This window comes from Kiloniella sp. (assembly GCF_965205715.1).
Classification (GTDB): domain Bacteria; phylum Pseudomonadota; class Alphaproteobacteria; order Kiloniellales; family Kiloniellaceae; genus Kiloniella.
Genome location: NZ_CBDBHW010000014.1, coordinates 1 through 57,671, shown reverse-complemented (window position 1 = coordinate 57,671; position 57,671 = coordinate 1). Strand labels below are relative to the sequence as shown.

General features: G+C 44.5%; 55 protein-coding genes (1 of these 55 running past the window's edge). 23 read left to right on the top strand and 32 right to left on the bottom strand.

All coding sequences use genetic code 11. The features are described 5' to 3' along the window. Window positions 1-641: the 3' end of a lytic transglycosylase domain-containing protein gene (locus tag ACOGW3_RS17090; protein WP_419904117.1), read on the top strand. Its footprint begins 1,597 nt before the window's first position; 641 of the gene's 2,238 nt are visible here — the last part of the coding sequence; the start codon falls outside the window, past its left edge; the stop codon is at window positions 639-641. 181 nt (window positions 642-822) lie between these two features. Further along, window positions 823-1,254 (top strand): HAD-IA family hydrolase, encoded by a 432-nt coding sequence (locus ACOGW3_RS17085; protein ID WP_419904116.1) that lies wholly within the window; start codon window positions 823-825, stop codon window positions 1,252-1,254. Window positions 1,255-1,261: 7 nt separating this feature from the next. Here ACOGW3_RS17085 and istB (ACOGW3_RS17080) read toward each other — a convergent pair whose 3' ends face one another. Both istB (ACOGW3_RS17080) and istA (ACOGW3_RS17075) read right to left on the bottom strand, forming a co-directional pair. Then, window positions 1,262-2,074, bottom strand: coding sequence for an IS21-like element helper ATPase IstB (istB, locus tag ACOGW3_RS17080; protein ID WP_419901088.1), 813 nt, complete (start codon window positions 2,072-2,074; stop codon window positions 1,262-1,264). Further along, the gene (gene istA, locus ACOGW3_RS17075; RefSeq protein ID WP_419901087.1) at window positions 2,071-3,579 is read right to left on the bottom strand and encodes an IS21 family transposase; all 1,509 of its coding nucleotides are present in this window, start codon (window positions 3,577-3,579) and stop codon (window positions 2,071-2,073) included. Before istA (ACOGW3_RS17075) ends, istB (ACOGW3_RS17080) begins: the two co-directional genes overlap by 4 nt. Window positions 3,580-3,724: 145 nt before the next feature. Between istA (ACOGW3_RS17075) and ACOGW3_RS17070 the strand changes: the two genes are divergently transcribed. Beyond that, window positions 3,725-4,081 carry an HAD-IA family hydrolase gene (locus ACOGW3_RS17070; RefSeq protein ID WP_419904115.1) on the top strand — a complete coding sequence of 119 codons (357 nt, stop codon included), beginning with the start codon at window positions 3,725-3,727 and terminating at the stop codon, window positions 4,079-4,081. 37 nt (window positions 4,082-4,118) lie between these two features. After that, a complete protein-coding gene (locus tag ACOGW3_RS17065) occupies window positions 4,119-5,105 on the top strand; it encodes a threonine ammonia-lyase (RefSeq protein WP_419904114.1) in 987 nt (328 codons plus the stop codon). Here the strand turns inward: ACOGW3_RS17065 and ACOGW3_RS17060 are convergent. From ACOGW3_RS17060 to ACOGW3_RS17050, 3 genes are all read right to left on the bottom strand, one after another. After that, on the bottom strand, window positions 5,098-5,691 hold the full coding sequence (locus ACOGW3_RS17060; RefSeq protein WP_419904113.1) for a bactofilin family protein: 594 nt from the start codon (window positions 5,689-5,691) through the stop codon (window positions 5,098-5,100). The genes ACOGW3_RS17065 and ACOGW3_RS17060 overlap by 8 nt on opposite strands. After that, window positions 5,672-7,261: a peptidoglycan DD-metalloendopeptidase family protein gene (locus ACOGW3_RS17055; protein ID WP_419904112.1), complete on the bottom strand. Its 1,590-nt coding sequence runs from the start codon at window positions 7,259-7,261 to the stop codon at window positions 5,672-5,674. The genes ACOGW3_RS17060 and ACOGW3_RS17055 overlap by 20 nt, the downstream gene beginning before the upstream one ends. Before the next feature lie 784 nt (window positions 7,262-8,045). Beyond that, window positions 8,046-9,278 (bottom strand): ISL3 family transposase, encoded by a 1,233-nt coding sequence (locus ACOGW3_RS17050; RefSeq protein ID WP_419901797.1) that lies wholly within the window; start codon window positions 9,276-9,278, stop codon window positions 8,046-8,048. On the opposite strand from ACOGW3_RS17050, the gene ACOGW3_RS17045 reads away from it, so the two are divergent. Further along, window positions 9,265-9,399, top strand: a complete 135-nt coding sequence (locus ACOGW3_RS17045; protein ID WP_419904111.1) for a hypothetical protein — start codon at window positions 9,265-9,267, stop codon at window positions 9,397-9,399. The genes ACOGW3_RS17050 and ACOGW3_RS17045 overlap by 14 nt on opposite strands. Window positions 9,400-9,405: 6 nt before the next feature. On the opposite strand, the gene ACOGW3_RS17040 is transcribed toward ACOGW3_RS17045, so the two are convergent. Beyond that, window positions 9,406-10,638: an ISL3 family transposase gene (locus ACOGW3_RS17040; RefSeq protein WP_419901077.1), complete on the bottom strand. Its 1,233-nt coding sequence runs from the start codon at window positions 10,636-10,638 to the stop codon at window positions 9,406-9,408. Between ACOGW3_RS17040 and ACOGW3_RS17035 the strand changes: the two genes are divergently transcribed. From ACOGW3_RS17035 to ACOGW3_RS17025, 3 genes are all read left to right on the top strand, one after another. After that, window positions 10,625-10,792 carry a hypothetical protein gene (locus tag ACOGW3_RS17035; RefSeq protein ID WP_419904110.1) on the top strand — a complete coding sequence of 56 codons (168 nt, stop codon included), beginning with the start codon at window positions 10,625-10,627 and terminating at the stop codon, window positions 10,790-10,792. The two genes, ACOGW3_RS17040 and ACOGW3_RS17035, sit on opposite strands and share 14 nt — an antisense overlap. Window positions 10,793-11,226: 434 nt before the next feature. Next, a complete protein-coding gene (locus tag ACOGW3_RS17030) occupies window positions 11,227-12,180 on the top strand; it encodes a HAMP domain-containing protein (RefSeq protein WP_419904109.1) in 954 nt (317 codons plus the stop codon). Window positions 12,181-12,347: 167 nt separating this feature from the next. Next, complete coding sequence (locus ACOGW3_RS17025) at window positions 12,348-13,220, top strand: methyl-accepting chemotaxis protein (RefSeq protein ID WP_419904108.1); 873 nt, start codon at window positions 12,348-12,350, stop codon at window positions 13,218-13,220. A gap of 87 nt (window positions 13,221-13,307) precedes the next feature. Here the strand turns inward: ACOGW3_RS17025 and ACOGW3_RS17020 are convergent, their stop codons facing one another. From ACOGW3_RS17020 to ACOGW3_RS17010, 3 genes are all read right to left on the bottom strand, one after another. Further along, on the bottom strand, window positions 13,308-14,870 hold the full coding sequence (locus ACOGW3_RS17020; protein WP_419904107.1) for an alkaline phosphatase family protein: 1,563 nt from the start codon (window positions 14,868-14,870) through the stop codon (window positions 13,308-13,310). Window positions 14,871-15,070: 200 nt separating this feature from the next. Beyond that, window positions 15,071-16,024, bottom strand: a complete 954-nt coding sequence (locus ACOGW3_RS17015; RefSeq protein ID WP_419904106.1) for a nucleoside hydrolase — start codon at window positions 16,022-16,024, stop codon at window positions 15,071-15,073. 1 nt (window position 16,025) lies between these two features. Beyond that, the gene (locus ACOGW3_RS17010) at window positions 16,026-16,940 is read right to left on the bottom strand and encodes a ribokinase (RefSeq protein WP_419904105.1); all 915 of its coding nucleotides are present in this window, start codon (window positions 16,938-16,940) and stop codon (window positions 16,026-16,028) included. Window positions 16,941-17,344: 404 nt separating this feature from the next. On the opposite strand from ACOGW3_RS17010, the gene hppD reads away from it, so the two are divergent. Together hppD and ACOGW3_RS17000 are read left to right on the top strand one after the other, a co-directional pair. Continuing rightward, window positions 17,345-18,451 (top strand): 4-hydroxyphenylpyruvate dioxygenase, encoded by a 1,107-nt coding sequence (gene hppD, locus ACOGW3_RS17005; RefSeq protein ID WP_419904104.1) that lies wholly within the window; start codon window positions 17,345-17,347, stop codon window positions 18,449-18,451. A gap of 228 nt (window positions 18,452-18,679) precedes the next feature. Next, window positions 18,680-19,279 carry a 2-hydroxychromene-2-carboxylate isomerase gene (locus ACOGW3_RS17000; protein WP_419904103.1) on the top strand — a complete coding sequence of 200 codons (600 nt, stop codon included), beginning with the start codon at window positions 18,680-18,682 and terminating at the stop codon, window positions 19,277-19,279. Window positions 19,280-19,352: 73 nt separating this feature from the next. Here ACOGW3_RS17000 and tnpA (ACOGW3_RS16995) read toward each other — a convergent pair whose 3' ends face one another. From tnpA (ACOGW3_RS16995) to ACOGW3_RS16965, 7 genes are all read right to left on the bottom strand, one after another. After that, window positions 19,353-19,787 (bottom strand): IS200/IS605 family transposase, encoded by a 435-nt coding sequence (gene tnpA, locus ACOGW3_RS16995; RefSeq protein WP_419901154.1) that lies wholly within the window; start codon window positions 19,785-19,787, stop codon window positions 19,353-19,355. A gap of 218 nt (window positions 19,788-20,005) precedes the next feature. Then, a complete protein-coding gene (maiA, locus tag ACOGW3_RS16990) occupies window positions 20,006-20,656 on the bottom strand; it encodes a maleylacetoacetate isomerase (protein ID WP_419904102.1) in 651 nt (216 codons plus the stop codon). A gap of 5 nt (window positions 20,657-20,661) precedes the next feature. After that, window positions 20,662-21,150: a MarR family winged helix-turn-helix transcriptional regulator gene (locus tag ACOGW3_RS16985; protein ID WP_419904101.1), complete on the bottom strand. Its 489-nt coding sequence runs from the start codon at window positions 21,148-21,150 to the stop codon at window positions 20,662-20,664. A 68-nt stretch (window positions 21,151-21,218) separates the two neighbouring features. Next, window positions 21,219-22,523 carry a TRAP transporter large permease gene (locus tag ACOGW3_RS16980; RefSeq protein WP_419904100.1) on the bottom strand — a complete coding sequence of 435 codons (1,305 nt, stop codon included), beginning with the start codon at window positions 22,521-22,523 and terminating at the stop codon, window positions 21,219-21,221. 12 nt (window positions 22,524-22,535) lie between these two features. Further along, window positions 22,536-23,054 (bottom strand): TRAP transporter small permease, encoded by a 519-nt coding sequence (locus ACOGW3_RS16975; protein WP_419904099.1) that lies wholly within the window; start codon window positions 23,052-23,054, stop codon window positions 22,536-22,538. A gap of 81 nt (window positions 23,055-23,135) precedes the next feature. After that, entirely contained in the window at window positions 23,136-23,570 is a 435-nt protein-coding gene (gene tnpA, locus ACOGW3_RS16970; protein WP_419901154.1) for an IS200/IS605 family transposase, read from the bottom strand. 180 nt (window positions 23,571-23,750) lie between these two features. Continuing rightward, complete coding sequence (locus ACOGW3_RS16965; RefSeq protein ID WP_419904098.1) at window positions 23,751-24,767, bottom strand: TRAP transporter substrate-binding protein; 1,017 nt, start codon at window positions 24,765-24,767, stop codon at window positions 23,751-23,753. A gap of 387 nt (window positions 24,768-25,154) precedes the next feature. On the opposite strand from ACOGW3_RS16965, the gene ACOGW3_RS16960 reads away from it, so the two are divergent. The 4 genes from ACOGW3_RS16960 to ACOGW3_RS16945 are packed head-to-tail and all read left to right on the top strand — an operon-like array spanning window position 25,155 to window position 28,582. Beyond that, window positions 25,155-25,691, top strand: a complete 537-nt coding sequence (locus ACOGW3_RS16960) for a VOC family protein (protein WP_419904097.1) — start codon at window positions 25,155-25,157, stop codon at window positions 25,689-25,691. A 15-nt stretch (window positions 25,692-25,706) separates the two neighbouring features. Then, window positions 25,707-26,726 (top strand): fumarylacetoacetate hydrolase family protein, encoded by a 1,020-nt coding sequence (locus ACOGW3_RS16955; RefSeq protein WP_419904096.1) that lies wholly within the window; start codon window positions 25,707-25,709, stop codon window positions 26,724-26,726. Window positions 26,727-26,754: 28 nt separating this feature from the next. Next, window positions 26,755-28,371: an FAD-dependent oxidoreductase gene (locus ACOGW3_RS16950; RefSeq protein WP_419904095.1), complete on the top strand. Its 1,617-nt coding sequence runs from the start codon at window positions 26,755-26,757 to the stop codon at window positions 28,369-28,371. Between the two features lie 13 nt (window positions 28,372-28,384). Then, window positions 28,385-28,582, top strand: a complete 198-nt coding sequence (locus ACOGW3_RS16945; RefSeq protein WP_419904094.1) for a DUF2783 domain-containing protein — start codon at window positions 28,385-28,387, stop codon at window positions 28,580-28,582. A gap of 55 nt (window positions 28,583-28,637) precedes the next feature. Here ACOGW3_RS16945 and ACOGW3_RS16940 read toward each other — a convergent pair whose 3' ends face one another. Continuing rightward, on the bottom strand, window positions 28,638-29,591 hold the full coding sequence (locus ACOGW3_RS16940; protein WP_419904093.1) for an MBL fold metallo-hydrolase: 954 nt from the start codon (window positions 29,589-29,591) through the stop codon (window positions 28,638-28,640). Window positions 29,592-29,844: 253 nt separating this feature from the next. On the opposite strand from ACOGW3_RS16940, the gene ACOGW3_RS16935 reads away from it, so the two are divergent. Beyond that, the gene (locus ACOGW3_RS16935) at window positions 29,845-30,672 is read left to right on the top strand and encodes a class I SAM-dependent methyltransferase (protein WP_419904092.1); all 828 of its coding nucleotides are present in this window, start codon (window positions 29,845-29,847) and stop codon (window positions 30,670-30,672) included. Window positions 30,673-30,707: 35 nt separating this feature from the next. Here the strand turns inward: ACOGW3_RS16935 and ACOGW3_RS16930 are convergent, their stop codons facing one another. Next, the gene (locus ACOGW3_RS16930; protein ID WP_419901077.1) at window positions 30,708-31,940 is read right to left on the bottom strand and encodes an ISL3 family transposase; all 1,233 of its coding nucleotides are present in this window, start codon (window positions 31,938-31,940) and stop codon (window positions 30,708-30,710) included. Between ACOGW3_RS16930 and ACOGW3_RS16925 the strand changes: the two genes are divergently transcribed. The 4 genes from ACOGW3_RS16925 to ACOGW3_RS16910 all read left to right on the top strand — a co-directional run bounded on the left by ACOGW3_RS16925 (window position 31,927) and on the right by ACOGW3_RS16910 (window position 37,010). Then, window positions 31,927-32,061 (top strand): hypothetical protein, encoded by a 135-nt coding sequence (locus tag ACOGW3_RS16925; protein ID WP_419904091.1) that lies wholly within the window; start codon window positions 31,927-31,929, stop codon window positions 32,059-32,061. The two genes, ACOGW3_RS16930 and ACOGW3_RS16925, sit on opposite strands and share 14 nt — an antisense overlap. A gap of 306 nt (window positions 32,062-32,367) precedes the next feature. Beyond that, window positions 32,368-35,346 (top strand): NAD(P)-dependent oxidoreductase, encoded by a 2,979-nt coding sequence (locus tag ACOGW3_RS16920; RefSeq protein WP_419904090.1) that lies wholly within the window; start codon window positions 32,368-32,370, stop codon window positions 35,344-35,346. A 108-nt stretch (window positions 35,347-35,454) separates the two neighbouring features. Then, window positions 35,455-35,889: an IS200/IS605 family transposase gene (gene tnpA, locus ACOGW3_RS16915; protein ID WP_419901154.1), complete on the top strand. Its 435-nt coding sequence runs from the start codon at window positions 35,455-35,457 to the stop codon at window positions 35,887-35,889. 665 nt (window positions 35,890-36,554) lie between these two features. Beyond that, complete coding sequence (locus ACOGW3_RS16910; protein WP_419904089.1) at window positions 36,555-37,010, top strand: DUF411 domain-containing protein; 456 nt, start codon at window positions 36,555-36,557, stop codon at window positions 37,008-37,010. Between the two features lie 58 nt (window positions 37,011-37,068). On the opposite strand, the gene ACOGW3_RS16905 is transcribed toward ACOGW3_RS16910, so the two are convergent. The 11 genes from ACOGW3_RS16905 to ACOGW3_RS16855 all read right to left on the bottom strand — a co-directional run bounded on the left by ACOGW3_RS16905 (window position 37,069) and on the right by ACOGW3_RS16855 (window position 49,543). Next, the gene (locus tag ACOGW3_RS16905; protein WP_419904088.1) at window positions 37,069-37,896 is read right to left on the bottom strand and encodes a substrate-binding domain-containing protein; all 828 of its coding nucleotides are present in this window, start codon (window positions 37,894-37,896) and stop codon (window positions 37,069-37,071) included. A 23-nt stretch (window positions 37,897-37,919) separates the two neighbouring features. After that, complete coding sequence (locus tag ACOGW3_RS16900) at window positions 37,920-38,690, bottom strand: ATP-binding cassette domain-containing protein (RefSeq protein WP_419904087.1); 771 nt, start codon at window positions 38,688-38,690, stop codon at window positions 37,920-37,922. Further along, window positions 38,687-39,394 carry an ABC transporter permease gene (locus tag ACOGW3_RS16895; protein WP_419904086.1) on the bottom strand — a complete coding sequence of 236 codons (708 nt, stop codon included), beginning with the start codon at window positions 39,392-39,394 and terminating at the stop codon, window positions 38,687-38,689. The genes ACOGW3_RS16900 and ACOGW3_RS16895 overlap by 4 nt, the downstream gene beginning before the upstream one ends. Before the next feature lie 327 nt (window positions 39,395-39,721). Further along, window positions 39,722-41,788: a CocE/NonD family hydrolase gene (locus ACOGW3_RS16890; protein WP_419904085.1), complete on the bottom strand. Its 2,067-nt coding sequence runs from the start codon at window positions 41,786-41,788 to the stop codon at window positions 39,722-39,724. Between the two features lie 130 nt (window positions 41,789-41,918). Further along, window positions 41,919-42,353 carry an IS200/IS605 family transposase gene (gene tnpA / locus ACOGW3_RS16885; RefSeq protein WP_419901154.1) on the bottom strand — a complete coding sequence of 145 codons (435 nt, stop codon included), beginning with the start codon at window positions 42,351-42,353 and terminating at the stop codon, window positions 41,919-41,921. 194 nt (window positions 42,354-42,547) lie between these two features. Next, window positions 42,548-43,387: an alkaline phosphatase family protein gene (locus ACOGW3_RS16880; protein WP_419904084.1), complete on the bottom strand. Its 840-nt coding sequence runs from the start codon at window positions 43,385-43,387 to the stop codon at window positions 42,548-42,550. Between the two features lie 34 nt (window positions 43,388-43,421). Next, window positions 43,422-45,056, bottom strand: coding sequence for an ABC transporter ATP-binding protein (locus ACOGW3_RS16875; protein WP_419904083.1), 1,635 nt, complete (start codon window positions 45,054-45,056; stop codon window positions 43,422-43,424). Beyond that, window positions 45,056-45,877 (bottom strand): ABC transporter permease, encoded by an 822-nt coding sequence (locus ACOGW3_RS16870; RefSeq protein WP_419904082.1) that lies wholly within the window; start codon window positions 45,875-45,877, stop codon window positions 45,056-45,058. The genes ACOGW3_RS16875 and ACOGW3_RS16870 overlap by 1 nt, the downstream gene beginning before the upstream one ends. A 12-nt stretch (window positions 45,878-45,889) precedes the next feature. Next, window positions 45,890-46,825 carry an ABC transporter permease gene (locus tag ACOGW3_RS16865; RefSeq protein WP_419905944.1) on the bottom strand — a complete coding sequence of 312 codons (936 nt, stop codon included), beginning with the start codon at window positions 46,823-46,825 and terminating at the stop codon, window positions 45,890-45,892. Between the two features lie 34 nt (window positions 46,826-46,859). After that, window positions 46,860-48,230, bottom strand: coding sequence for an ABC transporter substrate-binding protein (locus ACOGW3_RS16860; protein WP_419904081.1), 1,371 nt, complete (start codon window positions 48,228-48,230; stop codon window positions 46,860-46,862). Window positions 48,231-48,310: 80 nt separating this feature from the next. After that, complete coding sequence (locus ACOGW3_RS16855; protein WP_419904080.1) at window positions 48,311-49,543, bottom strand: ISL3 family transposase; 1,233 nt, start codon at window positions 49,541-49,543, stop codon at window positions 48,311-48,313. Between ACOGW3_RS16855 and ACOGW3_RS16850 the strand changes: the two genes are divergently transcribed. Continuing rightward, window positions 49,530-49,670, top strand: coding sequence for a hypothetical protein (locus ACOGW3_RS16850; RefSeq protein ID WP_419904079.1), 141 nt, complete (start codon window positions 49,530-49,532; stop codon window positions 49,668-49,670). The two genes, ACOGW3_RS16855 and ACOGW3_RS16850, sit on opposite strands and share 14 nt — an antisense overlap. On the opposite strand, the gene ACOGW3_RS16845 is transcribed toward ACOGW3_RS16850, so the two are convergent. After that, window positions 49,618-53,229: a hypothetical protein gene (locus tag ACOGW3_RS16845; RefSeq protein WP_419904078.1), complete on the bottom strand. Its 3,612-nt coding sequence runs from the start codon at window positions 53,227-53,229 to the stop codon at window positions 49,618-49,620. The two genes, ACOGW3_RS16850 and ACOGW3_RS16845, sit on opposite strands and share 53 nt — an antisense overlap. 398 nt (window positions 53,230-53,627) lie before the next feature. Between ACOGW3_RS16845 and ACOGW3_RS16840 the strand changes: the two genes are divergently transcribed. Further along, window positions 53,628-54,530, top strand: coding sequence for an aminotransferase class V-fold PLP-dependent enzyme (locus tag ACOGW3_RS16840; RefSeq protein WP_419904077.1), 903 nt, complete (start codon window positions 53,628-53,630; stop codon window positions 54,528-54,530). 7 nt (window positions 54,531-54,537) lie between these two features. Here the strand turns inward: ACOGW3_RS16840 and istB (ACOGW3_RS16835) are convergent, their stop codons facing one another. Next, window positions 54,538-55,350 (bottom strand): IS21-like element helper ATPase IstB, encoded by an 813-nt coding sequence (istB, locus tag ACOGW3_RS16835; protein ID WP_419901088.1) that lies wholly within the window; start codon window positions 55,348-55,350, stop codon window positions 54,538-54,540. Continuing rightward, window positions 55,347-56,855 carry an IS21 family transposase gene (gene istA, locus ACOGW3_RS16830; RefSeq protein ID WP_419901087.1) on the bottom strand — a complete coding sequence of 503 codons (1,509 nt, stop codon included), beginning with the start codon at window positions 56,853-56,855 and terminating at the stop codon, window positions 55,347-55,349. Before istA (ACOGW3_RS16830) ends, istB (ACOGW3_RS16835) begins: the two co-directional genes overlap by 4 nt. Before the next feature lie 145 nt (window positions 56,856-57,000). On the opposite strand from istA (ACOGW3_RS16830), the gene ACOGW3_RS16825 reads away from it, so the two are divergent. Both ACOGW3_RS16825 and ACOGW3_RS16820 read left to right on the top strand, forming a co-directional pair. After that, window positions 57,001-57,399 (top strand): aminotransferase class V-fold PLP-dependent enzyme, encoded by a 399-nt coding sequence (locus ACOGW3_RS16825; protein WP_419904076.1) that lies wholly within the window; start codon window positions 57,001-57,003, stop codon window positions 57,397-57,399. Window positions 57,400-57,402: 3 nt separating this feature from the next. Further along, a complete protein-coding gene (locus ACOGW3_RS16820; protein ID WP_419901453.1) occupies window positions 57,403-57,648 on the top strand; it encodes a hypothetical protein in 246 nt (81 codons plus the stop codon). The last annotated feature ends 23 nt before the right edge of the window (window positions 57,649-57,671 follow it).

The window sequence follows — 57,671 nt, the reverse complement described above, 5'->3', positions numbered from 1 at the left end:
ATATACTTGCGGCTAATTTAGCCCTGGAAATCGGTCAGCCTAACATTGCACTGAGAACGGCTAAATCCGCACGCCAAAAGGGAATACTTCTCCCTGATTTACTTTACCCAGACCTCTCATTTTCTCCTCCAAATGGGGCGAATACAGAGCCGGCACTCATCTTGGCATTAATTCGCCAAGAAAGTGAATTTAACCACAAGGCCATAAGCCACGCCGGTGCTCGTGGACTTATGCAGTTAATGCCCGCAACAGCCAAATCGGTCGCAAAAAAAGAAAAGGTTAAATATAAAAAACAAAATCTGACCAATGATCCTTCATATAATGTTCGACTGGGTACAGCTTATCTTTCAGAATTAATCAGGTCTTTCAAGGGATCCTATGTCATGGCCTTGGCTGGGTATAATGCTGGCCCTCACAGGGTAAAAAAATGGATTAAAGACTATGGTGATCCAAGAGATCCTAGCGTGGATGTTATTGATTGGATAGAGCAAATCCCCTTCAATGAAACGCGTAACTATGTACAGAGGATACTGGAAAGCCACCTTATATATAGGGATAAGCTAAAACAGTCGACACCGACCACAACTATTGTCGGCCAGCTCCCCTACTCATTATGGGGACATCCGAATTCGGGTAGCTAAGATCATGTATATCGTTCGACCCTGGTTAGGTCGTTGGCACTGATGAATAACATTAGATTTTACGAAAATTTATCCTGAAGAGAATAAGTATTGTTACTTTTTAAGACTAATTTTTCGCTCTGTTCAATGGTAAAATATTTGTATTCTCGCCCATATAATTAATTCTACCTAAGGTCATAAAATGCAGGAACAACCTATAAAAGCCTTTGTGTTCGATGCTTATGGGACACTACTTGATGTTCATTCTGCGGTTGGAAAATCACGAAATGATCTCGGTGATAAAGCTGATGATATCTCAAATATATGGCGAACTAAACAGCTAGAATATACCTGGTTACGCAGTCTTATGGGCAAACATTGCGATTTTTGGCAGGTAACTTCTGATGCTTTGACATATGCTTTGCGCTGTCATGATATGGAAAATAATCAACGACATGACAGGTTAATGGCCCATTATTTAGAGCTCACAGCCTATCAGGATGCGCTGGATACAGTGAAATATCTAAGGTCTCTGGGGTATCCGACTCTCATTTTGAGTAATGGTGTAGAGCGTCAACCACTTTGTCCGGTTGCGTCAACCACCTTGGCCGCTTTTGATGCGGCTGTGATCTGACGTTTATTTACGATGCTTCAGGCATATTTTTCACCTTTTTGTTTGTGGTTTTCCGCAACATTTTTTTGAGATTTTGGGCGGCTTCCCATTGTCTGTAGCTGTCGATATTCATCTCAAGAATGGTTGAGTGGTGAACAAGACGATCGATTGCTGCAACGGTCATGGCCTTATCTTGAAAAATATTGTCCCATCCGCTAAAAGGTTGATTGGCAGCAATTGCAATACTTCGGTACTCATATCGTCTGGCGATCAATTCAAAGAGCACGGATGTTTCAGATATATCCCTTTGTGCATAGGTAATATCATCGAGAATGATGAGATCAAATTTATCGAGTTTTGCGAGGGCGTTTTCGAGCATAAGTTCACGTCTGGCAGCCTGGAGTTTTTGCACCAGATCACTGGTTTGCGTATAGAGCACACGGTATCCAGCCTCTATAAGAGCATAACCTACGGCGCATAGGAGATGAGTTTTTCCTCCCCCTGAATTTCCAATGGCAATCAGATTTGCTCTTGCGTCAATCCAGTCACCGGCAGACAAGGCTTCGACCTGCGCCTTTTTCACGTTAGGCAGCCGCTTGAAGTTAAAAGTGGCCAGAGTTTTTCCGCCCAGCAGGTTTGATGCGTTGAGATGGCGTTGAATGCGTCGCGTGTCCCTTTCGGCCAATTCATATTCGGCCAAAACGGCAAGGAACCTGGCTGCTGACCAGCCCTCCTTGTCGGATTGGATTGCGATATCTTGCCAGTGTTTGTGAAAGCTGGGTAATCGTAAGTCAGTTAGCATAAGAGGCAGCTTGTGCTGATCCACTTCAATGTTTGTCATGCCCGATCCTCCAACAGAGTATCAAAGACTGATAATGAAGGTTGAACCACGGGAATATCAGGAGGTAAATCCGTGTTCTTTTTTGTGATATTCAGCTTAAGTTTTTTTGCGCAAGGTAGCCTTCCTGCATTGATTTCTCTCGAAATCAGGTGCGCGACTTCGGCCTCACAAGCCTCTTCGTGCGCAAGGAAAAGTATCCCAACCATCTGACGACACGCATCTCTGCGGGACAACTTTTTCTGAAACAATGTCCAGGCCAGGGAGTACTCGGTTCTTGGAAAAATACTGTCACGATAAATAGAATTGGCGAGTGCCTGAGGTTTACGTTTGAGAGCATGAATGACGTGATGATAATTGATAACATGAATGCGGGGGCCTTTGCCGTGCCCCCGCTCACGAGAATGGCTGACGACATGAGTGCTGCCTAGATAGGCTTCTATCCGGTTATCGTAAATATGGACACGCAAGCGTTGACCAATTAGGCGAGAAGGGGCGCTATAAAAAACCTGCTTAACTAAAAAACCACTTGTTTTGGTAACTCTCGACACGACTTCAGTGTAATCTGTTGTTCGCCGAGGAGGTAACGCCTTGAGAGATTTCAACTCTGTTTGGATATCTTGGTCACGATGTTTGTTCCGTCTAGCAATCAGCTCGTCCAAAAATCGCCGATACTCATCCAAAGTGTCAAAGTCATTACTGCCACGCAAAATCAGGGCCTGCTTTATCGCAGTCTTAAGGTGACCGTGGTGAGATTCAATGGCACCGTTCTCGTGTGATTCCCCTCTGTTATTTCGACTGGCCTCCATACCGTAGTGCTCAACAAAAGCAGAATAACGTTTGGTAATGTCCTCCTTTTCCTCAACGCTCAAATTCCGAAAGGCCGCAGACAGGCTGTCGGTCCGGTGGTTTTCAGGAGCGCCCCCCAAGGACCAAAGCGCATTTTGTAAGTTCTCCGCAAGGGCTGTAAAACTCTCACCGCCAAGTACGACCCCAACATGTTCCCATCGGCTATATACCAGAACAAAATGATAGAGCCGATGCACCAAAGGATCTCCTGCAATGGTAATACTTAAGTCGGCTGCATCCGTGAAATCTGATTGGCCCATGTAACCCGGCTCAGGTGTTTGCCTGAAAATGATATCCTTTTCAGGGCCATTCAGAGCCCGCCATCCCCGAACTCGGCGCTCTAACGTGCGCTTGACACGGTCATCGGGAAAACGGAGCGGATAGAGGCTCTGTATGTGGCGCAACAAAGTAATGGGTTTGACCGAGTTGTCTTTATCCAAAATGGGAAGGATGTCCTTATCCCAGATATCTTCAAGCGGATCAGAAACTGTTCGCCCTCGCTTTATATTGCGTTGTGACGGTAAAGTCGCATCAACGTCAAATCGGCGGGCCGTGCGTTCGCTAAACCCTGCGCGGGCAGCGGCGGTTCGTTGACCATGAGTTTTTCTATCTGTCATGTAAAGTCTCAGTTGTTCATCTGTGATAAATTTATACGGCAAACAGGTTCCTCCAATTACATCTAGAGGTTCCTAATTTATCAACTCACAGCAGCTTGTAACTAACACCAAATTAAGCCTTGGCCGGTGGATCTGATTATCAAACGGGCACGCCCTTTTTAATGATCAGATCCACCGGCCAAGGTGGTTGTCGCAACCGGCCAAGGTTATTGTCGCTGAACATAATGGTTCGCAAATCATGCTGGATAAAGCTGTGGAAAATTCTGGTTTGAAGGGACTGATTGATAAGGCAATTTCAATTGATGAAATCGGGGTCTATAAACCTTGTCCTTCTGTATACAGATTGGCCACCGATTATCTGGATTGCTCTGCGTCTGAAATCTTTTTTGTTTCAGCGAATGCATGGGACGTGGCAGGGGCAAATAGTTTTGGTTTTCGAGTGGCTTGGATTAATCGTTTCGGGCGGCCCCCAGAAATCCTACCCGGTGGTCCAGAAATCATAATTGACAGGCTGTCAGAACTAAATCAGCTTACAGATCTGTAATTCAATAAATTCCTTACCCAGAATAAGCGATCCGAATATGAACACTGAGTCTGCTCCAGATTTTTCCGATATTCTTGATGCACGAGATAATTTATTGGGAAAGGCGATCAGGACGCCACTTCTCGAAAATGCGGATTTAAACCGCATCGCCGGGGGAAGAGTATTTATCAAACCCGAAGTGTTGCAACATACGGGGTCTTTTAAATTCCGGGGTGCTTATAACTTTATTTGTCGGTTAAATGATGAGCAAAAACAGAGAGGGTTAGTTTCCTATTCGTCTGGAAATCATGCTCAGGGGGTTGCCTACGCAGCAAAGCTTCTTGGGGCAAAGGCAACTATTATTATGCCCAGTGATGCGCCTGAAATTAAAATCAATAATACGCGGGGGTTTGGGGCTGAGGTCATTTTATATAACAGGTTTGAAGATGACAGAGAAGCTATTGGTAACCGAATTATGCATGAGAGTGGCGCATTATTAATTCCGCCTTATGATCACCCTTTCATCATCGCCGGCCAGGGAACCTGCGGACTTGAAATAGCAGAACAGGCAAAAGAGATCGGGGTTGTTTTAGATGGAGTGGTAATCTGTTGTGGCGGTGGAGGTCTAACTTCTGGTGCCGCTCTTGCAATTAAAGAGCTTTCCCCAACAACTCAAATTTACAGTGCCGAACCCAAAGGTTTTGATGATACCGCGAAATCACTTTTAAAGGGCCATCGCGTGAGTGTTTCTCCAACGGCCAGATCCATATGTGATGCCGTCTTAACGCCGACACCCGGAGAAATGACCTTCTCCCTCAACAGCCAACTTGTAAGCAAAGGTTTAGTTGTGTCTGATGAGGAAGTCCGAAAAGCTGTCAAATTTGCCTTTAACACTTTAAAGCTAGTCGTTGAACCAGGCGGAGCCGTGGCTCTTGCATCTGTATTACAGCAAAGAATAGAGACAAAAGAAAAGGCCATCGCTCTTACCCTTTCAGGTGGAAACGTTGACCCTTCTAGATTTTTAGAGTGTTTGGAAGTTAATTAGAATTACTATTCCACGAAGAGGATCCTAAGCTACTCGGCTTATTTTCCGCTACTTTATCATCTTGCTTTATATTTGATTGAACCGGACTTTCTGAAGTCGATGAATTCAAATTTGAAAAACCATTATCTGTAGCTGAAGAGTTTATAGCGGGAGTTTCTTTCAGAGGTAAAGTCTCTAAAACTTGGGATTTATAGTCAGCTTGGTCTGAAATGCGTTTGAATTGCCCTTCAACCTGAGCGCCAGCTTCAATCGCAATGGATTTATGTAAGATATCACCAATAACTTTGGCTGTACTTGCCAGGGTTAGTGTGTTGGCATTCAATTGCCCGCTAACCATTCCGCAAACTCTTATTTCTTCAGCATTAACAGAGCCTGTTACAACAGCCTTCTCGCCAATAGTGACGCTGCGACAAGTGATATCGCCCTGGACAGTACCGTCGATTTGAAGATCGCCTGTAGACGTTAAATCCCCCGTCAAGCTTAAGTCAGGACTCAAGATTGAAGGAATACCAGATGGCTCGATTTTTTTAGAAGGAGAAGCCGTTGTCGCGACTTTCGTATTGGGTTTATTGGACTTTGAAAACATTTCTACCTGCCAAAATAAATTTTCGAGGATCTACGGGTTTACCATTGTATAAAACTTCATAGTGAACGTGTGGTCCTGTACTACGTCCAGAATTTCCAAGTAATGCAATTTTTTCTCGGTGAGAGACTTCCTGGCCTTGTTTAACCAGTAGTTTTCGTAGGTGTCCATATCGGGTTCTGATGCCATTGCCATGATCGATTTCGACCAGGCGGCCGTAACGGCCTCTCCAGCCTGAATAGACCACCTTACCAGGTGCTGGGGCATACACCGACGATTTCATTGGTGCAGCCATATCAAGACCACTATGCACCGAAGTTTTCCCGGTAACAGGATCTCTGCGTTTACCAAAAGAGCTGGAAATTCGATACTGATCAATTGGCGTTGTTAAGGGCAATTTTGAGACAACCTCTTGAAGGGACTCCCACCGACTTAACTGCATATCCAGCAAATTAACTGATTGCTCGAAGTCTGCGCTTTCCTGAACTTCATCTATTGGTATGTAGGGTCCGCCCTGCCCAGTTTGAAGATCTTCAGAACCCAACAACTTATCCAAATTAAGGCCTGTCATTTGAACTGTTTTTTCTATGACATCCAAACTGTATTTCGAACGCTCCGTTAATCGTTCGATGAGCTCTCTTTGAATATTTGATACTTCAATCAGAGAATTTTTAAGCTGGCTTACTTCACCTTCTAGCCCCTGATTACCTCTTCTGAACATATCAAGTATAGTAGCTTGTTCGACAAGTTGGATATTACTTTGTTCAATATCTTGGTCAGCAATACGTTTGGCTTCCTCTAAAGAGGCCATTTCAAGCTGCTGCTCATCAATCTGCTGATCTCTTTCAGACAAGCGCTCTTTAAGAACAATAATTTCGTCGTTGAGATTACTTACTTCGGTGAGTATTTGCTCACGATTTTTCTCTAAATCGACTTTTGCCTTCGTAACTTCTTTTAACTGATCTTGTACCTGTATCAGTTTGCCACCAAGCATTTTTCCTGCTTGTGCGGATTTGTTTCGTTCTTCTTCGGATATTGCGAGAACTTCGCGTAATTGAATAGCTTGGCTTTCAAGTGCAGCACTTTGTCCCGCAATCGTTTGTAAATCGCCTTCAAACTGTTCCAGTTTGTCTTCCAAAGCTTGCCGGGCAAGAGCGACACGGGCTCTCTCATTTTCTGAGTTTTTCAGCTTAACCGTCTTGTTCTCAGACGCTTTACTTATTTCTTCACCATCTAGTAGGCCAAGTAACTGGTCTTGATTTTCTTGAAGATCATTTGTGATTTTTGAAAATTGAGTATGGTATTCGCCAACCTGCTTTAGCAGGTTAAAGTAATCCAATTTCTGTTCTTCAATTATTTGGTTTTTGCCCGCGATGCGTTGCTCAGTAACAAGCATAGTGCCAGAAGTGAATGCCATCCAACCAGCTAAAGCCAAGACGCTTGTGGCAATTCCCTTTTGAATTGTAGGGGTTAGCCTGATGAAACGAATTTGATCGTGAGAACGGATATGGATTTCACGTGGTGCGAATATCTGATCTATTTTAAACTTCGCTCTGTGCATAAATTCTTGCACACCCATCCCCCTGATTAATGTTCTCGAAAATGCACTAGTGGAATTACCATTTTGCTATGCACTTTGGAACAAAAAATTAACATATATATAACTTGGGACAAATTTATACTCGATGCTGTACCACCTTTCAAAGAGAAAGCGGAAAAGAATACACATAATCATATTTATTTTGGTATTCTCTAACTATATCCCTTTGTTAGAAGATAAGCTGGAAAACATTAAGATATTTATAAGTTAAATCAATGGTATATAAATGTTAATTGTAATGGTTGGGTCTAATCATTTGGTGAGAGGATAACTCGTCTAAACGAAATCCGGTATGGAGGTTTTTGTAATCAAAAGGATGGTATCCTTCATTGGATTCGAAAACATGAGGTTATTTTTCACTATTCTTTTCATACCAAACTTTTCAATATTTGTTTGAGGAGTAGTGCTCCTTTCATAAGTTTTGTCCTTCTAAAGACGTATTGAAATACAAGAACATAGCTTAATTGCAGCCAATTAATAATTAATCTCACCTAACCTTATTCAAATTCCTTTCCGAGTTATTACAAAGAAATTATTGATTCTAGAACGTGTAAGCGTTGCACTGGAGTGACGTTGCACTGAAGTGATAAGAGATGAAGAAATACGACAAATTTGATTTTGAAATTTCAGATTGCCCCTTAGATGATGAATACAATGAGGCGAAATTTGTCCTTGGTATTATATTAATTATAGAGAATCGATAACAGTCTCTCTCTGTTAATAATTAATTGGCACTTCTCCGCTTTGTTGAGTAGATTTAGGATTTCAAATAGAGCATAGATTGATTATCTGGAATGGATGATTGTCTAATTTTGAGTTTGAAGTATTCGGTATCCTTGATGCCTCTGGCTCGCTTACGGATCATTCCTATACTGACATTACCAGCCTCTATCCTGGCGCTTGTGAGCTTGTGTTTGGCGTAGTTGCAGATGCCCACACAATGTTTCCGTAGGGATTTCGCGAACTTTTTTAGATAGAGCATCTGTGACTGATCTGCTATCAGGCACCAACGTTCCAGTTGCTCCGCCATCGCCTCAAATGAAGCGGCACTCCACAGCAGCTGAAGCTGTTCTTTCAAGACGTAAAGTGCATTCAGGTTGCTATTGCTCTCCAGCAACCTTTGCAGCTTGTCACTTTGTTTTTCACTCAACTTATCCGCATTTTTGAGCAACAGATAATGCGTCCCTTTCATCAACTCTTTACCACTTGGATCGGCCTTTCTGAACTCAAGTCGACGCTGATTATGGATAGCTTTGCTGTAGTTTTTCATGACGTGGAAACGGTCAAATACTATGTCGGCCAACGGCAAGGACTCTCTGACAGCCTTTTGGTAGGCAGGCCCCATATCCATCGCTACGGCCTTTATTTTGCAGGCTGTATCTGGTTGCAGTTGTTTCAAAAACCTTGAAAAAACCTCGGCAGTTCGGCCTGCTTCAACCCAGATCAGATGACCGCCAACCATATCGTAGACCACCGTCATGTAGTCATGACCTTTCGCCCGGGCAACTTCATCTACACCAATATATTCCAAGCCAGTTAGATCTGCAGGATCAAGCGTAGGGAGAGTTTCAATAAGGTATGCCCTGTCGATATTCTTGACCGTTTCCCATCGTATATCCAAATGTCTGGAAACCGCTTGAATAGACATATGCCGACATAATCCACTGATCAGTCGGCAAAATCGGTGAGTGAAACGGCACCCTTTATCAACAAAATCACACCCCTCAATGCGGCGTTCGCCCTTGTTAATATAAACCTGCGCCAGCTCAATCTCGACCACACAAGGATACCCAAAAAGGGGGATGTCGTTTACTTGTCGGCGGACATGCTGGTTGATGCTTCCCTTCTGGCCTGTAGCAGGGTCTATAGCCCTCCTACGCGCGTCTCGGCTGCAGTGAATGACAATCTTAACACCGCCGTCATCCAGTTTAATTTCATTTACACGTTGCCCTTTGAGGCCTAAAATATGCTGCGAGATGTTGATTGTCATATACCTGCTCTATGTAAAGTTATCAGAAACCATACATATCAACAGGTTACTTGGCGGTCGGCATCTTTTTCTACTCAACAAAGCGGAGAAGAGCCAAAAAGGCACTTCTCCGCTTTGTTGAGTAGATTTAGGATTTCAAATAGAGCATAGATTGATTATCTGGAATGGATGATTGTCTAATTTTGAGTTTGAAGTATTCGGTATCCTTGATGCCTCTGGCTCGCTTACGGATCATTCCTATACTGACATTACCAGCCTCTATCCTGGCGCTTGTGAGCTTGTGTTTGGCGTAGTTGCAGATGCCCACACAATGTTTCCGTAGGGATTTCGCGAACTTTTTTAGATAGAGCATCTGTGACTGATCTGCTATCAGGCACCAACGTTCCAGTTGCTCCGCCATCGCCTCAAATGAAGCGGCACTCCACAGCAGCTGAAGCTGTTCTTTCAAGACGTAAAGTGCATTCAGGTTGCTATTGCTCTCCAGCAACCTTTGCAGCTTGTCACTTTGTTTTTCACTCAACTTATCCGCATTTTTGAGCAACAGATAATGTGTCCCTTTCATCAACTCTTTACCACTTGGATCGGCCTTTCTGAACTCAAGTCGACGCTGATTATGGATAGCTTTGCTGTAGTTTTTCATGACGTGGAAACGGTCAAATACTATGTCGGCCAACGGCAAGGACTCTCTGACAGCCTTTTGGTAGGCAGGCCCCATATCCATCGCTACGGCCTTTATTTTGCAGGCTGTATCTGGTTGCAGTTGTTTCAAAAACCTTGAAAAAACCTCGGCAGTTCGGCCTGCTTCAACCCAGATCAGATGACCGCCAACCATATCGTAGACCACCGTCATGTAGTCATGACCTTTCGCCCGGGCAACTTCATCTACACCAATATATTCCAAGCCAGTTAGCTCTGCAGGATCAAGCGTAGGGAGAGTTTCAATAAGGTATGCCCTGTCGATATTCTTGACCGTTTCCCATCGTATATCCAAATGTCTGGAAACCGCTTGAATAGACATATGCCGACATAATCCACTGATCAGTCGGCAAAATCGGTGAGTGAAACGGCACCCTTTATCAACAAAATCACACCCCTCAATGCGGCGTTCGCCCTTGTTAATATAAACCTGCGCCAGCTCAATCTCGACCACACAAGGATACCCAAAAAGGGGGATGTCGTTTACTTGTCGGCGGACATGCTGGTTGATGCTTCCCTTCTGGCCTGTAGCAGGGTCTATAGCCCTCCTACGCGCGTCTCGGCTGCAGTGAATGACAATCTTAACACCGCCGTCATCCAGTTTAATTTCATTTACACGTTGCCCTTTGAGGCCTAAAATATGCTGCGAGATGTTGATTGTCATATACCTGCTCTATGTAAAGTTATCAGAAACCATACATATCAACAGGTTACTTGGCGGTCGGCATCTTTTTCTACTCAACAAAGCGGAGAAGAGCCAATTAATTTTACTAATTTTCATTTTCAAAGAGCTCTTTAGGGAAATTATTAGGGCTTAAACGACCTTAAAATAGAAATGAACTTAAGAAATCATGCCTCAAGGTTGCGTTTGAGTAATAAACCCGTCTTATAACGACATTTATTTACTTTATAGCAACACTTGTATGAACAAATTTGCATGTGAAGAAAATAATTTCGGTACGTTAACAAATTTAGGAATATCGCCATGCTTGGGTCGGGGGACCACCAAAAGACAACTATCTGGACTTTGCGAAAGATTCTACTCTTAATTGGGTTGTTAGCATCAGTTGCAATTGTCGCCGCCCAGTTCTGGTCTTTTGAAAAGTACAAAAACTTTTCCTTAGACACACTTAACAAGGAAAGTACCAACCAATTTCAGTTGATGGTACTGGAGCGCCTTCGTCAAAAATATGAACCCAAATTGCTTACCTTGGGGTCTGACTGGGCTCGATATAAATTCCTAGTTTCAGCTATGAAGGCTAAAAAGCCTGATGAAATTGCAACGTTTGATAAATGGTATCGGGACAACAAAGAAGTTCAAACCGGGGAAATTGTTCTTATTTCGACGCATTTTTATACCCCCGATATGGACCTTATAACTTCTTCACAAAAAGGAAGTATCACTGATAACGCAACAATACTTGAAGAACTAAAGGTCAGGGATAAAAAAGCAAAAAGAAAACCAATTAGTTATATCTGGGCTGATCAAAATGGTCGACCGGTTCATTCTACGATTTTTCCCATTGGTGGTTTTAAAGTTGCGGGATTTGTTGAACTGGTTACAAACCCTATGCACTATTTAGAGGGTATCAGCGAAACTCTCGGTGCTGATATTACAATTTATGACCCTTCTAATAGTGAAACAGGTTTTGCTTTTTCGGAAAAAAGGCCTGAGATCGTTTCTGAGCAAACAACAGCCAGTGAAGAAGTCGCTACAGACACCAATTCTGAATCAGCACCCGAAGCTAATGAACCAGCACAGACACAAATACCGACGGTAGAGCAAAACGATGGCCTTAGACTTGAGGGATCTACCGCATATATTACAGCAAGCCTTATCGGTAGTCAGGATATGTTGTGGGCCCGGGCGACCCTGGTGCGGGATGTTAGTGACTTCGCAGATGGTTCTGAACAGCTCACCCAAGATGCCATCAAGGTACTTGCGGGGGTTTTTCTAACAACCTGGCTCCTCGCATTTTTAATGTTAAGGTTTGCTGTTTTTGGAAAACTTAAAGCCTTTGCAAAAGCGATGACGTCAATCAGTGAAGGCGAAGTAGATATTGCCCCTCCTGTTGTCGGTCCCGATGAATTCAGAACAATGGCAGCTGCTCTTGATCAACTGAGTAATAGTGTGGCACGGGTTTTTCAACTCCAAAACATGGTTGAAACCAGCCCTGTATCAACAGTGATGAAAATGCCGAATTAGATATTACTGGGGGAAATGGTAACTTTTTCGAACTCGAACAAGATGATTTTATCTCCCTTACTTCCCCTGAAAACCTGCCGAGCACACGGTTGGTAACATTTCATGATAAAATGCTGGAAGTATCTGCTTCAGCTGTTGTTGGAAACTCCGGTGAATTTACTGCCTGTATGTTGACGTGGCAAAATGTAACCGACCGGGAAAACAACAGAGAAGCTGCGGGTGAACTAATTAACAACGTGCGTCGGGTTGCTGACAGGGTTAGTGAATTATCCCAAAATGTTGAAGAGACCTCAACATCGCTTAACAGCCAATCTCAAACTGTTACCGAGCAAGCTCAAAATACACAAGAGCTTGCCCAAGGTGGATATGATTCTGCGCAGGGTGTCACTCAAACAACCGAAACGATGTCAACGGATATCAGAACAATTAATACTGAATCTGATCACGCCAGAACGACCTCTAACGAGGCATTAAACCAACTGGCTAAAGCATCAGAAACGGTACATCAATTACGTAATTCGAGTGATAGCATTAGTAAAATCAATGAGATGATTACCACAATTACCAACCAGAACAAAATTTTGGCTATGAATGCCACGATTGAGGCTGCACGCGCAGGAGAAGCTGGTCGAGGTTTTGGTGTTGTGGCGTCAGAGGTTAAAGCCCTGGCTGAACAAACAGCCTCTGCAACGGATCAAGTCGCTGCTATGATCAAAGAATTACAAATCCATGCCCAGGCGACAACCGATACGATGGAATCTATTGATGTCGTCATGCAGCAAGTTGGCAACACCCAGAATAAAATATCAGATTCTATTAACGAACAGGACCGTGCTGCTGGAGCCATCGCTCAAAACATTGAAAGTATGGCCCAAGGATCTCGTCAAATCGTTGATCTGGTTAACGATGTACACAGGCAATCGATTGATACTGGAAGCTCAGCGCAAAGCCTTTTAGGTACTTCCAAGGAATTGGCTGAAGAAGCTACCAAACTCAATGAGCGCTTAACCGAGTATCAAATGCATCTCGATCAAACATGATTACACTCCAATAGTTATCTGGTTGTGGTTTGCTCATTTAAAAGGCCCTGTCCTCTTCATAGAAGGCAGGGCCTTTTCTCTTTGGGACTATATACGAAGATAATCTCTCTCTATTAGTCCCGCAGGCGTTATCTTCATGTGGCTCATTCGCCTTGAAGCATAGTTTTGGCGCCAACTCAGCATCTTTTGTGTGTAAGCTAAAACGGTCGCTTGGTAAGCAATATCGGCGGCAAGGTTTGTGTTTTCTTCCGGGTCTGCTTTTAAATCAAACAGCAATGGAGGTAGGGTTGTAAAGTGTACATACTTGAAATCATCATCTCGAATAATCGTCATGACGCATTGATCACTGGTGAGATCAAATTTCTCTTCTGCTGAAAAATTCTCTAAATCTCTAAAATCGAATTCCCAGTGTACTTCGTTGCGCCATCTTTCTGGTATTTTCCCTTCCAGAAATGGACGAAGAGAATGCCCATCACACTGCATAGGGACTTGCTGATCCATGAGATCTAAAATGGTCGGCATAATATCGATAGCTTCACTGAAGTGTGTATCGACTGTTTGGCCCCGAGAAGTATCGGCCTCGTTTCTTGGATCCCGGATAATAAGGGGGATATGACTGCTTTCATCAAAATATCCCAGCTTACCCCACAACCAGTGGTCCCCTAATTGTTCTGCATGGTCAGAGGTAAAGATAATAAGCGTTTTATCGTATTGTTCTGTATCTTTGAGTGTCTGAATAACCCTACCAAGTTGATCATCCACCTCTGAGATCAGTCCATAGTAGGCAGCCCGCATTTGCTTGATTTCATGGTCGGGTAAGTCCCTGACATTGTTGTCATGCCCCATGTAGGCCCCATTATCGGCCATTTTATCCAAGGCATAGTCGAGGTAGGGATGTTGGCCCTTTTCAACATCGACATTGTCAGCGCGATGAGGCATTGCAATATCATTAGGGTCGTACATTTTATTATAGGGTTCTGGCGCAAATAAAGGAGGGTGAGGCCTTAAAAATACACCGTGTAGAAACCAGGGCTCTCTATGGATGGTGATATAATTGATAAGCTTGTCGGCGATAAAAGCCGTATCACTGCTATCTTTATCGTATTGGGGAGCGGCATAACTGGATCCCCTCTCCTCTGCCCCTGGATAGCCTTTCTGTCCCAGAGTAATATCAAACTGGTTATCGGGAAGCTTATAGCCTTTTGCCTCTAACTCTCCGAACCAATCCACGGCCATTTCTTCACTGACAAGAGATCCCACCCGGAAACCGGGCATAACCCCACAATAGGTCTTTAAATCCGGGTCATTGAGATCTCGACCTCGAGGATCCACAGGTGTATCTGTGTAACCGTACAGTGTTGGCTCATATCCTTTCTTTCTGGCTTCGAGGGCAATGTTTGTAAAGGAGCTGTCCAGGGGAGTTCCATTCGACACATGGCGATGGTTCATGGCGTACATCGATGTCAGAAGAGAGGTTCTGGAAGGACCACAAGGAAGGCATTGGGTATAGTGTTTACGAAAAGCCAAACCATCCGTCGCTAACTGGTCAAGGTTAGGTGTTTGTACCATGTGTCCTGCAGATGAAAGGCATTCAGCCCGCCACTGATCGACGCTTATCAACAGAATATTTTTAATCTCGTTATTACTCATACTTTTCACCTGAGCCTAATGGGGCGAATATCTAATTGAAAACCTTATCGTTATTTAACGTTAATATCGGGGTTAAAGTATAGATCCACTCTAAGCTTATTTTCCGATCCACCGTGCTAATTGGTGTTGATGTTAATTGGCATAAAAATGGCCCCATGAAGGGGCCATTTATAAAGTCATTATATCCAGTAGGAGTTATATCAATCTGCATATTTTGCGATGGTTCCCAGGACTTCTTCTTTGACCTCGTTACCTTTGATTTGCATAAGTATTTTATGGTTGCGACAACCGTCCCATTCCGTGGAGGGGCCAGGATGACCAACAGGCTTTATAAGAGTTTGCCCGATGGCTGGCCCTTCGCAGCTAACCCGTACGGATGCTTCGATAGAGGTGAAAAGATCAGGATTTACATAATAGGCTGTTGCACAAGGATCATGGAAGTAACAGCCATCGATGCCAAATGCTCCGTTGTAGAACTTAAAATAAAGATCTGCCGCATCAAGAAGGAAACCGCCAATCCGTGGAACTTTATGAGCCAAAGCTTCAGCTTCTTTTCTGCTTAAAATAACCTGATGGGTAACATCAAGGCCAGCCATAACCATGGGCCAATCAGCGCGAAAAACAATGTCCGCTGCATGCGGGTCATTAAAAATGTTGGCTTCGGCAACAGCTGAAATATTTCCATATTCCTTGGCAGTACCGCCCATAATGATCACCTGTTTGACCAAGGGGGCAATGCTGGGATCCATACGGAAGGCCATCGCAAGGTTCGTTAGGGGGCCAACTGCAATGATCGTTACTTCACCCGGTTGTTTTCGTACAGAATCAATAATGAACTGTGGGGCAAAGGTATTCTCGATGGAGCCTTTTGGTTCAGGAAGATTGATATCGCCAAACCCATCTGCTCCGTGAATAAAATCAGGGAAGCCTTTATGTGGGGCAACCATGGGACCTGAAGCGCCCATAAATACGGGTATATCCTGTCCAGCCATCTCAGCAAGGATTTTGGCATTTTTGGCCGCGATCTCAACGGGCACATTACCAAAAACGGTGGTCATCCCAATTAAGTTGATTTCTGGATGATAGAGAGCGTGATGAATAGCAAAGGCATCATCAATACCAGGGTCTGTATCAAATATAACGGGGTTTTTCATTTTATGCCTCACTCATGTCGTTCAAAAACGTATCTACTTCCTGCGAGGTTGGTATTGCTATTGATGCCCCTGCTTTGGTTACAGCAAGTGCTGATGCCGCACTTGCTCTTCTCATTGCCGCCCCCAAGTCCATTCCGTTCGCAATTGAAGAAAGGATATACCCAACAAAGGTATCCCCTGCCCCTGTTGTGTCCACTGCTTCTACTTTAAAGGCAGGAACTTCAATTGTTTCTCCCTGGTGAAAACAAATTGCCCCTTTGGTGCCACGTGTGACGATGACCAGCGGGCAAAGAGATGAAAGTTTACTCTGATCTCCATCTAGTCTGGCTTCGGCTAATTCGGCAGCTTCAATATCGTTTACAATAAGTAGGTCGATAACATCATAAGGAAGATCTTTAGCTTTCAAATCAAACGGAGCGGGATTAACAGCGATTTTTGCTCCACGGGATTTTGCCAAAGATATCATTTCTCCCAGGTTGGGCATTTCATTTTGGAACAGTACCCAGCTGTCAGCCTCAATCTCATCGAAACGTGCTTTTAAATCATTTAAGCCAAGCGCTTCATTGGCACCGGGGAATAGAAGGATGCAATTTTCAGCATTATCGTCAACCTGGATCAAAGCATGCCCAGTGGGTATTTCCATAACTGAAATTGACTCAGTACCAACACCTGAATTTGCCATTTCCGGCAAAATCCATTCATGGTCCACGCCGATGGCGCCAACATGTTGAACAGTTTCTCCCGCTCGGGATAAGGCTATTGATTGATTTGCGCCCTTTCCGCCAAGAACTTTTTGGTAGGAAACAGTTTGAAGTGTTTCTCCTGGTTTAACGAAATATGGGACCTGATAGACATGATCAACATTTATAGAACCGACATTTGTAATAAGCTTTTTCTGCACGGTTTTCTTTCTCAAAATATATAAATTCGAATTAAATTATCATACACAGCCCTTAACCCGGGAAACAATAATTTTTCTTGATGGTAAATCTTTTTACAGATCATTTTAATGTTTCAACTTCGTCCCTCTTTTTCTTGACTTTTTCAATGAGCAATAATATAATTTCAAATGAAACTAATATATTTAAACTATTAATTACGGAGGCCAACCAGATGTTAAATTGTCACCTTGCTGGAATACCTCCTGAATTATCATTACGCCCTTATATTATGGACCGAAAATTAAAGGTATTAGCCCCTTTTATAATTTTGACTATCGGTCAAGTTCTCGCCAATGAAACCAGAGGGCTCTCAAGAGGATCTCCTTCGTAAGACTTTCAATAAAATTCCAAAATTGAAGATTACTAAGGACACAATAATATGACTGCGACAGCAAATATCGCCTCTGAAAACAACGATCTCTATGAAAATCCTATGGGCCTTAACGGTTTTGAGTTCGTGGAATTTGCGGCACCAGATCCACAAGTTTTGGTAGATCTGTTTACGACATTGGGTTTTGAGTTGGTGGCTAAGCACCGTTCAAAAGATGTCGACCTATATCGTCAGGGCAGCACAAACTTTATTATCAACAAAGAAAAAGGCAGCCCTGCTTCATATTTTGCAGAAGAACACGGTCCCTCACCCTGTGGCATGGCTTTCAGAGTTGCCAATTCTCATCAAGCTTATAACCGTGCTCTGGAGCTCGGCGCTCAACCGATGGATATTCCTTGTGGTCCCATGGAGCTCAAACTCCCAGCGATCAAAGGTATTGGAGGGGCTCCGATCTATCTGATTGACCGATATGAAGATGGGGCAAGTATTTACGATATTGATTTTGAGTTTCTGACAGGCGTTGATCCACACCCAAAGGGCTATGGTCTCGATGTTATCGATCACCTAACCCACAATGTTTATCGCGGCCGTATGGAATACTGGGCAGATTTTTACGAGAAATTCTTTAACTTCAGAGAACTCAGGTTTTTTGATATCAAGGGTGAGTATACAGGTTTGACCTCAAAAGCCATGTCCGCTCCAGATGGTAAAATCCGCATTCCATTGAACGAAGAGTCTTCTGCTGGCAAAGGACAAATTGAAGAATATCTTATGAAATTCAATGGTGAAGGCATTCAACACATCGCCCTCACGACCCCTGATATCTACAAGACAATTTCCGATATGCGTGCCAACGGCGTTGAGTTTATGGACGCGCCCCCTGCAACTTATTACGAAATGCTGGATGAACGCCTTCCCGGTCACGGTGAAAGTGCTAATGATCTTAAAAAACTGGGTATCCTTCTCGATGGTGGCACCGCAGAAGGCGATCCTCGCCTACTACTGCAGATCTTCACTAAATGTGTGATTGGGCCCGCTTTTATCGAAATCATCCAACGTAAAGGAGATGACGGTTTTGGTGAAGGTAACTTTAAAGCGTTGTTCGAATCAATTGAACGAGACCAAGTTAATCGCGGTGTTTTAAAAACCGACTAGGGTATTGATAAAATCTTGACCTTACAAAAGCGGCGTTGAATTATTTTCAGCGCCGTTTTTTGGTGAACTAATCTTTTCTCAACACCAATCCCAAGCAACTTAAATGGCTAGCACAGCTCCAAACATACGTGCTTAATCCATAGTTTCTCATTGACTTGCAGTGCGAGGAATTAGACCATAAGTCCATAATTTTGCTCAATGATCGATGATTTAAAGCTGGAGATTTACATGAAATCGATTGATTTTTGGTTCTCTATTGGCAGCACTTATAGTTATCTCAGTGTTATGCGGTTAGCGAATTTGAAAAAAGACACAGGTGTCTCGTTCAATTGGCGCCCCTTCAGTGTGCGCGCCATTATGATGGAAATGGACAACATACCTTTTGCTGAAAAACCGATTAAAACACGTTATATGTGGCGGGATATCGAGCGGAAATGCCAGATATATGACCTGGATGCTACCCTCCCTGCTCCCTATCCGCTAGAGGAGTTTGATCTCGCCAATCGGGTTGCTATCGTCGGCTCGAAGGAAGGGTGGTGCAGAGACTATGTGACGAGCACCTACAAAAAATGGTTTCAGCAGAGCCAGCCTGCAGGAAGTGAGCCGAACCTTACAGAGAGCTTGCATGAGATTGGGCAAGACCCCGGCAGGGTGATAGAATTGGCCAATTCTCCTGTGATGGAAACCGCTTACTTAGCCGCAACCGATGAAGCACGGTCCCTCGGCATTTTTGGCTCCCCTACTTTTGTTGTTGGTAAGGAGTTGTTCTGGGGTGATGATCGCTTAGAAGATGCGATATCATGGTATAAAACTGGTAGCCAAAGTTAAATGACCCCCGGCAAAGCCGGGGGCTTAAGCGGGTGAGCCCCTTAAAGGGGCAAATTGGGAACCGCTAAAGCGGTTATGGATTGAATATATCCATTTGGTCAAAGTACTTATCACGCTCTTCTTGCGTTCTGATATACTCCCTCACCATCTGTTCATCGAGCCCTACAGTTGAGACGAAATATCCACGGGCCCAAAAATTTTCACCCTTGAAATTCCGTGCTTTATTTTTGAATTTTCGAGCTATGGCAATCGCGCTTTTTCCTTTTAGGTATCCAACGACTTTTGAAACAGCATGTTTGGGCGGTATGCTGATACACATGTGAATGTGATCCGGCATCAAATGGCCCTCCTCAATCTTACTTTCGCGATGCCCGGCCAGTTCATGGAAAATTTCACCAAGATACTGACGTAGGTTGCCATAGATAACTTTTTGCCTGCGTTTAGGGATGAAAACCACGTGGTATTTACAATCCCATCTCGTATGTGCAAGGCTTTTGTAATCTCTCATCGGCTAATTCCTTTGTTATTTTGGTCAATAAACAAAGAAATGTAAGACCGTGGGAACGGTCAAACCATTGAGAGTCCCCCGGCATAGCCGGGGGTTTACCGGATTAAATTAGGCGTAAAACAAATGGATCGCGTACACCTATTTTCAATGTCCCTAATCTTAGACTGACACAGAAAATGTTATGGGCGGGCCATTAATCCGTTAAACCTAGATCAATACTACAACTCAGCATCGTTTTGGTTTTCGGGCCGGGCTTTGTCAAATGCCGGCAGTGATAAGCAGTTTTGTTCAATACGCAGTATATTCGGGAACTTTTCAAGAGGTATGGAAAATCGGTTGGCGTTGTATATTTGAGGTATTAAGCAGCAATCTGCCAGGCCAGGTTTATCACCAAAGCAAAATTTACCTGTATATTCGCTATCACTTAGTATTTTCTCAAAAGCGGCAAAGCCTTCGATTATCCAGTGTTGGTACCATTGGGATTTTTGACCCTGATTAATCCCGAGGTCTCCGGTCAAATACTTTAGGATGCGAAGATTATTTACCGGGTGAATATCACTCGCGATTATCTGTGATAGCATTCTGACATGGGCGCGTTCAATTGCCGAAGCCGGCATAAGGGCTGGCACAGGCTGTAGCTCGTCAAGATACTCCATTATAGCCATAGATTGTGTGATTATCTGGCCACTTTTCAGTTCAAGGGTTGGAACCAACTTTTGCGGGTTAAGTTTTTTGTATTCAGGGGTTAAGTGTTCCCCTCCGGCCTTAACCAAATGAACAGGCGCATCTGAGTAATCAATACCCTTTAGGTTCAAGGCTATACGAACCCGGTAAGCCGCTGTTGATCGCCAGTAAGTATAAAGTTTCATAGGACCTAAATATCCTCTACTAATTTATCCGCTCCAAAGCACTTTTCGGCATTACTAAGTACCCGTGACATCAAGCCTTCAAGTGTTGCCTTTTCCTCTGGATTGAGCCCTTCTAATATTTCAGCTTCACGCTTTAGCACCAAAGGTACGAGTTCTTCGAGGACTCTGCCTCCCTCTTCTGTTAAGAGAAGATTGACCTTGCGCTTATCAACACTATCCACACGACGTTCGATAAAGTCCCTATTGAGAAGCCCTTTTATGGCGCGACTGACTTGGACTTTGTCCAGGCTCGAGTATTCAACGACTTCACTGGCTGATAGGGGCTGTTTATTGCCCAAAACCACCATGACCCGCCATTGATAAACGGTCAGGCCATGGGTCTTTGTGTAGACCTCAGCTACAGACTGGCTCACAGCACGATAAAAAACCCTGACCTGGTAGGGGAAAAATTCCTGGAGATCGAAAGATTTGGTATCGTTTTTATGTTCTGACATTTTTGCCTTCTAAACGTTAGTTTTTTATTTGTTGTTATCAATTGTACCCCATACCCACAAATAACCCCTTAATCCATTAATAACGCGGGAAGCCAGAGAGATAATGCTGGGAACAAAATGAGTAAGGCTAATCGTGCTACATCGGCGCAGAGAAAGGATACTACCCCCCTGCTGATCGTTTGTAGCTTTAAGCCGGGAGTTCCTGCCATGATGATAAAGAGGTTCATCCCAACAGGTGGTGTAATCAAGCCAACCTCAACAACTGAAACCATTATCACCCCAAACCAGATGGGATCAAATCCCAGAGACGTTATCAGTGGGTAAATGAAAGGCAGCGTTAGGAGGATCATGGAAAGGGCATCCATGAAACAACCGAGCACAATATAGAAAAAAACCAGAAGTATGAGGATCACATATGGATCCCAACCGAGCTCTCCTACGTAAGCCACGAGTGACTGCGGCAGACCTGTGGTTTCAACAAAGTAGTTAAAGACGGCTGTCCCGATCAGGATAAGAAAGATCATACCTGTTGTATTGGCAGTTTCACCAAGGCAGTCCAGAAACGTTTTGAGGTTTAGTTGTCGCTTAAATAGGGCAAGTAAGAACGCGCCTATTGCGCCAATTGCGGCTGCCTCTGTTGGAGAGAACCAGCCAGCATAAATACCGCCAATAACCACACCGAATAGAGCCATTACGGGCCATACATTCAACATGGCCATTACACGACCAGACCAGTCAACTTGTTCATCCGCTGGCCCCTGTTCAGGATTGCGTGACGTCTTTATTCTAATCGCAATCATATAGAGTATAGTGGCGAGTAATCCGGGAATGAGGGCTGCGGCAAACAAGCGGCCGATAGATTGCTCGGTGAGTATGGCGTAGATGACCATAATCACACTCGGCGGAATAAGAACGCCAAGTGTCCCCCCTGCTGCAATCGTCGCACTGGCAAGGCCATCATCATAGTTTCGACGCCGCATCTCTGGCATTGCCACTCGACACATCGTTGCTGCTGTTGCCAGGGATGAACCACATATCGCCCCAAAAGCTGCGCAGGCACCAACCGTCGCCATGGCTAAACCGCCTTTATAATGACCTATAAAGGCGTGAGCCGCATCGTATAGAGCACGTGATAACCCTGCTTTGGCAGAGAAGACACCCATGAGAATAAAGAGCGGTATTACAGATAGAGAATAAGGAAAAATTGATTCGAACGGGACAGAACCCATAATAAAGGCAACGGAATCATAACCATTGATCGCCAGTCCACCAATGGCGCCAACCATTCCCATGGCGATTGCTATTGGTACACGTATCGCTATCAGGCCAAAAAGAGCGGCGAAGGCTGCGAAACCTATCATGGATGAAGACATATAAAGTTCCGCCTATGTTTTTTGAGACGGGATAGTCGGCCCGCCAGACAAAATTATTGGTAATTGTTCTGCTGCGATAAAGATCGTGACCACAGCAGACAATGCGGAACCAAGTAATACGGGTGCCCAGTAATAAATCATTGGAATACCCAGAGTGATGGAGATATCGCCGTATTCATTTTGCATCTGCGCTTGTGTATTCCCAAACCAGGCAATGGCGAGCATAAAACAAAAGCCAAGGAGTGTTGCCAAGAGTTGACTTAGTGCTGCTACTCGGGGTGTCATCATGTCAGATATGATCGACACCGAAACATGGCTTTTTGTCATAAAGGCGTAAGGTATTGAAAGGTAAGCTGCTGAGACAATCATCAACTGAATTAGGTCAATAGTGCCGTAGATACCTTCGTTATCAACTTTACGTAAAACCACATCTATTGTTGTTGTTACCATCGCGGCTAACAAGAAGAGTATTCCGAGCCAGGCAACATATTTGGTTATGTTTGATAGTAGCTTTTTCACCAGTTCGATCATCAAGTTAAATGACCCCCGGCAAAGCCGGGGGCTTAAGCGGGTGAGCCCCTTAAAGGGGCAAATTGGGAACCGCTAAAGCGGTTATGGATTGAATATATCCATTTGGTCAAAGTACTTATCACGCTCTTCTTGCGTTCTGATATACTCCCTCACCATCTGTTCATCGAGCCCTACAGTTGAGACGAAATATCCACGGGCCCAAAAATTTTCACCCTTGAAATTCCGTGCTTTATTTTTGAATTTTCGAGCTATGGCAATCGCGCTTTTTCCTTTTAGGTATCCAACGACTTTTGAAACAGCATGTTTGGGCGGTATGCTGATACACATGTGAATGTGATCCGGCATCAAATGGCCCTCCTCAATCTTACTTTCGCGATGCCCGGCCAGTTCATGGAAAATTTCACCAAGATACTGACGTAGGTTGCCATAGATAACTTTTTGCCTGCGTTTAGGGATGAAAACCACGTGGTATTTACAATCCCATCTCGTATGTGCAAGGCTTTTGTAATCTCTCATCGGCTAATTCCTTTGTTATTTTGGTCAATAAACAAAGAAATGTAAGACCGTGGGAACGGTCAAACCATTGAGAGTCCCCCGGCATAGCCGGGGGTTTACCGGATTAAATTATCACATTCTGTAGATGAAGTTACCCGGCACCTGAGCGAGTAAAGATCAGGTGCCAAAGTGAACTGTGTCTTATTGGTCGTACTTTGCGATGGCTTTTACAGCGGCATCATAGATCTCACGGGCATTGGTGACGCCCTTTTCTTCAAGACCTTTGAGGTAACCGTCTGTCGTCGGTATCAAAGCTGTGCGCCATTGTTCGCGCTGGGTATCATCTAGAGTAACAATTGGGTTACCTTTTTTCTTGATATCTTCGATACCTGGTTTGTCCCAGCTATTCCACCATGGGCCAAATTTTGCGACCAAGCTTTCCCCTGACATATCGTCAATAACGGCACGAACATCTGCGGGTAAGGAATTGTATTTCTTTTCGTTTATAACAAAATAAAAGCTTGTAGTATAAGCCTTTGCGTCCAAGTGGTAATCTAAAACCTCAGAAAGTTTAAAGCCATGAACCGCTTCGTATGGGAATACGTTACCGTCAATGACCCCCTTTTGTAAGTTCTCATATACCTGGGTTGGTGGTAGCCCAACTGGGGTGGCTCCGAGTTGTTTTAGCATCATCGATATGGCTGCACTTGGGGCTCTCAAACGCAAGCCTTTAAGATCTTCCATTGATTTGACTTGTGTGCCCCGGGTGTGAATAAGGCCAGGGTTGTGAGCATGCAGAGCGAGTACCTTTAGGCCAGCGTATTCCTTGGCTAGGTAATCTGGGTAGAGATCCCACAAAGCCCGCGAAGCGGTATCTGATGATTTAGTTAGAAATGGCAAATCCATAATAAGGGTACGCGGCAATCGGCCCCGAGGAAAACCAGTTAACCCATGAGAGATGTCAACGACCCCTGCTTTGACCTGATCGTATTGTTTTGCCACATGTCCAAAAGCCGAGCCTGCAGGAAAAATGGTTACTTTTACCTGACCGTTAGTTCGTTCTTCCAACTCTTTTGCCCAGGGTTCTAAAAACTCTTTTTGGGTCGGGTGCGAAGATGGTAGAAAATGACTGAGTTTTAGTTCAATTGTTTCTGCTAAGGTGGGATTAAATACAGCGCTTATTGCAAGCACGGCCGTGGCAAACAGAGTACGTTTCATTGATATAACCTTCCTGCTCGGGGTGTTAAATTGCCCTTTTAACTTTTGGATCTTGTTATTTGAGAGATCTCTTTAATTTATTTTATCAATATAGTTTCATATGAAACAAATGTACATATATTTATTATCTCGCTTATATATATGGGGTAACTACCCAAAATATAACGATAATAATTTATTTCTGTTTCGGGGATATCCTAACCATTTTTAGTTTGGATCTTTAAAATATTCATTTTGGCTTGCATTAGTTTCATTTGTAACTAATAATATTTGAGAGTTAAAAAATAAGCAAGATCACTCAAGAGACCGAATATGTTTGCGATAATATACCTTTGAATTTTTGCCAGGTTAAATTGTCAAACGTCTCCTTAAAATAAGAGGTCAGATATGAAAATCGAACAGATACATCACGTGGCTTATCGGTGTAAGGATGCCAAAGAAACAGTTGAATGGTATGGAAAGTATCTCAACATGGATTTCATTCTTGCCATTGCCGAGAATGAAGTTCCTTCGACCAAAGCCCCTGACCCCTATATGCATATTTTTCTGGATGCCGGGAAAGGCAGTATTTTAGCCTTTTTTGAAATCCCGAATTCTCCGCCAATGGGACGTGATGTCAATACGCCTGTGTGGGTCCAGCATTTGGCGTTAAGTGTTGCGACTATGGATGACATGATGTCTGTGAAAGACAAACTGGAAGCCGATGGAATTGATGTCCTTGGGCCTACAGATCATACCTTGTTCCAGTCGATCTACTTCTTCGATCCAAGCGGACATCGGATCGAGCTTGCGGTTAATACCGCGACGCCTGATATGAGCAAAAAGCTGGATACGGTTAAGTGGGAAATGCTTGAAGAGTGGTCCAAAACCAAAAAAGCACCTAACCATGCGGATTGGATGCACAAAAAAGAACTCTCATCATAAGTTACGGTTAAAACAATGAAATTAGCGACCTATAAAAACGGATCACGCGATGGCAAACTCGTCATTGTCAGTAGAGATTTATCTCGGTGTGTGACAGTTGCCTCTATTGCGCCAACGCTTCAATTCGCCTTGGATAATTGGTCTGAAACATCTCCTAAGCTTGAAGACGTTTACAGTTCTTTGAACGAAGGTGGCGTAGATGGAGCTTTTGAGTTTGAGCAGACCCTTTGTATGTCTCCCCTGCCAAGATCGTACCAGTGGGCAGATGGTTCGGCCTATGTAAATCATGTTGAATTGGTTCGTAAGGCACGAGGTGCTGAACTTCCCGAGAGTTTCTGGACAGACCCTTTAATGTATCAAGGCGGTTCTGACAGTTTCATTGGGCCGCGAGACGATATTCCCTTGGGATCTGAAAGCTGGGGAATTGACTTCGAGGCAGAGATTGCCGTCATTACTGATGATATGCCTATGGGTGCCAGTCCAGAACAGGCCGCGGGTCATATCAAGCTTTTGATGCTGGTTAATGATGTATCTTTACGTGGATTGATTCCGGGTGAATTGGCCAAAGGATTTGGCTTTTTCCAATCAAAACCTTCCAGTGCCTTTTCCCCTGTAGCGATCACTCCTGATGAGCTCGGAAGCGATTGGAACGAGGGCAAAGTACACCTCCCTCTTCTTTCGACTTTGAACGGAGAATTGTTTGGAAAACCTGAAGCGGGTATCGATATGACTTTCGATTTTCCGACCATCGTTTCCCATGCAGCCAAAACACGACCTCTTGGCGCAGGAGCCATTGTGGGATCGGGAACGGTTTCCAACAAACTCGATGGAGGACCTGGCAAACATGTATCTGAAGGTGGGGTGGGTTATTCCTGTATTGCCGAAGTTCGCATGATTGAGACGATCAGCAGTGGTTCACCTCAAACGTCCTTTATGAAGTTTGGAGATCAAATTTCTATTGAGATGAATGATAAGAATGGAGCTTCCATTTTCGGCCGAATTGATCAGAAAATAGTTGAATACAAAGGTGCCTAGTATCTAAACGTACTTTAGTGGGGGAAGTATGCTGCAATCCTATGACTATCCTACGTTTGAATATATTCAATCCGAGGAACAAAAGAACGGAACTGTTACAAGACATAAAGTCGTTGTCATAGGGGGAGGCCCTGTTGGATTAACAGCTGCCCTGGATCTCGCGGTTCAGGGAATTCCTGTTGTCTTATTGGATGATAATAATACTGTTAGTGTTGGGTCTAGGGCCGTTTGTTATGCCAAGCGGCCTCTTGAAATATGGGATCGCCTTGGCTGTGCAGGTCGCATGGTCGATAAAGGCGTCCTCTGGCAAATAGGCAAGGTGTATCGTGACGAAGAGCTTGCCTATCAATTTGATCTTCTCCCGGAAGAGCACCACAAAACCCCGGCATTTATCAATCTTCAGCAGTATTACCTCGAACAATACCTGGTGGATCGTTGCCAGGAATTTCCCGATCTTATTGATCTGCGATGGAAAACGAAGGTAACCGACCTCAAAAACAAAGATGGTTATGTCGAGTTAACTGCCGAAACGCCGGATGGTTGTTATGATCTCGAGGCCGATTGGGTTGTCGCCTGTGACGGAGCGAGTTCTGATACCCGGACAAAGCTTGGACTGGATTTTGAAGGGCAGTTCTTTCAAGATCGCTTTTTAATTGCCGATGTAGTTATGAAAGCAGATTTTCCTGCTGAACGCTGGTTTTGGTTTGATCCTCCTTTCCATCGCGGGCAATCGGTCCTGTTACATATGCAGCCAGAAAATGTTTGGCGTATTGATTTTCAGCTGGGATGGGATTGTGACCCGGAGGAAGAAAAGAAACTGGAAAACGTTATCCCCCGTCTCAAAGCTATGCTTGGCGAAGGCACTGAGTTTGAGCTGGAATGGGTATCTGTTTATCAGTTTGCCTGTCGCAGGATGGATAACTTTCGTGCTGGGAGGATATTTTTTGCCGGTGATAGTGCGCACCAGGTCTCTCCTTTTGGTGCTCGAGGGGCAAATACCGGGGTGCAGGATGTTGATAACCTCGCATGGAAGCTAAAGTTGGTTATCGAGGGTAACGCCTCAGATAGTCTTTTGGATAGCTATTGTGATGAACGCATATTTGCAGCCGATGACAATTTAAAGAACTCAACCCGTTCTACTGACTTTATCTCGCCAAAAAGCAAAGTAAGTACCGCCTTTCGGGATGCGACACTGGATTTGGCAAAAACTTACGAGTTTGCAAGACCTCTTGTCAATTCAGGGCGTCTATCCACGCCGACCCCTTATGTAAACAGTGGTTTGAATACACCCGATGTCGATGTCTTTTCGGGATCAATGGCTCCGGGGACAAACTGTGCGGATGCGCCAATCTTAGAGAATGGAGCAGAAGGCTGGTTACTTAATAAACTTGGGGGCAGATTTGTTGTTTTGGTCTTTGGTAATCAGGCCGATAATCAACATTTTATAGAGCAGGAGTTCTCCTGTGACATTATTCGTATCGGCAAAGATATCGAAGACCCTAAAGGGATTTTGACAAAAAGATACGACGCTAAGCCCGGAACGACCTACCTGATCCGACCTGATCAATATATTGCTGCGAGGTGGCGTGAATTTGATCCCAGTGCGATCAACGATGCACTCCTACGCGCAACCTGCCAAAGATAATACGAGCGATAGCATGTCATTAAATTCAAACCCAAATATCAATCGACCGGATGATTTTTATCAGGAACTGATCGATACCCATCGGGACTTAAGCGAAGATCAAAGCCTTGCCGTAAATGCCAAACTGATATTGTTATTGGCCAACCACATTGGCGATACTGACGTGTTAAGTGAAGCGATGATGATCGCTAAAGAAGAAGTATCTAAATAACTTTAATAATTAAAGGGCTGTAATCTAATCGTTACAGCCCCTTCTGGATTGAAATTTACCCCTCGTTTAAAGCACCCCACATTTCACGGTCGCGTTCTGCTGTCCATATTGTCGGACGAACCTGTCCTTTGGCTTCATCATAGGCACGGGCGACGTCAAAAGGCATACAGTGTTCATAGATGACCCAGTGGCCATATTTAGGGGCCATGGTTTCCCGGCATTTGTTAAATAAGGTTTGTAAGTCCCAGCCCTTCGCGACGGCTTCTTGCGCATTGCTATAGAGATCTGTGATGAAAGCTCTGGTCTGGGTAATAGCTTCTGCACATTGGGCGGCAGACTGCAAAGCATCACCACGACCTGGAACCAATTTGCTTGGCTTTAGTGCCGTCAATTTCTCTAGTGTGGCTGGCCATTCTGCGAGATGGGCGTCGCCTGTATAGGGAGTAGCACCGTATTCCACGAGATCCCCCGCATAGAGGATTTTCTCTTCCGGAAGCCAGGCAATGGTATCACCCTGGGTGTGGCCTTTTCCGACATGCATGATTTCAACCTTACGGTTACCAAGATCAACGGTGAGTTTCTCGTCAAACACAATCGTCGGCCAAGTGAGACCTGGAATGGTTTCGTGTCCTTGAAATAATCTAGGGAACCGTCCAAATTCTGAATCCCAATCCTGCTGACCACGCTCTTCAATCATTTCGAGGGTTAAGCGGCTAGATATAATGTTTTCTGGATCAAAAGCAGCGGCACCAAGGACACGGACAGCATGATAGTGACTGAGCAAAGCAAACTTGATGGGTTTGTCAGTGATTTCGCGTATTTTACGTAAAACATCCCCTGCCATAAAGGGAGTTGCCTGCGTATCTATGACCATGACACCTTCATCGCCAATGATCACTCCTGTGTTGGGATCTCCTTCGGCAGTATAAGCGTAAGCCCCCTCTCCCAATTTTGTAAAAGATACGTTCTTCTCACCGAGATCACCTGTTGACGCAAAGCTTTCAGCCATGTCCATTATTCTCCTGATTTTATATGTTGAGAATTATACCGATGATTGTTTCAAATGAAACCAATTTTATTCAGAATAATATTTTGCTGACGAACTGATGAAAATTTTTGATATAAAGATCACCCTTGTTGAAAATTACAATTTGCCTAAGTCATCAATTACAAATAGCTTTTATGGTATGAAAACAACGTAAACTAGGTTTCTATGAACACCCTTAAATAGATTTATGTATATATCTAAAAATGGAAGTTAGATGAAACTTAAGCCTGCCCTTATGGGGTTAAAAACAATTCTTGGCCTCAAGAAATTAGGTTACTTTATCCCTTACAGATATGCCGCGACCTCTGTTGATAATAGAAAAGTTTATCTTCCTATCAAAGTTACTATGGATAAACACGTTGGTAACTTTGAAAAACATATCCATGAGATAGAAAAATATCGAGATGACCTGTTAAATATTAACGGCGGGGACCTTGAAAAAGCCGGGTGGCAACAGGATTGGTACCCGCGGCTTGATGCTGCCACAGCTTATACAATGGTACGCAGATTTAAACCAAAACGAATTCTTGAAATTGGGTCCGGCCATTCAACACGCTTTATGTACCGTGCTGTGGTCGATAGAGATTTAAATACCGAGATCACTGCAATTGATCCCGCGCCTCGGGCTTCAATTTCAGCTCTTCCGGTTAAGATATATCAAACAATTTTACAAGATGTTGAACTTGAGCTTTTTGATACCCTTAAACCAGGCGACTTTCTCTGTATAGATTCAAGCCATATCTTGATGCCGGGAACTGATGTCGATATTGTTCTTAATCATATCTTGGGTGGGCTACCTTCAGGAGTAATCGTTTTTTTTCATGATATTTTCCTGCCCTATCCATATCCCGATTCATGGAAGTGGCGGGGCTATAACGAACAAAATGCGATAAGCGCCCTTCTTCAAGGGGGGTATGAACCGCTCTTTGCAAGTCAATACGCTTTGAAAAATATGTCAGAGCAGCTTAAGGAAAGCGTTATTAATGAACTTCCCTTAATCGATAACGCGCCTGAAAGTGGATTGTGGTTGAGAAAGAACTGAATAAGTTAGGCTCTTCTCCGCTTTGTTGAGTAGATTTAGGATTTCAAATAGAGCATAGATTGATTATCTGGAATGGATGATTGTCTAATTTTGAGTTTGAAGTATTCGGTATCCTTGATGCCTCTGGCTCGCTTACGGATCATTCCTATACTGACATTACCAGCCTCTATCCTGGCGCTTGTGAGCTTGTGTTTGGCGTAGTTGCAGATGCCCACACAATGTTTCCGTAGGGATTTCGCGAACTTTTTTAGATAGAGCATCTGTGACTGATCTGCTATCAGGCACCAACGTTCCAGTTGCTCCGCCATCGCCTCAAATGAAGCGGCACTCCACAGCAGCTGAAGCTGTTCTTTCAAGACGTAAAGTGCATTCAGGTTGCTATTGCTCTCCAGCAACCTTTGCAGCTTGTCACTTTGTTTTTCACTCAACTTATCCGCATTTTTGAGCAACAGATAATGCGTCCCTTTCATCAACTCTTTACCACTTGGATCGGCCTTTCTGAACTCAAGTCGACGCTGATTATGGATAGCTTTGCTGTAGTTTTTCATGACGTGGAAACGGTCAAATACTATGTCGGCCAACGGCAAGGACTCTCTGACAGCCTTTTGGTAGGCAGGCCCCATATCCATCGCTACGGCCTTTATTTTGCAGGCTGTATCTGGTTGCAGTTGTTTCAAAAACCTTGAAAAAACCTCGGCAGTTCGGCCTGCTTCAACCCAGATCAGATGACCGCCAACCATATCGTAGACCACCGTCATGTAGTCATGACCTTTCGCCCGGGCAACTTCATCTACACCAATATATTCCAAGCCAGTTAGCTCTGCAGGATCAAGCGTAGGGAGAGTTTCAATAAGGTATGCCCTGTCGATATTCTTGACCGTTTCCCATCGTATATCCAAATGTCTGGAAACCGCTTGAATAGACATATGCCGACATAATCCACTGATCAGTCGGCAAAATCGGTGAGTGAAACGGCACCCTTTATCAACAAAATCACACCCCTCAATGCGGCGTTCGCCCTTGTTAATATAAACCTGCGCCAGCTCAATCTCGACCACACAAGGATACCCAAAAAGGGGGATGTCGTTTACTTGTCGGCGGACATGCTGGTTGATGCTTCCCTTCTGGCCTGTAGCAGGGTCTATAGCCCTCCTACGCGCGTCTCGGCTGCAGTGAATGACAATCTTAACACCGCCGTCATCCAGTTTAATTTCATTTACACGTTGCCCTTTGAGGCCTAAAATATGCTGCGAGATGTTGATTGTCATATACCTGCTCTATGTAAAGTTATCAGAAACCATACATATCAACAGGTTACTTGGCGGTCGGCATCTTTTTCTACTCAACAAAGCGGAGAAGAGCCATAAGTTAATTGTTTTCTTCTATTAGATAGTTGGTTCTCCCTATCAGATTAGTTGTTATAATCTCTCTAAAATAAAGCGGGTCGTATTTACCACATTTTGCTGCGCTGATCGGCATACCTTTGATTTACGAAGGGTATATACAGCACAATGAATGCAAAATTGGGAAATTTTGTGCTGTAAACGGCTGGTAATTGAACACTAAATTACATTATGGGCTCGAGTAGAAAGCTCATTGTTCATATTCTTGCGATTGACAACAATCAATAGATCGTGTGCATTCACCACGCCCAGCAGGCCATCACAACTATGTAATACAGGGAATTTTGAAATCATGGCAATGATTGATGACCTTAAGGCGCAGCGCGACGCGTCATTAGCAGTAACCGCGAATGGAGCTCCAACAAGAACTTCAAACCAGTTCTTTGGTGTAGGCCCTATCACCGACATGACTGCTGATGAAGTAGACGGACGCCGTCTGCGCTTTCAGTTCGACGCTTGGCTGGAAGAAAATTATGCCAAGGTTGATGATCGTGGCAACCGTGTTGGTAGCTTCACGACATCTGAAATTGGTCGCAGCATGCACCGTGGTTATCCTGCCGACAAAGTACTGTTGGACATGGCCCGCGAAATTCATCGTTATTTCGAATTCCCTAAAAAGAACAAAATGGCCATCGGCCTTGGTGGCGGACACAGTGGCTTCACCGTATCCATCCTTCACATGATGAATGCCAACGACGCAAATCAGAAAATTTACGTCGATACACCAAAGCCTGAGTCTGCTGAAGGTAAAGCTGGTGGTTTTTTCCGTCAGTCCTGGGGATCACAGATCCTGGAAATGCAGCAGTTCGCAGAAAATGGTGATGTAAATCGCGTTCACTTCAGTGAAGGCGAAGGCGCTATTCCGACTGCTGATGAACTAGAATCAAAAGGCGTTAAGCTATTTGTTGGTGTTGGTCATGAAACCACAGGCGCAACAACCTACAAAGAATCAGAAATCAAGAACCTTCTTGAGTGGATTGATCGCAACCCGACTGAACACCACGCTATCATCGACAGCACATCAATGCTGGGTGCTATGCCGTGGGCTGAAGAAGTTGTTGCCGCCGTTCTTGATAAGTGCTGCATGTTCATGCCGTTCCAAAAAGCGATCGGTGGTATTTCCGGATACTTTATTGCATCCTACACACCACAAGCACTTGCACTTATCAATGCCAATCAAAAAGATCCGGCTTGGGCAATTGCACGTCAGCTTAAAATTGCAGTTCCAACCGATCCTAAAGAGCCACTTTCAAGTGAAAAGACTTGGGAACTCGGCCCTGTTTACGATCCTGCAGAGCACAAAATGCTTGGTGGTATCATCAACACCTATTCCACGCTCGCTTTTGCTGAAACCACTTTCGGTCTTTTGCGCGCAGAGAAATCAATTGGCTCCGTTCGTGAACTCAATAAGCGTTCTATTGAAAACCGTCTAAAAATCAACGACTGGGTTTCTAAAAACCCAACTCTTGAACTCGGCGTTGACGATGCAGATAACCGTGGCGCAGCCGTTACGCTTCTAAAAGTAACAGAAGGCAGCAAAACGGATCCGGCTCTGCATGCTGAAATCATCGCAAAGTCCAAACAGATCCTTGGTTATGAAGGTATTACTCATCCCAATGGTGAGCATGAAAAAGGTTTGGATGTTGCGCGTTATGTAAACGCTTTCCCGGGTACTCCTGGTGATTACCGTGCGTGGATCGGTGGTATTCGTCCCGTTGGCGATGTTGTCGCTCTACTGGAAAACCTTGAATATGCTTATCATCGTGCAAAGATCGTTGTTCTTGAAGAGCTTTTGGCCAAAGAAGGTGTGACTTTTGAAGCGTCTGCCGAGGCAGTTGCAGGTGCTAAAGTTCGCCAAGATGATGCTAGCCGTGCTTATAAAGTACTGGTTGCTGATCTCATTGGCCTAAAATTTGATGCTAATGGTAACCCTGATCACTCAGAAGTTAAAGCGCACGTGGAAGCCAAAGGCGGCGTTTTCCACGAAGGCCCGATTGCTGATGATGCAAACCTTGATGCCGGCAAAATTCACTTCTCATACCAGCCAAACCTAAGCACAGCTGAAGAACTTCTGCCTCAGACAGACAAAGGCCAGTTTGACGCGACGATCGTAGCTGCAACTTTCCTGCCTAACGCATCCGTGTTTAAACACGGTGGTGTCCGTATCGGTGCAGGTACAGGCAACATGGGTTCTGACTCATGGGGCGGTGGTAACGGTGACGGCGGCGAAGCTGCTTTGATGAACACACCAAGCTTTAACAGCCGTGCAACAGCACAAATGGCAATGAAAGCTCTGTTGAAAGTTTGTCCAAACCTTCCATGTGAAGAAATGCACAAACTTGTCTGTGCTGGCGACTTTGATACAGGTAAAGATCTTTGCAAATTCCCAACTGAAAAACTCGAAGGCAAACACCTTGCAGTGATCGGTTACGGAAACATTGGCCGTGAAGTGGCAAATCTTGGTAAAGCTTTCGGCATGGAAGTAACCATTTATGCCCGCCCACACCATAAAGCATGGATTGAATCAGAAGGCTTCAGTTACGCTGAAACACCTGAAGAAGCAGCTAAAGGTGCTGATGTTATCAGCCCGCACACTGGTTTGGGTGCGTTCAATGCTGAAACTGGTAAGTTTGCTAACGATAGCCTCGTTAACGAAGGCGTCCTTAATGCTCTGAACGACGGTGCAATCGTTGTAAACTATGACCGCGGCGAAGTGATTAACATTGATGCTCTCGATGCAGCTTTAACAAGTGGCAAAGTAAGTTACGCCGCTATCGATGCTGACTTGTTCAAAAACGCTGAAAGTGGTGATCTAACGGGTCCAATGGTTCCTTACCTCAGCCTTGTTGAAAATCACGGTGATAAGCTTGAGCTTCTGCCTCACGCTGCTGCTGATACAGAACACGTATCTCGTGTTCAGGGTGCCAAACAGGCCGTTGATCAAATCTTTGATGCGATACAGTTTAAATCCATCATGAACCTTAAGGGTGATCTTCCTGCGGGTTACAGCAATGCTGGAGCAACAACAGTAAATGGTGTTGGTAAAGTAACGCCTAATGCATTGGCATCCGTTGCTGCTTGTGATGAAACAGCAGCTGAATTGCGTAAGCTGACTGAAGACATGGCTGCAATCTGGGGATCACTATCAGTGACCAAAGATGCCGATCGTCGTCAGGAACTTGTGGATCTATATGGTGCTCAATTGACATTACAATCTAACAAGTACATCACACTGATTGAAAAGCTTGGTCTTAAAGGCCCCTACGGCTAATTTAATCCGGTAAACCCCCGGCTATGCCGGGGGACTCTCAATGGTTTGACCGTTCCCACGGTCTTACATTTCTTTGTTTATTGACCAAAATAACAAAGGAATTAGCCGATGAGAGATTACAAAAGCCTTGCACATACGAGATGGGATTGTAAATACCACGTGGTTTTCATCCCTAAACGCAGGCAAAAAGTTATCTATGGCAACCTACGTCAGTATCTTGGTGAAATTTTCCATGAACTGGCCGGGCATCGCGAAAGTAAGATTGAGGAGGGCCATTTGATGCCGGATCACATTCACATGTGTATCAGCATACCGCCCAAACATGCTGTTTCAAAAGTCGTTGGATACCTAAAAGGAAAAAGCGCGATTGCCATAGCTCGAAAATTCAAAAATAAAGCACGGAATTTCAAGGGTGAAAATTTTTGGGCCCGTGGATATTTCGTCTCAACTGTAGGGCTCGATGAACAGATGGTGAGGGAGTATATCAGAACGCAAGAAGAGCGTGATAAGTACTTTGACCAAATGGATATATTCAATCCATAACCGCTTTAGCGGTTCCCAATTTGCCCCTTTAAGGGGCTCACCCGCTTAAGCCCCCGGCTTTGCCGGGGGTCATTTAACTAGATCAAGGCATTAATTGCTGATAAACGGGTGTTGTCCATCAGGGCAGCACCCGTTTTTATTATCAAAGATCTGCGACATTATAGACCTCGACAATTCTTGAGTTTTCCGCCAGATTGTTAGTTATGATTACCTGGATACGTATTGTTTTATCTTTTACTGTTTTAACGCTTATTGTTGGCGGCTTTATAGCTGGGCCTGTGATAAAGAGCGCACAAGCAAAGAATATGAGCATCCAGATGCAAGCCACGGTATTATCCGAGGCTCCTTTCTCGATGGAGCAAGGCTGTAAAAGTTGTACTGGTCATGAGAAAATAGAACACTGTTCTAGTCTATGCACCTCAAGTACGACAGCCATCCTTGAAAACAAACCATTTGAATGGACCAATATTCCAAATGCGCTACCTTTCGTAACTTTGATGATAATGTTGGAATACACACCCCGTGTAGAACCAACCCCTCCGCGAATATAGATCTGTCTTTTAGCCCCTCGCCTGGCTTCTTCTACAATGTAAATGTCCAAAAATATTCACATTGAGAGAGAGGTTGAGCTCAAGATCAAATCTATTCAAGTAACGGAATTTTCTATGAAAACTATAATTGCCGCCCTATTTCTGATGGGGACACTTGGCATTACCCAGGTCCTCGCTGCCTCAGGCATAACAAAAGAAGCCACACTCTATAAGAACCCTCAATGTGGTTGCTGCACAGGTTATGCAGAATATTTGCGTGAAAGAGGTTATAAGGTCACTGTCATTCCGACAGAGAATTTATCACAGGTAAAACAATCGCACGGAATTTCTTATGAAATGGAATCTTGCCATACGATGTTGATTGACGGTTATGTCGTTGAAGGGCACATCCCGGTCAATATTGTCGATAAGCTTTTGTCAGAACGCCCTGATGTAACAGGTATTTATTTGCCAGGGATGCCTATGGGATCACCGGGTATGGGGGGAGAAAAAGAAGAACCCTTTAAGGTGTATTCCTATACAAAAGGGAAACCACAGGACAAACGAATTCAACCCTTTGCTGTTGAATAACCCTCTCAGCTATAGATGAAAAGTGGGGAGCCCAAGATTTGGCTTCCCATTATCTTATTTATTGAACCGCGTCAGGTGTGAAGAGTTGCTCACCTGCTATTTTATAGCTCGCAATCAAGGACTGTCCCTTTGGTGAAAGCAGCCATTTAACGAACTGGTTTGCCTCGTTTATTTTTACATGAGGGTACTTTTCGGGGTTTACAACAATAATACCATATTGATTGAAAAGTCGCTTATCTCCTTCAAACAGGACCTTCATGTTTTGCTTGTTTTTATAGCTGAGCCATGTTGCACGATCCGTCAAAGCGTATCCTTGCATGGCGACAGCTGTATTAAGTGTCGCCCCCATACCTGATCCTGTTTCACGGTACCAGCCTCCTGATACTGCCTTCGGATCAAAATCAGCTTCCCGCCATAGCTCGAGTTCGCGCTTATTTGTACCGCTGTCATCCCCTCGAGATAAAAAGGGAAATTGTTGTTTTTCAATCAACTTTAGAGCGCCCACAACACTTTTAGAACTTTTGATACCAGCGGGATCGCTGTCAGGGCCAACCAATACAAAATCATTGTGCATGAGGTCAAAGCGTTTAACGCCAAAGCCATCTTTTACAAACGTTTCTTCTGACGTTTTATGGTGAACCATCAAGATATCGGCATCACCATTGCGAGCTAGTTTAAGCGCCGCGCCGGTTCCAACTGCAACAACGTTAACTGTAATACCTGTTTCTTTGGTGAAAACAGGAAGAATATGATCAAACAGTCCTGAGTTTTGTGTCGAGGTCGTCGAGGCTAGGATAATACTTTCGGCAATGGCTGATTTTATTGAGCCAATACTGAGAGCAAACATTAAAGCTGAAATAAGGAGGTGAAAGTTATTCTTCTTCATTAAATACACTCTTAAAAATAAGGTTATTTCTCTAATATTTGAGCGTCGTCACGATCAGGGCGTCGCTTCCACCAGATTAGATGCCCGTCAATAAAAGCTTGTGCGAGATCATTTTCAGGTTTGGTAAAAAATTGTTCAGCGGGTGCCATTTCCTTTAAACGACCGCGGAACATAAATAACACATCTGAAGCAAGGCGTTTAGCTTGCCCTAAATCATGGCAGGTCATTATTACAGTGGTTCCTTCAGCGGAAATCTCGCTGATTAATTCTTCGATGGAATGAGTTGCAGGCGGATCAAGACTTGCCGTTGGTTCGTCTAAAAAGAGGACTTGTGGCTTTAAGACCCATGCTCTTGCAATGGCAAGTCTTTGCTGCTCACCCAAAGACAGTAACGGAGCATACTTGTGCGCGACACGCTTTAATCCTGTTTGATCAATAACCTTATTTATTAAATCGGGACGGAGGGATCGTTTTACTCCTCTAACGGATAGCGCATAATCAATATTGTCATAGGCTGAGCGTCGCAGCATTACTGAGCGTTGACTTACCATGGCCTGAGCCCTTTTGGGATTTTGCCCTTTTGCTCCAACCCAGTTGATTTGCCCTGTATCTGGTTTTAAGAGACCATGACTAAGTCTTAGAAGTAATGTTTTTCCTGCGCCATTTGGACCGATAACAACATATTTTCGACCCGCTTCAAACTGACAACTTAAATCTTTGATGAGTTTTCTGCCGCCGGCTGCGTAATTAACACCCTGTAGCTCCAAAGGCATGATTGATGGAATTTTTCTCATCTGGCATGCCGCCTTTTTGCAGATTCAGTAATTGTGTAGGCGATAAGGTTTACACCAAGTGCAACGATCATCAGGACAATGCCTAGGGATAAGGCCATTGTGAGGTCACCTTTACGGGCCTCGAGAGCGATAGCCGTTGTCATGACTCTGGTTAGGTGATCGATATTACCCCCAACAATCATAACTGCGCCTACTTCAGAAACTGCGCGTCCAAAACCAGCCAAGCCAGCGGTTGTTAGCGAAAATTTTGCATCCCAAACCAACGCTGTGACACGGCGAAACCAACTGGCATCCAAAGAACGAAGCAACTCATCATATTCATTGTAAAGTTCTTCAAGTACCTGGCGTGAAATGGCGGTTACAATTGGTACGACAAGAATAACTTGAGCTATGATCATTGCCGTCGGAGTGAAAAGCAGTCCCATGACGCCAAATGGACCACTTCGAGACAACAATAAGTATACAAAAAGTCCAACAACGACGGGCGGAAGTCCCATAAAAACATTGATAATTATGTTTAAGATACGCCGACCAGGAAAACGTGTCAGAGCAAGTACTGCACCAAGAGGCAAACCAATAGCCAAGGCAATCCCTACAGCACTTAAGCTCAGCCGTAGCGATAACCAGACAATTTCTATAAGTTGCTCATCCAATGTGACAACCAGTGAAATTGCTTTAAAAAATGCCTGCCAGAGATCGTCCATAAAAGCTCAAATAAAACATGTCAAAGCAGATCAGACATTGATGTTTTCATAAAAAACTGTCAACCGTCCGAAGCATCTAATTTAAAAATGAATATTGATCATGGAATTTAATGATAAGAAGGTTTGCTAAAGTAAAATTGTCTACTATCAGATACTTAAGGAGAAGTTGTGAAGTAAGAGATTAAACGTGAAGTACCTTAACATCAAATGTTCAAAAGGGGCGATTTGAAAAAACGATGATAATTCGAGTATGAATTATCATTTGTAGCTTAGGAGTGAGTGAACTTCCGACTATAGAAAAAAGGGGGTAAATACCCCCTCTTCATTTTACATATGATCACGTTCAATGGTTTTGTTGAAAGTTCGAATAAAGATCTGCTGATCTGCTTCAAAGGCTTTCATGTCGCCTGAAATTTCAAAGCAATCAGCTTTCATTGTCATGAGAACTTCTGTTTCCAATCGGATTGACCAGTCATCACGAGACATCCAGCACGTCCAGCTAGACCTCGCGGTTGCTCCATCTGGTGTGTCGGGATTAATGGTCCAGTTCTCCGAGCGGAGATAACGATGACGCAAACCGTGTTCCGGTATTTCCGTTTCGCCACTATCTTCCTCAACATTATATTGAGTTTCATTCTTCGAGAGGCTTTTTCTGACCCACCTATCGACAGAAGAAGGGCTAATTTCTTTGTAGTGTGGTAAAGGATCTGAGTTATCAGGAACTGGCATGTCGACCTCATCCCGATTATCAGTCGCCGCGGTTGATGTCTTTCGAACAGGCAGGCTTAATTTTGCGTCCACACCGAAGGGTATTGATGCCGTTACGTGATACGGTGCCGGCATGATTAAAGGCCAGTAAGCCGTTGATATTGAAACCCGGATACGGTGCCCGGGTAAAAACCGGTATCCAGCTTCATCAAGAACAACCGTCACGTTCTCTGCTTTACCTGGAACCATTTTAACGGGGGTTTCATTGCCATTGCGATGGGCGAGATTTAGAACGCCATAGCTCACCCGATGAGATACACCGTCTGGATGAACGTCGATGAGACGAACAGCGATATTTCCAAGAGGTGCATCAATGGTGACGTTGAGAGATAGCTTTGTTCTTCCCAGGATTTCTACGGCATCATCCAATTCGCCCGTTTCAAATACCAGGGAGCCTGCGTCATCAATGCGTTGATCTCCGGGTGTCTCTGCATCAGGCTTGAGCGCAAATACTTCACCGCATTCTGTTCCAGTATCTTCCGGTGAACATATCGAGAGTTCTTGGCTTACCCCTGCTGTTAAACTGAGGGTGTGGTCTGCATTTAGATACCAACTTTGATTTGATATATCGGGTGAAGGCCAATGCTGTTCTTGAACCCACCGTCCCTCTTCGTATTCACGCCAACACGAAGGTCGTACATTCTGAGAAATATAGGCGCGGTAATCAGGGAGTTCTTCTGCCCCGTTTTCTTTGTTCTTTAACCAACGATCCCACCAACGCAACGCTTCTTTATGAAAGTCTGCACGGGGATGTGGATAGGCAAAATGAGGATACTTGTGTACCCAGGGGCCATTAATTGCTTTGGCTACTCCAGGTAGGTTTTCTGCGGTATCTGGCGGTGCATTTTTATAGGCATCGGCCCAGCCAGATATAACGAGGCATGGGATTTCAACGTCGTTATAATTTTGACCAATCGAGCCATGTTTCCAAAAGTCATCAAATCGCTGGTGTGTTAGCCATTCATCAAAGATGAGTTTGGAGCCCTCAAGACGTTCCAGCCACATATCTTTCCAACGTTCCCCAACCAGCATAGGATCAGGCGCGCGGTAGGCGTAACATTGCATCACTCCCGACCATGAAAGATTGGAATTGAGATGGCAGCCATCTTTGTAATGGATGTCACAATTATATCGGTCTGTTGTTGAGCCTATTGATATAACCGCTTTCAAAGCTTCTGGGCGCATAGCGGCGATTTGCAAGCCGTTAAAACCGCCCCAGGAAATCCCCATCATACCGAGATTTCCGTCGCACCAATCTTGTGCTGCGATCCAGTTTATAACTTCGACACCATCAGCAAGTTCGCGCGGAGAGTATTCATCATCAAATACACCGTCAGATTCACCTGTTCCGCAGATATCAACGCGAACTCCAGCATAACCAGCTCTAGCAAAAACGGGGTATGTGCTTTCATCACGGGGAGCTGTTCCATCGCGTTTGCGATAAGGGAGGTATTCGAAGATCGCTGGAACGCTGGTTATCGTTCCTTTGTTTGTATCAGCGCACTCTGGTAACCAAACACGAGCGGAAAGTTGTCGACCATCAGCCAAAGGGATCCAGATATTTTCCCATTCAACATAACCATCTCTTTGAATGATTTGGGGAACTCTCGCAGCTTGGTTGTTCATTACATAACCTTTACGAAACGAAAAAGGGCGATCTACTTTGACAGATTGTCTAGTTAAATGACCCCCGGCAAAGCCGGGGGCTTAAGCGGGTGAGCCCCTTAAAGGGGCAAATTGGGAACCGCTAAAGCGGTTATGGATTGAATATATCCATTTGGTCAAAGTACTTATCACGCTCTTCTTGCGTTCTGATATACTCCCTCACCATCTGTTCATCGAGCCCTACAGTTGAGACGAAATATCCACGGGCCCAAAAATTTTCACCCTTGAAATTCCGTGCTTTATTTTTGAATTTTCGAGCTATGGCAATCGCGCTTTTTCCTTTTAGGTATCCAACGACTTTTGAAACAGCATGTTTGGGCGGTATGCTGATACACATGTGAATGTGATCCGGCATCAAATGGCCCTCCTCAATCTTACTTTCGCGATGCCCGGCCAGTTCATGGAAAATTTCACCAAGATACTGACGTAGGTTGCCATAGATAACTTTTTGCCTGCGTTTAGGGATGAAAACCACGTGGTATTTACAATCCCATCTCGTATGTGCAAGGCTTTTGTAATCTCTCATCGGCTAATTCCTTTGTTATTTTGGTCAATAAACAAAGAAATGTAAGACCGTGGGAACGGTCAAACCATTGAGAGTCCCCCGGCATAGCCGGGGGTTTACCGGATTAAATTACCAGACACTCATGACATTAATAAGCAGATCGCCCTCATTCTGTAGAATGCTCAGGAAGTCCGAACTCTTCCCATATTAATTTATTACTTCAAAAACGATTTGGCTTTCATTGTTTCAGGAATTGGCGCTCCCATCCGGGTCAGAATAGTTGGTGCCAATTGTAGCTGGTCAAGAAGGACATCTTCTTTTGGTCCCTCACCGCCACCGAACCAATAGAGAGCTACATCCTGTTGATCATCGCCGTGTCCGCCATGGTGCCCGCGATCAGATTGCCCGTGGTCGGCAGTCACGATAACTTCAAAGCCATTTTTGATCCAGCGCGGAAGATAGTGAGCCAACATGGCATCAATTGCAAAGCATGCATGATCCATCTGTTCACAATCATGGCCAAACCTGTGTCCCATGGAATCAAGAGTACAGGTATGTAAGATCCCATAATCGATGCCATGGCGCTCGGTAAGCATGGTCAAAGTCGCAAAGAGATCCTCATCATAAGGTGTCATCTGGTTATTATGACCATAACCGGTCATGGTATGAAAACGGCCGTGATTAATCGGACCATCTTCTTCATCGTATTCAATGTCTCGAACCATATCAAAAGGAGCTCGATTAAAGAATTCTGACCAAAACGAGTGCGTAACGGCACCCGTTTTACCGCCAGCCGCTCTAACCTGACTGAAAACATCAGCCTGTTTTACCCGAAATATGGAGTTATTAGAGACAACGTTATGTTCCTGCGGAGTAACGCCTGTGTGAATTGATGCGTAACAGCATGCTGAAGTGGATGGCAAAACCGCGCGCATTTTCCATACGCGCGCTTCGCCGGACTGTACCCAACCTTCGAGATTACCCATATAACGACGAGCATCTCTCCAGGGTTGACCATCAAGAATGATCAATAGAACTTTATTTTTTACAGCCAAGTGCCGAACTCCTAAGAAACCGGGATTAGCCTAGCTAATTCCCGGCACTTTCCATTTTTCTATTTGCAAGAACTTCTTCCAACCAACCAAGTTTCATTTCTGGTACTGAAGAAAGTAAGAGATCCGTGTAATCATCAAACGGAGGTGATAGCACTTCCGATTTAGATCCATAACGTACAAGGCTTCCCTGATACATTACTGCGATTGAGTCTGAGATAGATTTAACTGTCGCCAGGTCATGCGTGATGAAAAGATAAGCTACGTCTTCGACTTTTTGAAGATCGAGTAAGAGCTTCAAAATACCATCAGCAACCAAGGGATCAAGCGCACTTGTGACCTCATCACAAATAATGAGCTTTGGCTTCGCGGCCAATGAACGCGCAATACAAACACGCTGTTTCTGACCACCAGAGAGCTCTGCAGGATAACGATCAATGAACTTCTCGCCCATTTCGATCTCATCCAAAAGCTCTATGACACGCTTGCGCTTTTCAGCACCTTGCATACCAAAGTATAGTTCTAATGGACGCCCAATGATCGTACCCACTGTCTGGCGCGGGTTCATCGCCACATCAGCCATTTGATAAATCATCTGAAGCTGACGTAGATCCTCGATAGATCTTTCCGGCAAAGCAGGAGAAAGATCCTGACCTTCAAAGGTTATACGCCCCTCACTTGGCGGAAGAAGGCCTGTGATAACACGGGCAAGAGTAGATTTACCCGAACCAGACTCACCAACAACAGCAAGAGTTTGGCCAGGATAAATGTCCACTGATACATTCGACAGTACTTTGATAGCACCACCATATGAAGCTGAAATATTTTCTACAGACAAGATTGGTTTATCTGTAGGTTTCTTTTCTTCATGAGTAATACTATGAGCAGACACCAGTTGTTGAGTATACTCTTCTTTTGGTGTTTTTATAATGTGCTCAGTCGTACCGTGTTCAATCATTCTACCATGACGTAAAACCAAAATTTCATCTGAAACCTGAGCTACGACAGCTAAATCGTGCGTGATATAAAGTGCAGCAACGCCTGTTTCGTGAATGGCTTTTTTAATTGCAGCCAATACATCAATTTGGGTCGTTACATCCAACGCAGTCGTTGGTTCGTCAAAAACAATCAAATCGGGCTTTGGACAAAGAGCCATTGCCGTCATGACTCGTTGCAACTGACCACCTGAAACCTGGTGTGGGTAACGATTACCGATGTTTTCAGGGTCGGGTAATCCCAGCGCGGTAAAGAGTTCAACTGCACGTTCTTCAGCCTGTTTTTTTGTCGACAGGCCATGAAGCAAAGTCGTTTCAATGACCTGCTCCATTAAACGCATAGCTGGATTAAAAGATGCCGCAGCTGATTGAGAGACATAAGTTACCTCTCGGCCACGTAACTCCCGTAAGCCCTGAGCACCAATCTGCAGGATGTCACGTCCATTAACAATGACTTCGCCAGCCGTAAGCTGTACTCCGCCACGGCCATAGCACATAGCAGACAGTCCAATGGTGGATTTACCAGCACCACTCTCACCAATAAGCCCCATTACTTGACCTTTTTTTAGGGTCAGGGATATCTCTTGAGCAATGGTGATATCGTGTGGTTTTTCACCCGGCGGAAAAACAGTGGCCCCAATTTTGAGGTTTTTAATTTCAAGTAGGTTTTCAGCCATTAGCCTCGACCTCCTTTTAGATCACTTGTTCTATTAAGAACCCAATCAGCAACAAGATTTACAGAGATAGCAAGAATGGCAATGGCAAAACCTGGAATTAGAGCTGCAGGAATACCAAAATTAATACCATCTTTATTTGCTTTTACCATGCTTCCCCAGTCAGCTTCAGGAGGTTGTATTCCAAGTCCGAGGAATGACAGAGAAGAAAGGAAGAGTATCATAAAGATAAATCTTAAGCCTAACTCAGCAACCAAAGGCGACAGAGCATTAGGTAAAATCTCTTTGAAGATGATCCAGCGTAAACCTTCCCCCCTGAGACGAGCCGCTTCTACGTAATCCATTACGTTGATATCTACAGCCACTGCTCGGGATAAACGGTATACGCGGGTACTATCAAGAACTCCCATAACCACGATCAAAGTAAGCAGGTTACCTGGTAAAACTGATAGAACAACGAGCGCAAAGATCAGTGTTGGAATGGACATCAATAGATCAACTGCACGCGACATGACCATATCAACCCAGCCACCTTTAACGGCAGCCGTAAAACCAAGTACAGATCCGAGCCCAAAGGAAAGTATTGTCGCGACACCGGCAATAAATATTGTTGTTCGGGCGCCATACATCATACGGGTCAATAGATCCCGACCGATATTATCCGTTCCTAACCAGAACTTGTCGGACATTGGTTCCCATACATCACCAACGATTTCAGCCATACCATAAGGCGCGATAACAGGCGCGAATAGGGCTATGAAAAGAAAGCCACTTGTTGCAATTATGCCAACGAGTGCGCTTAAGGGAATTTTTCTAAAATTCATATATCGCTTCCCTTATTTCGGATGTCGCAAACGCGGATTTGCAACAATCGACACAATATCTGCCACAATATTCAATGAGATGTATACGCTAGCAAATATCAGGGCACATGCTTGAACAACAGGAACATCGCGCTTGGAAACGTGATCAACCAGATACTGTCCCATTCCAGGATATGCAAACACCACTTCAACAATAACAACACCAACAACCAAATAAGCAAGGTTGAGCATAATAACGTTGATAATTGGCGCTATAGCATTTGGAAAAGCGTGTTTTCGAATCACATTAAAAGGCGTTATTCCTTTTAGTTCAGCAGTTTCGATATAAGCCGATTGCATTACATTTAAAATTGCTGCACGAGTCATTCGCATCATTTGAGCTAAAACAACCAGAACCAAAACAGCAACGGGTAAAGCAATCGTATTGAGTTGCTGCCCTAGAGACATCGAATCATTGATGATCGCCACAGAAGGAAACCATCTTAATTGAACCGAAATAAAGAAAATTAACAAATATCCAAGGAAGAATTCAGGCAAGGAAATTGTTGTTAACGTAACTCCGGAAATAAGTTTGTCAGGCCAGCGGTTTTTGTATTGTACAGCTAACAGTCCAAGAAGTACGGCTAGGGGTACAGAAATTAGTGCAGCCCAACCAGCAAGAAACAAAGTGTTACTTAGTCTTTGTCCAACAGCTTGAGCAATAGGCTTTCCATTTGATAGTGCGACACCCAGGTCTCCCTGTAATACGCCCGATAACCAAGTGAAATATCTGACATAAGCAGGGTCATTTAAGCCAAGGTCTTTTCTAAGATTTGCTACAGCTTCAGGTGTAGCGGATTGTCCTAAAATTGATTGAGCAATATCCCCAGGCAAAATTTGAGTGCCAATAAAAATTAACACAGATGCCATAAGGAGGAGAAGGCAGCCCAACGCAATGCGTTGAGCCACCAAATTCAAAATGGGATGTCCCATGGATTTATATTTACGCTAACCAAGTTTTCGCAAGAGCGAAACCGTTCATGGATTCACCACTTGGATCATCTTCCCATCCACCAACGGTATCGCTGACGGCATTAATGAAATCATTAAACATTGGGACGATTACGCCGCCTTCGTTATGAACCATAAGGCCCATTTCACGATAAAGGCCGACACGTTTTGCCTGATCAAGTTCAGCACGTGCTTCGAGTAGCAGTTTATCAAAGTCTGGACGGAAGAAACGTGTGTCATTCCAGTCCGCATCTGATTTATAAGCTGTCGAATACATTTGATCCTGAACTGGACGAGATCCACCCCAGTAGGACGCTGCGAATGGCTGCTTGTTCCAAACTTCAGTCCAATAACCATCATCTGGCTCACGTTTCACATCAAGCGTAATGCCACACTTAGCTGCTGACTGTTGGAATAGCTGAGCCGCATCAACAGCACCTGAGAAGGCAGTCGCAGCTGTTTGCAATGTTATTGGTCCAGAGTGACCGGATTTCTTGTAATGGAAACTTGCTTTGTCTGGATCAAACGTACGCTGCGGGATATCTTCTGAGAATAGAGGATAACCCCCATTAATAGGCATGTCGTTACCAACAGAACCATAACCACGAAGAATTTTATCAACCATTTCTTCACGATCGATTGCGTATTTCAATGCCAATCGTAGATCGTTGTTATCAAACGGTGCAGTGTTACAGTGCATTAGGAATACATAGTGACCACGACCAGAAACACTTTTGACTGAAACGCCTGGAACACGTTCAAGTAGATCCGCAACTTTCGGTTCTACACGGTTGATCATATGAACCTGACCACCTTGAAGAGCTGCGGTACGTGCTGTGGCGTCATTTAGAACGACGATTTCAACTGTATCGGCATGTCCACGGTTACCGGCATCCCAATAATCTTCGAAACGTTCACCAACGTGGCGAACACCTGGCTCATTGACAGTCACTTTGTATGGGCCTGTACCGATACCGGCATCAGGTGCGTCCATGCCGCCATCTGGCTGGATGATCAAGTGATAATCTGACATCAGATAAGGTAAGTCAGCATTTGGTGTCGTTAAAGTAACAGAGAATACATCTCCGTCGGCCTTCATGGACTCAATACCACGCATAATACCTAGAGCACCAGATTTGGTGTCGTCACCAGAGTGGCGCTGCATAGTTTTTAATACGTCTGTCGCAGTCAGGGTTTTTCCGTTGTGGAATTTAACCCCTTTGCGGATTGTGAAGTGCCAGGTTTTCGCGTCAGCTGTTGGCTCAATGCTTTCAGCCAAACGGAATTCGATCTCACCAATACGGGATACTTCTACAAGCGTATCACCCCACATGCGACCAAAATCGGCAGGTACCTGTGTCAAAAAGGTTGCTGGATCCAGGCTGTTAGTACTTTCACCACCAGCTAGACCAGCTTGGCACTTCTCCGCTTTGTTGAGTAGATTTAGGATTTCAAATAGAGCATAGATTGATTATCTGGAATGGATGATTGTCTAATTTTGAGTTTGAAGTATTCGGTATACTTGATGCCTCTGGCTCGCTTACGGATCATTCCTATACTGACATTACCAGCCTCTATCCTGGCGCTTGTGAGCTTGTGTTTGGCGTAGTTGCAGATGCCCACACAATGTTTCCGTAGGGATTTCGCGAACTTTTTTAGATAGAGCATCTGTGACTGATCTGCTATCAGGCACCAACGTTCCAGTTGCTCCGCCATCGCCTCAAATGAAGCGGCACTCCACAGCAGCTGAAGCTGTTCTTTCAAGACGTAAAGTGCATTCAGGTTGCTATTGCTCTCCAGCAACCTTTGCAGCTTGTCACTTTGTTTTTCACTCAACTTATCCGCATTTTTGAGCAACAGATAATGTGTCCCTTTCATCAACTCTTTACCACTTGGATCGGCCTTTCTGAACTCAAGTCGACGCTGATTATGGATAGCTTTGCTGTAGTTTTTCATGACGTGGAAACGGTCAAATACTATGTCGGCCAACGGCAAGGACTCTCTGACAGCCTTTTGGTAGGCAGGCCCCATATCCATCGCTACGGCCTTTATTTTGCAGGCTGTATCTGGTTGCAGTTGTTTCAAAAACCTTGAAAAAACCTCGGCAGTTCGGCCTGCTTCAACCCAGATCAGATGACCGCCAACCATATCGTAGACCACCGTCATGTAGTCATGACCTTTCGCCCGGGCAACTTCATCTACACCAATATATTCCAAGCCAGTTAGCTCTGCAGGATCAAGCGTAGGGAGAGTTTCAATAAGGTATGCCCTGTCGATATTCTTGACCGTTTCCCATCGTATATCCAAATGTCTGGAAACCGCTTGAATAGACATATGCCGACATAATCCACTGATCAGTCGGCAAAATCGGTGAGTGAAACGGCACCCTTTATCAACAAAATCACACCCCTCAATGCGGCGTTCGCCCTTGTTAATATAAACCTGCGCCAGCTCAATCTCGACCACACAAGGATACCCAAAAAGGGGGATGTCGTTTACTTGTCGGCGGACATGCTGGTTGATGCTTCCCTTCTGGCCTGTAGCAGGGTCTATAGCCCTCCTACGCGCGTCTCGGCTGCAGTGAATGACAATCTTAACACCGCCGTCATCCAGTTTAATTTCATTTACACGTTGCCCTTTGAGGCCTAAAATATGCTGCGAGATGTTGATTGTCATATACCTGCTCTATGTAAAGTTATCAGAAACCATACATATCAACAGGTTACTTGGCGGTCGGCATCTTTTTCTACTCAACAAAGCGGAGAAGAGCCTATTGAGCCACCTGCTGGATCACCATCGATGAACGATGCGCCGCCCGTTAGAAGGCCAGCTAGATCATAATCCCAATCATCCTGGAATCCAGTGATAACGATTTGAGTGATCTCATCATCATCCGCTGGATTAACAGTCAGGGTTACTTCATTGTTTTCATTACTAGTTGAACTGTCTTCATGAATACAATCAACCTCATCTGGAAGGGTAAGAGATACTTCCGGAGGCGTAATCATGGTGACAACAGCAGTTGCTGTATTTTGGACTAAGGCATGGTTATCGCCAGTCGAAGGGGTAATTCCTTCTTCACCACCAAACTCACCGCCGAAGTCACACTCTACGTCACCTGTATTGGTTTCGTGTGCAACAGCTTTGACGACAAAGTCTGCTTCACCAGTTTCTGAATCTACGTTCTGAACTGCGAGATCAAAATCGACAAATCCGACGCCGTCAGTTGTGTCGACTTGGAAAATTGCCGTGGTGCCGTCATTACTGTTAAGCGTCACACCGGCAGGCAAGTCGTCAGTGTTGATGGTTAGAATATCAAAACCATCAGGGGCGATGACCCCAATATAGTGTTCTTCAGATCCATCCAGGAAATCATCAAAAGTGGCTGACACGGACAAGGTCCCGACTTCACCATCCTGAAAGGAGGTATTTTCAGGATCTTCACCAGAGCTATCAACAATTGAGGCAGAGACAGATAATCCGAAATCATCACCATCATCTACGCCACCCCCTTCACCGCCAGGTCCATCAGCGTCTGCATCGACATGAATATCAATCGAGCCATCGCCTGTGGTGCTTAGATCTGGGTCAACACCATCAACAACAGTCGCAACTGCATTTAGGGTTGGGTGATCAACATCGGAATCATTTGGAGGTTGAACAGCAAAGCTTCCTTCGTATTCTTCCCAATTTGGTACCGAAATAGTGATCGATCCATCAGAAGCATCACTGTCCGTAAGAACAGCACCATCAAATTCCAAATTACTAAAGTCATATGTCCAATCGTCCTGGAAACCACTGATAGTGATCTCTGTGATTTCATCATCACCTAGAGCATCAACTGACAGAGTAACCTGGTTGTCACCATTATCAAGATCGCTATCTTCTTGAAGGCACTGAACTTCGCCAGGTAAAGACAAGGACACTTCTGGTGGCTCAACATTTGTGCTTACTGCTGTCGCATCATCGTCTGCAAAAGCGACATTATCTCCTGGAAGTGGATATATTCCACCTTCACCACCTTCGCCGCCTATGTCCTCACATTCAATATCACCAGTACTGGTTTCTTCTGCAATAACACGTGCAGTGAAATCTGATTCACCAAAGAACTCAGACACAAGTTGAACGGGTACTGTAATTTCAGCGTTTTCAACACCATTAAGGGTTTCAACATCAAAAACGAGGGTTGAGGCACTAAAGCTAGTTAGGGTAACGCCTGCAGGAAGGTCTTCTTCGTTAAATTCGAGGAAATTGTACCCTTCAGCAGCAAAGATCGCGACGGTATGAGTTTCTGACCCATCAGTGAAGTCATCAAAGCTGGCGTTAACAGTAACGCTACCGACTTCATTTAATTGGAAAGTTGTATTATCAGGATCCTCGCTTTGATCATCCGCAACGGAAACAGAAACTGCCAACATTTGTGCGTCGCCGTCGTCCGCCCCGCCCGTTGACTGCTCTCCGCCGTCTGCATCAGCATCAACTGGAATTGTATTGGAAGAATCTCCCGTAGCACCGCCGCCGCCATTTACAGCTGTCGCTTCAATGGTGAGTTCGTGATCAACATCACTATCAGGATTGGGAGTAACATCAACATAACCATGAACACCTTCACCAAGGTCCAGGTCAGAGATATCAATTGTAATCGTCAACTCACCTGTTGAGCTGTTGTAGCTTGAAGTAAAGTCAGCTCCGCCAATGTAAACAGAATCAGCATCCACAACCCAGGCATCGGCTTCTGATCCTGTTGGGAAACCAGAGATAACGATCTCACTGATTTTAGAATTTGGATCAGTAGGATAAGCGTCAAATCCCAGCTGCCCTTGTGTATCTTCGTTGAGGCATTCACCCTGACTGACATATACGGATGCTTCAGGGGGTTCTGGTGGCGGAAGTGTGATCGTGACGTTTTCCTGCGCCACTCCGCCGTCTTCATCTGTGACGCTATAGTCAAAGGTTGGGTTGGGTAGGAACTGCTGTTCGTTTTCTTCAAGGTAATTTTCAATCTGGTCTTCTGTTGCAAACCACCAAACGGTATCTGTGCTATCAAAGGTATCACCTATACCCATAATGCTGGAACCATCTTCCGTAACGAGAAGTAAGGTCCCGTACTGAGGGAGGCTCTCTAGGGTAAAGACAAGGCTTTCTAATGGGGTCTCTCCATCGGACCCGCCAAAGGTTCCGATAACGCCGCCGTCATCGTCGCCAATGGTACCGTCGACATCCAGTTGCTTGAACATGACAATGTCGCTGTCATCAAGAACAACGCCGAGCTCAGTAACGGTAATCGTCACTAAACCGCTATCCCCGCCTTCGCCGCCATTTACGCCACTAACAGCTTCATCCTCACTTAGATGAAAATCTGATACGGCAACAATATAATCCCCGGGTGGTAAAATGCCGATCTCATCACCCGTTTCAATAATTGAATTGTACCATGACCCCGCCGGAGGACCGTCATCATCATCCGTGGCTAGAATATCATCCAGAGAACGCTCACCATCATCTTCTAATAGATAGATTTGTGGATCAATTGTCGGACCATCTGTTTCAATCTTAACTGCTGTCGGTTCTGTTAAAGTGAAGCTTACGTATTGAACTGATCCAGATTCTCCGCCGTCAGAAACGAAAACAGCTTCTTGAGCAATGATGCCACCGCCTTCAACATTTTCGAGGGCGTCGATTAGGTCCTCAGGAAGGTTGCTACCTTCATATTCACCGCCTTCCCCGCCAAAGTTAAATTGGACAGGTGTAACCACATTATCTGCTAGCGGTGGGGAATTTTCGACGAGAGGTACGATATCCGGAACTGGTTCTGGAAGCCCAAACTCGAGTTCCGTAGGAGGAATGACACCTTGGGCATTGAGGAGATCAATAATGCTGCCAAGATTATCATCATATCTGTTACCACCGCCACCAGCTGGGCCCGCGCCTGCCCCTGCTGCGGTTTCAAGTGGAAGATCTCCCGCCTGTGCCAGGACGAGATTAATAAGCTGTTCGGATGCGACTTCTGTGCCATCGATAACAAGTTGAGGAGATTGACCTGCATCGAAATCACCCGCCAAGCCTTGAAATATTATCTGGCTTTCGGGGGTACCATCAGCGTCTAAATCAAAGCTGAGGATAAGGTCTGGGCCTTCTACTGTTGCCGCAGCTTGTGTAGCGTCAAAGCTTAACTCTAATCTTTGACCCGGGAGGCTCTGATAAGTTTGAGTCGTCCCTATCGGCGGCAAATCAACAGGGACAGTCGTCGCCTCTTGGCCTATAGCCTCTATAGATTCATTTGTTTGTTCGGTTGTAATTTCGCTTGTGGTGATTTCTTTATTTTCATCACCAGGGGTGCGCGGCACATTACTTTCAGACATCGTGGCCTCCTCAGGCTCCTAATTCTGGCACTGCCCCCTCGGCAAATACAGTCAGGCCTATTGAGGAAAAACAAATAATAATAACAGTAAATAAAATTTAATGCAGATTTTAAATCAATAAAATAACATACTTATGTATGATTTGTGGTACTAACAGTATATTTACGATTGAATAACAAGTATCATTTTTAACTAAACAATACGTTAACATCACCGTTACATATCAATTAATTATGGTTAACTTTTGTTTACTATACTTAATTAACCAACACAGAATATTTACTTAATACATAAAATACACACCTGCAATTTATCATTTTTTACTACATTGAAAGATAAGTAGTTTTAGGCTCTGGATTTGAGGAGTAGAATTCAAAAAATTTACCCGATGGTTCCTCATGAAAAATAACGTTATTGATATTAATCAGGTACGGAAAGAAACACGTGCCTGTGGAAAAATTATTCACTTTAACAATGCGGGCTCATCCCTTATGCCCGCGCCCGTTTCTGATACATTTCATGAATACCTAGATTATGAAGAACAGCTTGGGGGATATGAAGCAGCCCAGTTAAAAACAGACATTCTTGACAATTTTTACACCGCATCAGCCAAATTGCTTAACTGCAAAGAAAAAGAAATTGCGTTCACCGAAAATGCAACCCGCGCCTGGGGAATGGTTTTCTACAGCTTTAATTTTAAGCCAGGAGACAAAATTCTAACCACCGTGAGCGAATATGGCAGTAACATCATTGCATATCTACAACAGGCTAAGCGCTTTGGAGTAAAAATAATTTTTGTCCCGGACGATGAAAATGGACAAATCAATACATCTGCTCTGGAAACTATGATTGATGATAAGGTTAAACTTATCTCCATCAGTCATATTCCGACGAGTTGTGGCTTAGTCAATCCTGTCAAAAAAGTTGGAAAAATAGCGAATGCCGCAGGTATTCCTTTTTTGTTAGACTCCTGCCAAGCGGTAGGACATGTCGATATCGATGTCAGAGATATTGGATGTGACTTTCTCTCGGGCACAGGACGAAAGTATTTGCGAGGACCGAGAGGAACGGGGCTTTTGTATGTAAAAGAAAGTTGGATAGAAAGGCTGGATCCCCCGCTCCTGGATCAAAGGTCCGCAGAGTTGGTTACACCCACGCAATATACACTTCGCTCAGATGCAAGGCGCTTTGAAACGTGGGAGTGTAATTTTGCTGGCAAAGCAGCGTTGGGTGTAGAGCGTCAACCACTTTGTCCGGTTGCGTCAACCACCTTGGCCGCTTTTGATGCGGCTGTGATCTGACGTTTATTTACGATGCTTCAGGCATATTTTTCACCTTTTTGTTTGTGGTTTTCCGCAACATTTTTTTGAGATTTTGGGCGGCTTCCCATTGTCTGTAGCTGTCGATATTCATCTCAAGAATGGTTGAGTGGTGAACAAGACGATCGATTGCTGCAACGGTCATGGCCTTATCTTGAAAAATATTGTCCCATCCGCTAAAAGGTTGATTGGCAGCAATTGCAATACTTCGGTACTCATATCGTCTGGCGATCAATTCAAAGAGCACGGATGTTTCAGATATATCCCTTTGTGCATAGGTAATATCATCGAGAATGATGAGATCAAATTTATCGAGTTTTGCGAGGGCGTTTTCGAGCATAAGTTCACGTCTGGCAGCCTGGAGTTTTTGCACCAGATCACTGGTTTGCGTATAGAGCACACGGTATCCAGCCTCTATAAGAGCATAACCTACGGCGCATAGGAGATGAGTTTTTCCTCCCCCTGAATTTCCAATGGCAATCAGATTTGCTCTTGCGTCAATCCAGTCACCGGCAGACAAGGCTTCGACCTGCGCCTTTTTCACGTTAGGCAGCCGCTTGAAGTTAAAAGTGGCCAGAGTTTTTCCGCCCAGCAGGTTTGATGCGTTGAGATGGCGTTGAATGCGTCGCGTGTCCCTTTCGGCCAATTCATATTCGGCCAAAACGGCAAGGAACCTGGCTGCTGACCAGCCCTCCTTGTCGGATTGGATTGCGATATCTTGCCAGTGTTTGTGAAAGCTGGGTAATCGTAAGTCAGTTAGCATAAGAGGCAGCTTGTGCTGATCCACTTCAATGTTTGTCATGCCCGATCCTCCAACAGAGTATCAAAGACTGATAATGAAGGTTGAACCACGGGAATATCAGGAGGTAAATCCGTGTTCTTTTTTGTGATATTCAGCTTAAGTTTTTTTGCGCAAGGTAGCCTTCCTGCATTGATTTCTCTCGAAATCAGGTGCGCGACTTCGGCCTCACAAGCCTCTTCGTGCGCAAGGAAAAGTATCCCAACCATCTGACGACACGCATCTCTGCGGGACAACTTTTTCTGAAACAATGTCCAGGCCAGGGAGTACTCGGTTCTTGGAAAAATACTGTCACGATAAATAGAATTGGCGAGTGCCTGAGGTTTACGTTTGAGAGCATGAATGACGTGATGATAATTGATAACATGAATGCGGGGGCCTTTGCCGTGCCCCCGCTCACGAGAATGGCTGACGACATGAGTGCTGCCTAGATAGGCTTCTATCCGGTTATCGTAAATATGGACACGCAAGCGTTGACCAATTAGGCGAGAAGGGGCGCTATAAAAAACCTGCTTAACTAAAAAACCACTTGTTTTGGTAACTCTCGACACGACTTCAGTGTAATCTGTTGTTCGCCGAGGAGGTAACGCCTTGAGAGATTTCAACTCTGTTTGGATATCTTGGTCACGATGTTTGTTCCGTCTAGCAATCAGCTCGTCCAAAAATCGCCGATACTCATCCAAAGTGTCAAAGTCATTACTGCCACGCAAAATCAGGGCCTGCTTTATCGCAGTCTTAAGGTGACCGTGGTGAGATTCAATGGCACCGTTCTCGTGTGATTCCCCTCTGTTATTTCGACTGGCCTCCATACCGTAGTGCTCAACAAAAGCAGAATAACGTTTGGTAATGTCCTCCTTTTCCTCAACGCTCAAATTCCGAAAGGCCGCAGACAGGCTGTCGGTCCGGTGGTTTTCAGGAGCGCCCCCCAAGGACCAAAGCGCATTTTGTAAGTTCTCCGCAAGGGCTGTAAAACTCTCACCGCCAAGTACGACCCCAACATGTTCCCATCGGCTATATACCAGAACAAAATGATAGAGCCGATGCACCAAAGGATCTCCTGCAATGGTAATACTTAAGTCGGCTGCATCCGTGAAATCTGATTGGCCCATGTAACCCGGCTCAGGTGTTTGCCTGAAAATGATATCCTTTTCAGGGCCATTCAGAGCCCGCCATCCCCGAACTCGGCGCTCTAACGTGCGCTTGACACGGTCATCGGGAAAACGGAGCGGATAGAGGCTCTGTATGTGGCGCAACAAAGTAATGGGTTTGACCGAGTTGTCTTTATCCAAAATGGGAAGGATGTCCTTATCCCAGATATCTTCAAGCGGATCAGAAACTGTTCGCCCTCGCTTTATATTGCGTTGTGACGGTAAAGTCGCATCAACGTCAAATCGGCGGGCCGTGCGTTCGCTAAACCCTGCGCGGGCAGCGGCGGTTCGTTGACCATGAGTTTTTCTATCTGTCATGTAAAGTCTCAGTTGTTCATCTGTGATAAATTTATACGGCAAACAGGTTCCTCCAATTACATCTAGAGGTTCCTAATTTATCAACTCACAGCAGCTTGTAACTAACACCAAATTAAGCCTTGGCCGGTGGATCTGATTATCAAACGGGCACGCCCTTTTTAATGATCAGATCCACCGGCCAAGGTGGTTGTCGCAACCGGCCAAGGTTATTGTCGCTGAACAGTTGGGACAGGCAATAGATTACGCCCTACAAATTGGTGTAAAAAATATTGAAGAAAGAATATCTGATCTTAGTCAATATTTTCGAAATGAACTATCAAATATCCCAAGTATATCATTACTCGATTTGGGAGATAAAAAATGCGGCATCGTGAGTTTTTATTCTGATCAAAAAAAATGTACCGAAATAAGGGCTTTTTTAGAAACTAACCAAATTCATGTCTCCACGCCAGGCAGAACAGGAAATCCAGTTTTATTTGACCAATGCGGCATTTCCCAGTTAGTAAGAGCCTCCGTACATTACTTTAATACCAAAGAAGAAATCGATAAGATGGTCGATCTTCTTAAAACATTTCTGAGAGCCTGAGGCATGAATAAGCCAACAACGATCCCTGACATCCAAAAACAGTTAGAAATTATTAGTCAGGAGCTGATTGCCATTATACAAAAATACGAACTGGATGCTCAGAACCCGCTGGACGTTATTCCTGTTGCGCGAAAACAAATTACGAATGACAGTGATTATGTGCGATTTCTTGAGCTATCGCTTGAAGGAAGACTACTGGGAGAAGCAGCAGAACACCTTAATGCAAGCAACGAAAGCTCTAAAGGATAAGGCTGAAACCTTATCCTGAGAAA

Excerpts from the sequence above, each read along its gene's own strand:
- ACOGW3_RS16920 (WP_419904090.1), top strand. The coding sequence starts at position 32,368 with ATGGCAATGATTGATGACCTTAAGGCGCAGCGCGACGCGTCATTAGCA.
- ACOGW3_RS17060 (WP_419904113.1), bottom strand. The coding sequence starts at position 5,691 with ATGTTTTCAAAGTCCAATAAACCCAATACGAAAGTCGCGACAACGGCT.
- ACOGW3_RS17045 (WP_419904111.1), top strand. The coding sequence starts at position 9,265 with ATGTTGATTGTCATATACCTGCTCTATGTAAAGTTATCAGAAACCATA.
- ACOGW3_RS16980 (WP_419904100.1), bottom strand. The coding sequence starts at position 22,523 with ATGTCTTCATCCATGATAGGTTTCGCAGCCTTCGCCGCTCTTTTTGGC.
- ACOGW3_RS17000 (WP_419904103.1), top strand. The coding sequence starts at position 18,680 with ATGAAATCGATTGATTTTTGGTTCTCTATTGGCAGCACTTATAGTTAT.
- tnpA (WP_419901154.1), bottom strand. The coding sequence starts at position 19,787 with ATGAGAGATTACAAAAGCCTTGCACATACGAGATGGGATTGTAAATAC.
- tnpA (WP_419901154.1), top strand. The coding sequence starts at position 35,455 with ATGAGAGATTACAAAAGCCTTGCACATACGAGATGGGATTGTAAATAC.
- ACOGW3_RS16955 (WP_419904096.1), top strand. The coding sequence starts at position 25,707 with ATGAAATTAGCGACCTATAAAAACGGATCACGCGATGGCAAACTCGTC.
- tnpA (WP_419901154.1), bottom strand. The coding sequence starts at position 23,570 with ATGAGAGATTACAAAAGCCTTGCACATACGAGATGGGATTGTAAATAC.
- ACOGW3_RS17015 (WP_419904106.1), bottom strand. The coding sequence starts at position 16,024 with ATGAAAAACCCCGTTATATTTGATACAGACCCTGGTATTGATGATGCC.
- ACOGW3_RS16930 (WP_419901077.1), bottom strand. The coding sequence starts at position 31,940 with ATGACAATCAACATCTCGCAGCATATTTTAGGCCTCAAAGGGCAACGT.
- ACOGW3_RS17065 (WP_419904114.1), top strand. The coding sequence starts at position 4,119 with ATGAACACTGAGTCTGCTCCAGATTTTTCCGATATTCTTGATGCACGA.
- ACOGW3_RS16895 (WP_419904086.1), bottom strand. The coding sequence starts at position 39,394 with ATGGACGATCTCTGGCAGGCATTTTTTAAAGCAATTTCACTGGTTGTC.
- ACOGW3_RS16940 (WP_419904093.1), bottom strand. The coding sequence starts at position 29,591 with ATGGCTGAAAGCTTTGCGTCAACAGGTGATCTCGGTGAGAAGAACGTA.
- ACOGW3_RS16950 (WP_419904095.1), top strand. The coding sequence starts at position 26,755 with ATGCTGCAATCCTATGACTATCCTACGTTTGAATATATTCAATCCGAG.
- ACOGW3_RS17040 (WP_419901077.1), bottom strand. The coding sequence starts at position 10,638 with ATGACAATCAACATCTCGCAGCATATTTTAGGCCTCAAAGGGCAACGT.
- hppD (WP_419904104.1), top strand. The coding sequence starts at position 17,345 with ATGACTGCGACAGCAAATATCGCCTCTGAAAACAACGATCTCTATGAA.
- ACOGW3_RS16935 (WP_419904092.1), top strand. The coding sequence starts at position 29,845 with ATGAAACTTAAGCCTGCCCTTATGGGGTTAAAAACAATTCTTGGCCTC.
- ACOGW3_RS17050 (WP_419901797.1), bottom strand. The coding sequence starts at position 9,278 with ATGACAATCAACATCTCGCAGCATATTTTAGGCCTCAAAGGGCAACGT.
- ACOGW3_RS16945 (WP_419904094.1), top strand. The coding sequence starts at position 28,385 with ATGTCATTAAATTCAAACCCAAATATCAATCGACCGGATGATTTTTAT.
- istB (WP_419901088.1), bottom strand. The coding sequence starts at position 2,074 with ATGACAAACATTGAAGTGGATCAGCACAAGCTGCCTCTTATGCTAACT.
- ACOGW3_RS16965 (WP_419904098.1), bottom strand. The coding sequence starts at position 24,767 with ATGAAACGTACTCTGTTTGCCACGGCCGTGCTTGCAATAAGCGCTGTA.
- ACOGW3_RS17035 (WP_419904110.1), top strand. The coding sequence starts at position 10,625 with ATGTTGATTGTCATATACCTGCTCTATGTAAAGTTATCAGAAACCATA.
- istB (WP_419901088.1), bottom strand. The coding sequence starts at position 55,350 with ATGACAAACATTGAAGTGGATCAGCACAAGCTGCCTCTTATGCTAACT.
- ACOGW3_RS16900 (WP_419904087.1), bottom strand. The coding sequence starts at position 38,690 with ATGAGAAAAATTCCATCAATCATGCCTTTGGAGCTACAGGGTGTTAAT.
- maiA (WP_419904102.1), bottom strand. The coding sequence starts at position 20,656 with ATGAAACTTTATACTTACTGGCGATCAACAGCGGCTTACCGGGTTCGT.
- ACOGW3_RS16910 (WP_419904089.1), top strand. The coding sequence starts at position 36,555 with ATGAAAACTATAATTGCCGCCCTATTTCTGATGGGGACACTTGGCATT.
- ACOGW3_RS16840 (WP_419904077.1), top strand. The coding sequence starts at position 53,628 with ATGAAAAATAACGTTATTGATATTAATCAGGTACGGAAAGAAACACGT.
- ACOGW3_RS16960 (WP_419904097.1), top strand. The coding sequence starts at position 25,155 with ATGAAAATCGAACAGATACATCACGTGGCTTATCGGTGTAAGGATGCC.
- ACOGW3_RS16975 (WP_419904099.1), bottom strand. The coding sequence starts at position 23,054 with ATGATCGAACTGGTGAAAAAGCTACTATCAAACATAACCAAATATGTT.
- ACOGW3_RS17025 (WP_419904108.1), top strand. The coding sequence starts at position 12,348 with ATGTTGACGTGGCAAAATGTAACCGACCGGGAAAACAACAGAGAAGCT.
- tnpA (WP_419901154.1), bottom strand. The coding sequence starts at position 42,353 with ATGAGAGATTACAAAAGCCTTGCACATACGAGATGGGATTGTAAATAC.
- ACOGW3_RS17020 (WP_419904107.1), bottom strand. The coding sequence starts at position 14,870 with ATGAGTAATAACGAGATTAAAAATATTCTGTTGATAAGCGTCGATCAG.
- ACOGW3_RS17030 (WP_419904109.1), top strand. The coding sequence starts at position 11,227 with ATGAAGGCTAAAAAGCCTGATGAAATTGCAACGTTTGATAAATGGTAT.
- ACOGW3_RS16890 (WP_419904085.1), bottom strand. The coding sequence starts at position 41,788 with ATGAACAACCAAGCTGCGAGAGTTCCCCAAATCATTCAAAGAGATGGT.
- ACOGW3_RS16855 (WP_419904080.1), bottom strand. The coding sequence starts at position 49,543 with ATGACAATCAACATCTCGCAGCATATTTTAGGCCTCAAAGGGCAACGT.
- ACOGW3_RS16905 (WP_419904088.1), bottom strand. The coding sequence starts at position 37,896 with ATGAAGAAGAATAACTTTCACCTCCTTATTTCAGCTTTAATGTTTGCT.
- ACOGW3_RS16850 (WP_419904079.1), top strand. The coding sequence starts at position 49,530 with ATGTTGATTGTCATATACCTGCTCTATGTAAAGTTATCAGAAACCATA.
- ACOGW3_RS17085 (WP_419904116.1), top strand. The coding sequence starts at position 823 with ATGCAGGAACAACCTATAAAAGCCTTTGTGTTCGATGCTTATGGGACA.
- ACOGW3_RS16875 (WP_419904083.1), bottom strand. The coding sequence starts at position 45,056 with ATGGCTGAAAACCTACTTGAAATTAAAAACCTCAAAATTGGGGCCACT.
- ACOGW3_RS16845 (WP_419904078.1), bottom strand. The coding sequence starts at position 53,229 with ATGTCTGAAAGTAATGTGCCGCGCACCCCTGGTGATGAAAATAAAGAA.
- ACOGW3_RS16820 (WP_419901453.1), top strand. The coding sequence starts at position 57,403 with ATGAATAAGCCAACAACGATCCCTGACATCCAAAAACAGTTAGAAATT.
- ACOGW3_RS16925 (WP_419904091.1), top strand. The coding sequence starts at position 31,927 with ATGTTGATTGTCATATACCTGCTCTATGTAAAGTTATCAGAAACCATA.
- ACOGW3_RS16870 (WP_419904082.1), bottom strand. The coding sequence starts at position 45,877 with ATGAATTTTAGAAAAATTCCCTTAAGCGCACTCGTTGGCATAATTGCA.
- ACOGW3_RS16985 (WP_419904101.1), bottom strand. The coding sequence starts at position 21,150 with ATGTCAGAACATAAAAACGATACCAAATCTTTCGATCTCCAGGAATTT.